This is a genomic window from Corynebacterium minutissimum, from assembly GCF_016889765.1.
In the GTDB taxonomy this organism is placed as follows: domain Bacteria; phylum Actinomycetota; class Actinomycetes; order Mycobacteriales; family Mycobacteriaceae; genus Corynebacterium; species Corynebacterium minutissimum_B.
The window spans coordinates 2,062,366-2,119,870 of record NZ_CP069533.1; the positions used below are offsets into that span (position 1 = coordinate 2,062,366).

Annotated in this window: 50 protein-coding genes, 3 rRNA genes, 1 other RNA gene and 3 pseudogenes (2 of these 57 running past the window's edge); 35 read left to right on the plus strand and 22 right to left on the minus strand. The window is 58.3% G+C overall.

Annotation, left to right across the window (positions count from 1 at the left end; all coding sequences use genetic code 11):
- The 3 genes in view from ftsX to I6J26_RS09645 are tightly spaced (at most 54 nt apart) and all read left to right on the plus strand, a layout consistent with a single transcriptional unit that may run on beyond the window.
- On the plus strand, window positions 1-568 hold the 3' portion of the coding sequence (gene ftsX / locus I6J26_RS09635) for a permease-like cell division protein FtsX (RefSeq protein WP_115021412.1). Its footprint begins 335 nt before the window's first position; only the last 568 of its 903 coding nucleotides appear in the window; its start codon lies off the left edge, out of view; the stop codon is at window positions 566-568.
- Between the two features lie 54 nt (window positions 569-622).
- The gene (gene smpB, locus I6J26_RS09640; RefSeq protein WP_070672593.1) at window positions 623-1,129 is read left to right on the plus strand and encodes an SsrA-binding protein SmpB; all 507 of its coding nucleotides are present in this window, start codon (window positions 623-625) and stop codon (window positions 1,127-1,129) included.
- A gap of 25 nt (window positions 1,130-1,154) precedes the next feature.
- On the plus strand, window positions 1,155-1,511 hold the full coding sequence (locus I6J26_RS09645) for a DUF488 domain-containing protein (RefSeq protein WP_115021413.1): 357 nt from the start codon (window positions 1,155-1,157) through the stop codon (window positions 1,509-1,511).
- On the opposite strand, the gene I6J26_RS09650 is transcribed toward I6J26_RS09645, so the two are convergent.
- Window positions 1,508-2,779, minus strand: coding sequence for a septum formation initiator (locus I6J26_RS09650; protein ID WP_115021414.1), 1,272 nt, complete (start codon window positions 2,777-2,779; stop codon window positions 1,508-1,510). The two genes, I6J26_RS09645 and I6J26_RS09650, sit on opposite strands and share 4 nt — an antisense overlap.
- Before the next feature lie 212 nt (window positions 2,780-2,991).
- Between I6J26_RS09650 and ssrA the strand changes: the two genes are divergently transcribed.
- Window positions 2,992-3,371, plus strand: a transfer-messenger RNA (tmRNA) gene (gene ssrA, locus I6J26_RS09655).
- Window positions 3,372-3,443: 72 nt separating this feature from the next.
- Here ssrA and I6J26_RS09660 read toward each other — a convergent pair.
- Window positions 3,444-3,977, minus strand: coding sequence for a hypothetical protein (locus tag I6J26_RS09660; protein ID WP_115021415.1), 534 nt, complete (start codon window positions 3,975-3,977; stop codon window positions 3,444-3,446).
- A gap of 156 nt (window positions 3,978-4,133) precedes the next feature.
- Here I6J26_RS09660 and I6J26_RS09665 point away from each other — a divergent pair, with 156 nt between their 5' ends.
- Entirely contained in the window at window positions 4,134-4,775 is a 642-nt protein-coding gene (locus tag I6J26_RS09665) for a DJ-1/PfpI family protein (RefSeq protein WP_115021416.1), read from the plus strand.
- A gap of 143 nt (window positions 4,776-4,918) precedes the next feature.
- On the opposite strand, the pseudogene I6J26_RS09670 reads toward I6J26_RS09665, so the two are convergent.
- From I6J26_RS09670 to I6J26_RS09680, 3 genes and pseudogenes are all read right to left on the minus strand, one after another.
- A pseudogene (locus I6J26_RS09670) lies at window positions 4,919-5,317 on the minus strand (transposase); the annotation flags it as partial.
- Window positions 5,318-5,361: 44 nt separating this feature from the next.
- Window positions 5,362-6,578 (minus strand): IS3 family transposase gene (locus I6J26_RS09675; protein WP_115021451.1). Its coding sequence is split into 2 segments (ribosomal slippage): window positions 5,362-6,317 and window positions 6,317-6,578, totalling 1,218 coding nucleotides; the frame shifts between segments, so codons are not numbered across the junction.
- Window positions 6,579-6,641: 63 nt separating this feature from the next.
- Window positions 6,642-7,454: pseudogene (locus I6J26_RS09680) on the minus strand (IS110 family transposase); the annotation flags it as partial.
- Window positions 7,455-7,891: 437 nt separating this feature from the next.
- Between I6J26_RS09680 and I6J26_RS09685 the strand changes: the two are divergent.
- From I6J26_RS09685 to rrf, 10 genes are all read left to right on the plus strand, one after another.
- Complete coding sequence (locus I6J26_RS09685; RefSeq protein ID WP_115021417.1) at window positions 7,892-9,376, plus strand: IS30 family transposase; 1,485 nt, start codon at window positions 7,892-7,894, stop codon at window positions 9,374-9,376.
- A 233-nt stretch (window positions 9,377-9,609) separates the two neighbouring features.
- The gene (locus I6J26_RS09690; protein ID WP_115021418.1) at window positions 9,610-11,280 is read left to right on the plus strand and encodes an AbgT family transporter; all 1,671 of its coding nucleotides are present in this window, start codon (window positions 9,610-9,612) and stop codon (window positions 11,278-11,280) included.
- 4 nt (window positions 11,281-11,284) lie between these two features.
- The gene (locus I6J26_RS09695; protein ID WP_115021419.1) at window positions 11,285-12,649 is read left to right on the plus strand and encodes a M20 family metallopeptidase; all 1,365 of its coding nucleotides are present in this window, start codon (window positions 11,285-11,287) and stop codon (window positions 12,647-12,649) included.
- A 101-nt stretch (window positions 12,650-12,750) separates the two neighbouring features.
- Window positions 12,751-13,782: a siderophore ABC transporter substrate-binding protein gene (locus I6J26_RS09700; protein ID WP_115021420.1), complete on the plus strand. Its 1,032-nt coding sequence runs from the start codon at window positions 12,751-12,753 to the stop codon at window positions 13,780-13,782.
- 25 nt (window positions 13,783-13,807) lie between these two features.
- Complete coding sequence (locus I6J26_RS09705; RefSeq protein ID WP_115024241.1) at window positions 13,808-14,809, plus strand: ABC transporter permease; 1,002 nt, start codon at window positions 13,808-13,810, stop codon at window positions 14,807-14,809.
- A gap of 2 nt (window positions 14,810-14,811) precedes the next feature.
- Entirely contained in the window at window positions 14,812-15,864 is a 1,053-nt protein-coding gene (locus I6J26_RS09710; RefSeq protein ID WP_239121761.1) for an iron chelate uptake ABC transporter family permease subunit, read from the plus strand.
- Window positions 15,861-16,616 (plus strand): ABC transporter ATP-binding protein, encoded by a 756-nt coding sequence (locus tag I6J26_RS09715; RefSeq protein ID WP_115021421.1) that lies wholly within the window; start codon window positions 15,861-15,863, stop codon window positions 16,614-16,616. Before I6J26_RS09710 ends, I6J26_RS09715 begins: the two co-directional genes overlap by 4 nt.
- A gap of 579 nt (window positions 16,617-17,195) precedes the next feature.
- A 16S ribosomal RNA gene (locus I6J26_RS09720) occupies window positions 17,196-18,713 on the plus strand.
- A 476-nt stretch (window positions 18,714-19,189) separates the two neighbouring features.
- Window positions 19,190-22,260: ribosomal RNA gene (locus I6J26_RS09725) — 23S ribosomal RNA — on the plus strand.
- Between the two features lie 117 nt (window positions 22,261-22,377).
- A 5S ribosomal RNA gene (rrf, locus tag I6J26_RS09730) occupies window positions 22,378-22,495 on the plus strand.
- The 16S, 23S and 5S rRNA genes sit together here, the layout of an rRNA operon.
- Before the next feature lie 138 nt (window positions 22,496-22,633).
- On the opposite strand, the pseudogene I6J26_RS09735 reads toward rrf, so the two are convergent.
- The 7 genes and pseudogenes from I6J26_RS09735 to I6J26_RS09765 all read right to left on the minus strand — a co-directional run.
- A pseudogene (locus I6J26_RS09735) lies at window positions 22,634-23,060 on the minus strand (IS1249 family transposase); the annotation flags it as partial.
- An 85-nt stretch (window positions 23,061-23,145) separates the two neighbouring features.
- Complete coding sequence (locus I6J26_RS09740; protein ID WP_115021422.1) at window positions 23,146-23,328, minus strand: antitoxin; 183 nt, start codon at window positions 23,326-23,328, stop codon at window positions 23,146-23,148.
- A 646-nt stretch (window positions 23,329-23,974) separates the two neighbouring features.
- A complete protein-coding gene (locus I6J26_RS12935; protein WP_239121762.1) occupies window positions 23,975-24,619 on the minus strand; it encodes a DUF6973 domain-containing protein in 645 nt (214 codons plus the stop codon).
- A gap of 326 nt (window positions 24,620-24,945) precedes the next feature.
- Entirely contained in the window at window positions 24,946-26,085 is a 1,140-nt protein-coding gene (locus I6J26_RS09750) for an aminotransferase class I/II-fold pyridoxal phosphate-dependent enzyme (protein ID WP_115021423.1), read from the minus strand.
- Window positions 26,086-26,724: a DUF3239 domain-containing protein gene (locus tag I6J26_RS09755; protein ID WP_115021424.1), complete on the minus strand. Its 639-nt coding sequence runs from the start codon at window positions 26,722-26,724 to the stop codon at window positions 26,086-26,088. It abuts the gene before it with no gap.
- Between the two features lie 4 nt (window positions 26,725-26,728).
- On the minus strand, window positions 26,729-28,366 hold the full coding sequence (locus I6J26_RS09760; protein ID WP_115021425.1) for a DNA repair helicase XPB: 1,638 nt from the start codon (window positions 28,364-28,366) through the stop codon (window positions 26,729-26,731).
- Window positions 28,367-28,397: 31 nt separating this feature from the next.
- Window positions 28,398-30,500 carry a helicase-associated domain-containing protein gene (locus I6J26_RS09765; protein WP_115021426.1) on the minus strand — a complete coding sequence of 701 codons (2,103 nt, stop codon included), beginning with the start codon at window positions 30,498-30,500 and terminating at the stop codon, window positions 28,398-28,400.
- A gap of 173 nt (window positions 30,501-30,673) precedes the next feature.
- Here I6J26_RS09765 and I6J26_RS09770 point away from each other — a divergent pair, with 173 nt between their 5' ends.
- From I6J26_RS09770 to I6J26_RS09780, 3 genes are all read left to right on the plus strand, one after another.
- On the plus strand, window positions 30,674-31,000 hold the full coding sequence (locus I6J26_RS09770) for an ArsR/SmtB family transcription factor (protein ID WP_115021427.1): 327 nt from the start codon (window positions 30,674-30,676) through the stop codon (window positions 30,998-31,000).
- 20 nt (window positions 31,001-31,020) lie between these two features.
- A complete protein-coding gene (locus tag I6J26_RS09775; protein ID WP_239121763.1) occupies window positions 31,021-32,133 on the plus strand; it encodes an MFS transporter in 1,113 nt (370 codons plus the stop codon).
- Between the two features lie 200 nt (window positions 32,134-32,333).
- Entirely contained in the window at window positions 32,334-32,519 is a 186-nt protein-coding gene (locus I6J26_RS09780) for a hypothetical protein (RefSeq protein WP_042529958.1), read from the plus strand.
- A gap of 142 nt (window positions 32,520-32,661) precedes the next feature.
- Here I6J26_RS09780 and I6J26_RS09785 read toward each other — a convergent pair whose 3' ends face one another.
- On the minus strand, window positions 32,662-33,267 hold the full coding sequence (locus I6J26_RS09785) for a TetR/AcrR family transcriptional regulator (RefSeq protein ID WP_115021429.1): 606 nt from the start codon (window positions 33,265-33,267) through the stop codon (window positions 32,662-32,664).
- A gap of 65 nt (window positions 33,268-33,332) precedes the next feature.
- Here I6J26_RS09785 and I6J26_RS09790 point away from each other — a divergent pair, with 65 nt between their 5' ends.
- The gene (locus I6J26_RS09790; RefSeq protein WP_115021430.1) at window positions 33,333-34,331 is read left to right on the plus strand and encodes an ABC transporter permease; all 999 of its coding nucleotides are present in this window, start codon (window positions 33,333-33,335) and stop codon (window positions 34,329-34,331) included.
- Window positions 34,332-34,415: 84 nt separating this feature from the next.
- Here I6J26_RS09790 and I6J26_RS09795 read toward each other — a convergent pair whose 3' ends face one another.
- Window positions 34,416-35,105 carry a resuscitation-promoting factor Rpf1 domain-containing protein gene (locus I6J26_RS09795; protein ID WP_115021431.1) on the minus strand — a complete coding sequence of 230 codons (690 nt, stop codon included), beginning with the start codon at window positions 35,103-35,105 and terminating at the stop codon, window positions 34,416-34,418.
- A gap of 531 nt (window positions 35,106-35,636) precedes the next feature.
- Between I6J26_RS09795 and I6J26_RS09800 the strand changes: the two genes are divergently transcribed.
- The gene (locus I6J26_RS09800; protein ID WP_039674441.1) at window positions 35,637-36,017 is read left to right on the plus strand and encodes a cold-shock protein; all 381 of its coding nucleotides are present in this window, start codon (window positions 35,637-35,639) and stop codon (window positions 36,015-36,017) included.
- Window positions 36,018-36,137: 120 nt separating this feature from the next.
- Here I6J26_RS09800 and I6J26_RS09805 read toward each other — a convergent pair whose 3' ends face one another.
- Together I6J26_RS09805 and I6J26_RS09810 are read right to left on the minus strand one after the other, a co-directional pair.
- Complete coding sequence (locus I6J26_RS09805) at window positions 36,138-36,737, minus strand: DUF2771 domain-containing protein (protein WP_115021432.1); 600 nt, start codon at window positions 36,735-36,737, stop codon at window positions 36,138-36,140.
- 11 nt (window positions 36,738-36,748) lie between these two features.
- A complete protein-coding gene (locus I6J26_RS09810) occupies window positions 36,749-37,615 on the minus strand; it encodes a glutaminyl-peptide cyclotransferase (RefSeq protein WP_395858294.1) in 867 nt (288 codons plus the stop codon).
- Between the two features lie 56 nt (window positions 37,616-37,671).
- Here I6J26_RS09810 and I6J26_RS09815 point away from each other — a divergent pair, with 56 nt between their 5' ends.
- The 3 genes from I6J26_RS09815 (at window position 37,672) to I6J26_RS09825 (ending at window position 40,689) form a co-directional block, all read left to right on the plus strand.
- A complete protein-coding gene (locus tag I6J26_RS09815; RefSeq protein ID WP_239121872.1) occupies window positions 37,672-38,301 on the plus strand; it encodes a DUF3027 domain-containing protein in 630 nt (209 codons plus the stop codon).
- A 124-nt stretch (window positions 38,302-38,425) separates the two neighbouring features.
- Window positions 38,426-39,829: an NCS2 family permease gene (locus I6J26_RS09820; protein WP_115021435.1), complete on the plus strand. Its 1,404-nt coding sequence runs from the start codon at window positions 38,426-38,428 to the stop codon at window positions 39,827-39,829.
- Window positions 39,830-39,867: 38 nt separating this feature from the next.
- Entirely contained in the window at window positions 39,868-40,689 is an 822-nt protein-coding gene (locus tag I6J26_RS09825; RefSeq protein WP_115021436.1) for a TrmH family RNA methyltransferase, read from the plus strand.
- Here I6J26_RS09825 and I6J26_RS09830 read toward each other — a convergent pair.
- From I6J26_RS09830 to serC, 3 genes are all read right to left on the minus strand, one after another.
- Window positions 40,641-41,471, minus strand: a complete 831-nt coding sequence (locus I6J26_RS09830) for a DUF6928 family protein (RefSeq protein ID WP_115021437.1) — start codon at window positions 41,469-41,471, stop codon at window positions 40,641-40,643. The genes I6J26_RS09825 and I6J26_RS09830 overlap by 49 nt on opposite strands.
- A 16-nt stretch (window positions 41,472-41,487) precedes the next feature.
- On the minus strand, window positions 41,488-42,702 hold the full coding sequence (gene sepH, locus I6J26_RS09835) for a septation protein SepH (protein WP_115021438.1): 1,215 nt from the start codon (window positions 42,700-42,702) through the stop codon (window positions 41,488-41,490).
- A gap of 154 nt (window positions 42,703-42,856) precedes the next feature.
- Window positions 42,857-43,987 carry a phosphoserine transaminase gene (gene serC / locus I6J26_RS09840; protein WP_115021439.1) on the minus strand — a complete coding sequence of 377 codons (1,131 nt, stop codon included), beginning with the start codon at window positions 43,985-43,987 and terminating at the stop codon, window positions 42,857-42,859.
- Window positions 43,988-44,137: 150 nt separating this feature from the next.
- Here serC and I6J26_RS09845 point away from each other — a divergent pair, with 150 nt between their 5' ends.
- The 6 genes from I6J26_RS09845 to I6J26_RS09870 all read left to right on the plus strand — a co-directional run bounded on the left by I6J26_RS09845 (window position 44,138) and on the right by I6J26_RS09870 (window position 50,512).
- Complete coding sequence (locus I6J26_RS09845; RefSeq protein WP_115021440.1) at window positions 44,138-45,430, plus strand: citrate synthase; 1,293 nt, start codon at window positions 44,138-44,140, stop codon at window positions 45,428-45,430.
- A 163-nt stretch (window positions 45,431-45,593) separates the two neighbouring features.
- Window positions 45,594-45,950 (plus strand): FKBP-type peptidyl-prolyl cis-trans isomerase, encoded by a 357-nt coding sequence (locus I6J26_RS09850; RefSeq protein ID WP_039674461.1) that lies wholly within the window; start codon window positions 45,594-45,596, stop codon window positions 45,948-45,950.
- A 191-nt stretch (window positions 45,951-46,141) separates the two neighbouring features.
- Window positions 46,142-47,002, plus strand: coding sequence for an aldo/keto reductase (locus tag I6J26_RS09855; RefSeq protein WP_115021441.1), 861 nt, complete (start codon window positions 46,142-46,144; stop codon window positions 47,000-47,002).
- A 477-nt stretch (window positions 47,003-47,479) separates the two neighbouring features.
- Window positions 47,480-47,824: a DUF485 domain-containing protein gene (locus tag I6J26_RS09860; RefSeq protein ID WP_070673170.1), complete on the plus strand. Its 345-nt coding sequence runs from the start codon at window positions 47,480-47,482 to the stop codon at window positions 47,822-47,824.
- Between the two features lie 3 nt (window positions 47,825-47,827).
- Window positions 47,828-49,474, plus strand: a complete 1,647-nt coding sequence (locus I6J26_RS09865) for a solute symporter family protein (RefSeq protein ID WP_115021442.1) — start codon at window positions 47,828-47,830, stop codon at window positions 49,472-49,474.
- Window positions 49,475-49,738: 264 nt separating this feature from the next.
- On the plus strand, window positions 49,739-50,512 hold the full coding sequence (locus tag I6J26_RS09870; RefSeq protein ID WP_239121765.1) for a hypothetical protein: 774 nt from the start codon (window positions 49,739-49,741) through the stop codon (window positions 50,510-50,512).
- 7 nt (window positions 50,513-50,519) lie between these two features.
- Here the strand turns inward: I6J26_RS09870 and I6J26_RS09875 are convergent, their stop codons facing one another.
- Both I6J26_RS09875 and I6J26_RS09880 read right to left on the minus strand, forming a co-directional pair.
- On the minus strand, window positions 50,520-51,446 hold the full coding sequence (locus I6J26_RS09875) for a DUF1906 domain-containing protein (RefSeq protein ID WP_115021444.1): 927 nt from the start codon (window positions 51,444-51,446) through the stop codon (window positions 50,520-50,522).
- Between the two features lie 219 nt (window positions 51,447-51,665).
- The gene (locus I6J26_RS09880; protein WP_115021445.1) at window positions 51,666-52,094 is read right to left on the minus strand and encodes an OsmC family protein; all 429 of its coding nucleotides are present in this window, start codon (window positions 52,092-52,094) and stop codon (window positions 51,666-51,668) included.
- A gap of 138 nt (window positions 52,095-52,232) precedes the next feature.
- Here I6J26_RS09880 and I6J26_RS09885 point away from each other — a divergent pair, with 138 nt between their 5' ends.
- The 6 genes from I6J26_RS09885 to I6J26_RS12945 all read left to right on the plus strand — a co-directional run bounded on the left by I6J26_RS09885 (window position 52,233) and on the right by I6J26_RS12945 (window position 57,176).
- Window positions 52,233-54,473 (plus strand): LamG-like jellyroll fold domain-containing protein, encoded by a 2,241-nt coding sequence (locus I6J26_RS09885; protein ID WP_115021446.1) that lies wholly within the window; start codon window positions 52,233-52,235, stop codon window positions 54,471-54,473.
- Window positions 54,474-54,651: 178 nt separating this feature from the next.
- A complete protein-coding gene (locus tag I6J26_RS09890; protein ID WP_239121766.1) occupies window positions 54,652-55,026 on the plus strand; it encodes a TetR/AcrR family transcriptional regulator in 375 nt (124 codons plus the stop codon).
- Window positions 55,027-55,037: 11 nt separating this feature from the next.
- Window positions 55,038-55,394, plus strand: coding sequence for a hypothetical protein (locus I6J26_RS09895; protein WP_115021448.1), 357 nt, complete (start codon window positions 55,038-55,040; stop codon window positions 55,392-55,394).
- Between the two features lie 377 nt (window positions 55,395-55,771).
- Complete coding sequence (locus I6J26_RS09900) at window positions 55,772-55,993, plus strand: DUF2871 domain-containing protein (protein ID WP_258553367.1); 222 nt, start codon at window positions 55,772-55,774, stop codon at window positions 55,991-55,993.
- Window positions 55,994-56,122: 129 nt separating this feature from the next.
- Window positions 56,123-56,722, plus strand: coding sequence for an MFS transporter (locus I6J26_RS12940; RefSeq protein WP_239121768.1), 600 nt, complete (start codon window positions 56,123-56,125; stop codon window positions 56,720-56,722).
- Window positions 56,712-57,176, plus strand: coding sequence for an MFS transporter (locus I6J26_RS12945; protein ID WP_239121769.1), 465 nt, complete (start codon window positions 56,712-56,714; stop codon window positions 57,174-57,176). Before I6J26_RS12940 ends, I6J26_RS12945 begins: the two co-directional genes overlap by 11 nt.
- 144 nt (window positions 57,177-57,320) lie before the next feature.
- Here the strand turns inward: I6J26_RS12945 and I6J26_RS09910 are convergent, their stop codons facing one another.
- Window positions 57,321-57,505 carry the final stretch of an ABC transporter ATP-binding protein gene (locus I6J26_RS09910; protein WP_115021449.1) on the minus strand. 1,588 nt of this gene lie beyond the right edge of the window, so 185 of the gene's 1,773 nt are visible here — the last part of the coding sequence; its start codon lies beyond the right edge, outside the window; its stop codon occupies window positions 57,321-57,323.

Sequence of the window (57,505 nt, forward strand, 5' to 3'; positions counted from 1 at the left end):
AACGGACCCGGTCATGGTGGAGGAAACATCACCGGACGCGCTGCCCGCAGCCTTCCATGTGCGGCTGAAGGACCCGACGGACACCGCGCCTATCGACGCCATCGCGGATGACCCCGCCGTTACCGACGTCATTGACCAACAGGAAGATGTGCGCAGCGCCGCCGGCAACCTGGACGCGATCCGCAATGCCACCTTCATCGTGGCCGGAGTGGTAGCGCTGGCCGCTATCATGCTCATCGCCAACATGGTGCAGATTGCCGCCTTCCAGCGCCAGCGCGAAACCGCCATCATGCGCATGGTGGGCGCCTCGCGCTGGATTACTCACGCGCCGTTCATCGTTGAGGCCATCTTGGGTGCGATTGGCGGCGTTATCCTCGCCGGGGCAGGCATCGTCTTGGGTAAGAACCTGGTCATTGACCCGGCACTCAAGGACCTGTACCAGAAGCAACTCTTGGCCCCCGTGACCTCATCTGATGTGTGGACGGTGCTGCCTATCGTCGGCATTGTGGCGCTGGTTCTGGCTGCGCTCACAGCACAGGTCACCATGCGCGCCTACGTTCGGACCTAAGCCCTCATACGCGATGTGGTTTTTGCCTGGCTGTGGCGTAATATAGTCCGAACTATGGCGAAGAAGGCAAAGAAGAAAAAAGGGGCAGTGGCCGATAACAACTCGACACTGGCCACTAACCGACGTGCCCGCCACGACTACACCATCCTTGACACCCTGGAATGCGGCATGGTGCTCGTGGGCACCGAAATCAAGTCGATGCGCGAAGGCAAGATTTCCCTGGCGGATGCCTTCGCCACTATCGACGACGGCGAGGTCTACATCCGCAACCTCCACATCCCGGAGTATTCCCAAGGTTCGTGGACGAATCACTCGCCTAAGCGCACCCGCAAGCTGCTGCTGCACCGCCGTGAGATTGACAAGCTCATGGGCCAGGTGCGCGACGGCAACAAGACGCTCATCCCCCTCAAGGTCTATCTCAAGAACGGCCGCGCCAAGTGCGAGCTGGGACTGGCCAAGGGTAAGCAGGATTACGACAAGCGTGAAGCCATCAAGCGCCGCGACCAAGACCGCGATATCACCCGTGAGCTGGGCCGCCGCGTGAAGGGTATTAACGCCTAACCGATGAACGTCTAGCCTGGGTGCCATGATTTATACGGCCAAGGTTCATGACGTTATTCACGGTGACGAGGAGCTGCGTGGGGAAGCGGTGCTCGTCGATAAGCTCTGGCCCCGCGGCGTGGCCAAAGAGCGCCTCGATTACGACCACTGGTTCAAGCACGTGGCTCCCAGCGTGGAACTACGTAAGTGGTGGGGACACGATGCTGACAGCTTTGAGGAGTTCGCGCAGCGCTACCGTGCGGAGCTCGATGACAACGACAATGAGGAGCTGAAGCAGTTGCGCCAGTTTGCCGCGGCTGGCGACGTCACCCTCCTCTTCGCCGCAAAAGACCGCGAGGTGAACCACGCCGTCGTGCTGAAGGCGTGGCTCGACGAGCACTAGACGAAAAGTCCCCAGATGGCGGCGCCCACGGCGATGAGGCCCGTGACGACAACGAACACGTTGCTCGGGCGGCCGCGGAACTGCTTGAGAGCATCAATTCGGTGGATGGCGTACATCGGCAGCAGGTAGAGAATCGAGGCGATGAAGGGGCCGCCGATGGCCTCGATGAGGCTGAGAATCGACGGATCAATGATGGCAACGACCCAGGCGGAGATAAAGATGATGCCATGCATGATGGAGGTCAACTGCTTTTCTGACAGCTTCTTCGTAGCTCGAGGAGCTGCGGTGCGCAGGAGGTAGTTACCGCCCTCAGTCGCGCCCAGTACGTGGCCGAAGTAGGAGGAGATGATGGCCACCATCGCGACGATGGGGGAGATGAAAGCCAAGACCGGCACACCGGTGACGTTGGCCAGGTAAGAAAGCACCGGTAGGTTCTGCTCGCGTGCCTCAGCCAGACCATCAGCGCCGAGGGTGAGCGTGCAGGACCACACAAAGAACATGGTGAACACGGTGAGCAGAATGGCCGTGAGCGCTAGTGCGCGCGAGGCATTCTCAGAGCTCTTCTCTCGGCCGTGTGCAGCGACCATAGCGAGGGAGAACTGCGAAATCGCCGGCGAATGGTTAAAGGAAAACACCAGCACCGGAATGATAAGAGCCACCGCGCCGACGACGCGCCAATCATTGTTGCCCACCTCCATGAAGGAGGCAATATCCCACCGCGGGATGAGGTAAATAGACAGCGCGCCGAGGCAGAAAATCAGTGGGTAAACCAAGAACTGCGTAACGGTGAGCACGATGCGCTGGCCAAAAGCGAAGACGATGGTCATCACGCCCACCAGCAGGAAGGACAGCAGCGGGCGTGAAATGGTGGGACCATCCAGCTGGTTAACGATGAAGCTGTTGACCGTATTTGTAATGGACACGCCATAAATCAGCACGATGGGGAAAATCGCGCAAAAGTACACCACCGAAATGATAAGACCCGCGGTCTTGCCAAAGTAGTCCGTAACCACGGCGGTGATGTCCTCACCCTGGCGGGGCGACACACAAATCATGCGTGCGAGTCCGCGGTGGGAGAAGTACGTCATCGGGCCGATGAGAATGGTGGCCACCAGCAGCGGCCAAAAGCCGAAGCTGCCGGCATTGATGGGGAGGAACAAGATGCCGGCACCCACGGCGGTGCCGAAGAGCGAAATCGCCCATTCAGTGTTGCTGGCTTGTTTCTGGTCGGTGTGTACGGAGGCAGAGTTCTCGGTCGTTGAGCTCACTTCGCTACCTTCAACTGTTTTGACGGATGTGACTAGCACACCTTAGCAACGATGAATTTATTTCAGATCACAAGGCTGGATTTTAAGAGACTGTGGAACGCGCTTCTTGCGGGAATAGGTCTGAATGCACTAGCGTTGTACGAACCGTAGAGGAAGCGCGAGCTTTCTTTACAGCGCTTTTCACAGCAATGTTTCCGCACCACCGCGGACAAGGGGTCGACTTGGTTTCGACTTCGTACATTGAGCCAGGGGAAGCGTGCCGGTGCAGGCTAGAGACCACCGTTAAGCGTCGTAGCAACCAATAAACGCAGAGAAGAACTCTCAGCGTGACTACGCCCTCGCTGCCTAATTCCAGCGACGCGTGTCTGTCAGCCTAGGTTTGGTTCCTGACCTAGATCCTGGCATCGACTAGGGAACTTGCCTGACCGGTTTGTTGTTCGGCCGGTTGGGGACTTTTAGAGCAACTGGGCCCATCATCCGGAGCGTGTTTGCCCGAGCCGGAGGGCCGAGTAGAGATCCTGTGCAGACTGCGCACGGAGAAGCCCTGGCAAGATGACGAAGGACCCGGGTTCAATTCCCGGCGGCTCCACCGAAAAACCCCAGCTAGATAGCATTCTAGCTGGGGTTTCTTCTCGTTTATGTCACGTGGTGAAGTAGGCCCGCTTTAGTTCAGCTCTTCTCGGCACTGTTCCTTGGTCTTGCCGGAGTCGAGGCAGTTTGCCCAGTCAATTTGCCCCTGTACCCATGGGCTAGGCTTGCGCGGCTGTTGCTGTTCTGGCGTGGGCGGAACGCCTGCGTTTGCTTCGTCTTCGAGGGACTGCTCACCACCCATGGTGTCGAAACACCATTGGGAATAGGAGACGGTGCCGTCAGACCAGCGTGCTGACCCTGGGGTGCCCTCGAGGCATTCCACAACGACGGGTTCTGCGGGGGCCTGCTCGACCGCGGGAGCCTCAGCTACTGGATTATCAGCTTGTGGGGAAGCCATGGTGGGATCGGGTTCTTTGGCTTCTGGCTTCGTGGTCTCTGCTTCTGTGGCCTCTGTCGTGCTTGTGCGCTCCGCGCTCGAGGGCGCATCGGACGTCTCAGGTGAAGATGAAGCCGCGCTGCTCGGTGGAGCCGGAGCAGGCTCAGTGTTGGAGCTACACCCAGCCACGGCGATGGCAAGTGCGGTAAGCGCGATGGTGAGCTTCTTCATGCTGATGTCCTTTCGGGAGGAAAGTGCTAAATGTCAAGGTCTGGTGAGTGTCGTCGGAATTGTGTGCGGCAGTGGTTATGCCAGTCAGGTTAGCCATTATCGCCGCAGCAGATAGTCCTCACGGGGAATGGTCATCGTCGGACATAGTATTGCTGTATGACTTTTGAGCCACAACGCGTCACTGTTGTCTTGTTCGAGGGCTTTGAGCTTCTCGACGTCTTCGGGCCCGTCCAACTGCTTCAAGCCGTCCCTGACGTCATCGTGGATTTCGCCGGGCCCACGGGCGAGCCAGTTGCTAGCTCTCAAGGCGTGGAAGTGGTGCCGACAATTTCTTATGAGCAGATTGAGCAGACTGACATCATTCTTGTCCCAGGCGGCAAAGGAACCCGGCAGCTCGTAACGGACGAATCTTTTCTGTCGTGGCTTCGTGGCGTGGGTTCACGAGCTCCTGTGGTTGCCTCCGTGTGCACGGGTTCTGCGGCCCTAGCGGCGGCGGGGCTCTTGGAGGGCTATGCCGCAACGAGCAACAAACGCGCGTTTGCGTGGGCGAGCTCCTTTGGGGAGGCTGTGGCTTGGCAGCCGGAAGCACGGTGGGTACACGATCGAAATCGATGGACCTCCTCAGGTGTTGCAGCTGGGATGGATATGGCGATTGCACTCATTGCGCATCTCAGATCTGAAGAAGTGGCGCTGGCTGCTGCCCACCTTGCAGAGTATGAGCCGCACCGCGACAGCGAGTGGGATCCTTACGCTAGGCTTTATGGGCTGGCGTCGTCGATCGGCGACGATGCTGAGTGAGGGGGTGTTCCTATATAGTTTGTCAACCTCGCGGGTGGATTAGCCGGGGTTGATTTTTCAGCCGGGGTTGTTTGGCCGTGTTGTTTTCTGGCATGGCTGTTAGCCGACTGGGGTTTCCCAGTCGGCTGTTTGGTTCTTGGGGTTTAGGCTGCTTTGACTTCCTGTGATTGGTCGGGATCGCGGTAGTACTCGTGGTTGCTCATCATGGCGTATAGGACGTTGAGCCGTCTGCGGGCTAGTGCTACGACTGCAGCGTTGTGTCTCTTGCCTTCACGGCGCTTTCGTTCATAGAATTGCCGTGAACGCTCGTGGAATCTGATGGATGCAAAAGATGATTGCCATAGGGCGTTCTTTAATTTTTTATTGCCAGCTCTGTTCAGTGAGTTCGACATGATTGAGGTTCCGGACTGATTCGTTCGGGGTGATAAGCCAGCGTAAGAGGCTAGGTGCGCAGCTGTCGGGAAGTCGGACATGTCGCCCGCGGTCATGAGAATTTGGGCAGCCGTCTTCGGCCCGATTCCTGGCATGGATAGCAGGATTTGGGGTTGCCCGCAAATCGTGGACACGTAGTGGAGCTACCTAGTGGCTAGGCAGCTATTTCTTTTCTACTGGTGGTTAGACCAATGTGGTTTTCGAAGTCGACGGGGCTGACCATCCCGAGTGCAGAGTGCCGGCGCCGGCGGTTGTAGACGACTTCAATCCAGTAGGCAACGGCCTTGCGTGCAGCATCACGGGTCGCCCAGCGCTGCCGGTCATAGAATTCAGTCTTTAGCGTCGACCAGAACGACTCAGCCATCGCGTTATCGAAGCACACACCAGTACGCCCCACAGACTGGGCAATGCCCAGGTTGCGGCAGACCTCCCAGAGCTTCTCACTGGTAAATTGCGTTCCGCGGTCAGCGTGAAACACCAGCCCATCAGGAACATCACCGCGTAGCGTATGCGCCATCCGCAGGGCCCGTTCAACCAGGTGTGTGTCTTGAACGCTATCCATAGCCCAGCCCAGTACCCTGCGGGAATGACCATCGCGGACCGCGCACAAGTACAACCAGCCCTCACCGGTGCGCAGGTAGGTAATATCTGACATCCACACTCGGTTGAGCTGACCAGTATCAAACATGCGCTTGACCAGGTCAGGAAGAGTTGACTTACGCTTGGCTTGAATCGTTGTCACCGGGACAAAGGCACGCGGTGAAATCCCTTCAATGCCCATCATGCGCATCCGTTTAGCCACAGTCTTGCGATTCAAGGTGATCTGGTAGCGCTCGGCAAGCTCTGCGGTGATCCGCGGAGCACCATAAACCTCATCGGAGTCTTTCCAAATCTGATGAATCTTTCGGTCAACATCATCGTAAAATGCTGCCCGATCATCTTCGCCGGATAGTCGTTTCTGCTGCGCATGGGCCCATTTGTAGTATCCAGACCGAGATACTTTTAATAGTCGTGCCATGCGCTTGATGCTGTAGTTCGCCTTCTCCTGCTGCATTAGTTCGAACTTTTCTGCTCGCGTTGCTTCGCGGCGAAGAAGGCTGTCGCTTTTGACAAAAACTCGTTATCCATCTTGGCTTCTGCCAGCTCCCGGCGCAGACGAGCATTCTCAGCTCGGAGGTCAGCCTCGCTCATCCCATCGGAGGATCCTCGGCGTTCACGTTCGAGTTTGACCCACCGGCCCAAAAGCCCGGCGGAAACACCGATTTCCTTAGCCACATGAGCGATCGGTCGCTCTGACTCGATTACCAGGTTCGCGGCTTCACGCCGGTACTCCGGCGTGTACTTCTTGCGCTGTTGACTCACAATGAACATCCTCTCTTACGGACACAAGATCCGTACAAATAGGGTGTCCACTAAACGAGGGTAACCTCAGATTTGAGTGTGGGGGATGTCGTTGATGAGCTCGATGACTTCCTGCTCGATTTGTTTGCGGTGCTCGAGCTTTAAAAGCGCGTCCTTCGCCGACATTGCTACGCCCATTTCGGCATATTGTGCACCAGCAATGGCGACTGTTTGCTCAGAGATGGCAGCGAATATGGCATCGATGACGGGCTCGGGATTGCGTGCCTTATAGCGTCGAGCGAAGGCAGCTGCTTTGGCTTTTCCGAGGCGCTTTATCTTGGTCGGCCCGCCGTAGCGTGCAAGTAGGTGCAGAACCCATTTGCGGTGGATCACCTGGCCGCGAAGGGCTTGCTCGAATTGCGGGTAGCAGCCAACTAGTGCACTTCGAATCTGATTGATGAGCCTGGTGTAGGAGCGCGCTAAGTCTTCGTCGATGCCGTTGAGGACTTTCAACTGGAGAAAGGCTTCTTCGACGCGGTCGACACTGCGGAGGGATTCCGGAAGGTTCTTTGCAGCGTGGGCGATGATATATGCATCCCGGATATCAGTTTTGGCATTACCAGCGTGGATACGTGAGAGTTGACGCATAGCCAAACCTGGAAGGTAGCGCACATCGATTCCGATATCTTGGGCAACCGCGACAGTTAGTCGCCCAATGTTATTGGGCTGGTCCACGACGACAAGGACCTTGTGGTCGTTTGCGCTAAACGTTGAAAAGAGTGTGCGCAGGGATTTTTCGTTTTGGTTGATACGCTTTGATAGCACTTGGGCGCCGTCGATATCTAAGACGCAAGCGTGGTGAAAGTATTTGCCAACGTCCATGCCGATGACATAGTCGTAGGTCATGCCAGACCTCCTAGCGAATTGAACGAGTATGAGACTTATTTCATCGCTGGTGGTCGGACATACTTCACGCTGGCATCCACATTACTTGAGACCTCACACATCCTGTGTGGGTCAGGTTCCTATTAGCAGTCTGGAGTATGTCACTGCCTTCGGCGGCATCACCCCCCGGATCATTTTCAGACAGGGACGAAAACAAGCCATACCGAAGCCAGCGACTAGTTCCGCTGCCACAAGGCAGAAGGAACGCAGATAAACATAGCCTGCCCCAGCATGGGGCTAGGAGTACGAATCCTGGGCTCCTTCAAGCGGAACTGCTAACAACGTAATGGGCGTCGTGGCTTTCGGGCAGATTCTGTGACGCTCACGGTAGATAAGGGGCTAAAACCGGCGGCGGGCTCAGGTGGTGAATGCATCTATACAGCTAGGAGGTTGTGTAGATGTCAGGTGATGAGAAGCTACGTGAGCGGTTTGTGGAGGCGTATCTGCATGATGCGCGTCCGGTGCCAGTGCTCCTGAAGGAGTTGGGCGTCTCGAAGGTTCAGGCGAGGGCATGGCGCCAAAGCGAGGGGCTTAACCGTGCTCGGCGTCAGCGGAGTTTGGTTGACAAGCAGTATCAACAAGTTGTCGCTCTGGTTGAGAGTGGCCGATCTGTGCTCAGCGCAATTGAAGAGGTCGGGTTTCCTCAAAGTCTGGCTTATCGCTACCTTGCTCAGGACGGGTTGGAGCTCGTCCGAGGCAATCGCGGTGGAACGGCACAACATGACCGGGATCGCATTGCCCAAGCTCTAAAGCTGGTTGATGCTGGCAAAAGCTATAAGCAGGCAGGCCAGGTGGTTGATCGCAGCGCTGACACGGTCAAAGCGTGGCACCATGATCACATGTCTGGGCGTTTGATACTCAATGATCATCCCACTGAATCTGAATCGAAGGTAGGACGCGGAAAGCGTCTTATCCGACATGACCGAATAGAGATAGCCTACCTGCTGAAACAGGGCCATACTCACCGTGAGATTGCAGCCCAGCTGGGACGTAATCAGTCGACGATTAGCAGGGAAATCGCCCGTGGGATGACTGAGCATGGCTACGATGCCCTCGTGGCACAAAAGCGGGCTGTAGACCGTTTAGCCAGGCCTAAACCCCGCAAACTCGATACCAACCCGCAGTTGCGTGCCTTGGTCATCGAGGGGTTGAACACGAAGTGGTCGCCTGAGCAGATTTCGAACTATCTTGCCCGCTGCTTCGGTAAAGGTGGGGATATGTCAATTAGCCATGAAACCATCTACCAAGCTCTCTACATCCAAGCCAAAGGCGCTTTGCGCCAGGAATTGAAGGTAGAAAAAGCCCTGCGTTCTGGGCGTACAGGCCGAAAACCACAATCACGCCTGCCAGCCCGCGGTAATCGAAGCTGGATTGGTGAAGACTATCGCATCAGCAAGCGCCCTGCCAGCGTTGAAGACCGCGCTGTTCCAGGACACTGGGAAGGCGATCTCATCATCGGCCAAGGAGGAACCACTGCACTCGTAACCTGTGTAGAACGCAGTACTCGCTACACCATGATCCGCAAACTTGATGTGCATGATTCCGCCACGACTGTCGATAAGTTAATCGAGATGTTTACCGGCAAAATACGCAACATCACCAAAACGCTGACCTGGGACCAAGGCGTTGAATTAGCCCAAGTCGACAAGCTGAGCATCGCACGTGGACTAGCAGTTTACTTCTGCGATCCGCACTCGCCTTGGCAGCGCCCTACCAACGAAAACACCAACGGGCTAGTCAGAGACTTCCTACCTAAAGGAAGCGACTCTAGTACTCTGACCGACAAGGATGTCCAACACATTCAAGACCTTCTCAACGGGCGCCCTAGAAAAGTCCTCGACTGGTATAAACCCGAAGAGAAGATACAAGAACTATTCAAGTGATGCATCCACCACTTGAAACCGCCGGCGATTTTCTTGCCGCTATCTACCGTGACCGTAGCGGGGGGAGAGAAGGCTTGTAATGGGGTAGGGGCCGGAAAAGCGGACTAAGGCAAGTCGGAGAAAAATGTGACGTGGGCCCGAAATATTTGTTACTTGAGTTACATTTCCGTGGTAGCCTTTTCCCAACAGTGTGACGTGGAGCACTGGGACTGACCCCTACGACAGGAGTACCCATGAACAGCCCGACCAACGCAGCGCCACAAGGCGGCGCTGGTACCGCGGAGAAGCCCAAGGCGAATTCCGTCAAGGCAGAGCAGAACAAGAGCCCACAGCCTAGCGGGGGAATGCTGGACAAGTTCCTCAACGGTGTGGAATACATCGGCAACAAACTGCCGGAGCCCTTCACCATCTTCTTAATCCTCTTCCTGATTACGGGCGTGCTGTCTACCATCATGGCGAAAATGGGCGTGGAGATTAAGATTCCAGGCTCAGATGAAATCAAACCGGTCAAGGGCCTTTTCACCGGTGAGGGGCTGACGTGGTTCACCACGACGATGGGGGAGAACTACATCAACTTCCCGCCGCTGGTCACGGTGCTGCCCATCATGCTCGCAGTGGGCGTGGCGGAGCGCTCCGGCATGCTCTCTGCGTTGATTCGCAAGCTCTTCGGTTCCGCGAAGCCGTGGCTGCTTCCGTACGCCGTCGGCGTTATCGGCGTGACCGCCTCCGTCATGGCGGATGCAGCCTTCGTTATCGTCCCACCGCTGGCTGCCATGGTCTTTAAGGCTGCTGGCCGCCACCCCGTTGCCGGCCTTATTGGTGGTTTCGCCGCTGTGGGCGCAGGTTATTCGACGGCACTGGTGCCCACCTCGCTGGATGCCCTGTTCGCTGGAATTACGACAGCGGTCATGGACACGTTGCCGAACACGGAGTTCGCTCCCGTCAACGCGATGTCGAACTACTACTTCAACGTGGCCTCTTCCATCGTGCTCGGTGTGCTTGCCGGATTCATCATCGACAAGGTGATCGAGCCGCGTATGTGGCAGCAGGAGGTTCCTACCGAGGAGGACATCGACCCAGAGGACGCCGCTGAGCGTGGTGATCGTGACGAGAACGGTGAAGAGCTGACCGCCGAGCTGCGCCCAGAGGAGAACAAGGGTCTTATCTGGTCCGGTGTAGCCACAGTTATTCTCACCGCCGTCATCCTCTTCGCGGTCCTTCTGCCAGAATCCCCCTGGCGTAACGAGGAGGGCAGCTTCTTGCCCAAATCGCCGCTGCTGAACTCCATCGTTTTCATTGTCTTTGCCTACTTCTTGGTGCTCGGTGTGGTCTACGGCCGGGTTGTCGGCACAGTCAAGGGGATCAATGACGTCGTCAATATGATGATCGGCGCACTCAAGGACATGATGAGCTTCCTTATTCTGGCGTTCATCTTGGGCCAGTTTGTGGCGCTGTTTGCTTGGACCGGCATCGGTACCTTCACCGCGGTCAAAGGTGCGGCCTTCCTTGAATCCATCGGCCTTACCGGCTTCCCGGCCATCTTCGCCTTCATCGCGCTGGCCTCCTGCCTTAACCTGCTGATCATTTCCGGTTCCTCCATGTGGACGCTCATGGCGGCAGTCTTCGTGCCGATGTTCGCGCTGCTCGGTTACGAGCCGGCTTTCATCCAAGGCGCGTTCCGTGTTGGTGACTCCGCGACCCAGATCATCACCCCGCTCAATCCGTACATGATTGTCATGCTGGGATTCCTCCAGCGCTATGAACGCGAGGCAGGCCTAGGAACGCTGATGTCGCGCCTCGTGCCGTTCGTTGTTCCATTCTTCACCGCGTGGGCTATCTTGCTGGCTATCTGGTTCTATGTCGATCTTCCACTGGGCCCAGGCAACGCGGTCATGATTGGGTAGACGTATGACTCAACCCAACACTCCCTCGACGGCATATTTGGAGGCGATGGAGGGGGACGTCGCCAAGCGCGTGGCGGCCGCCACCCCGCCCAGACATACAGAGGAGGATTACCCCGGCCAGGAGAAGGCGTGGGACGCCTCTGCGGCACTGGCGGAGGGGCTGCGGGAAACCGCCGCGCACATCGTGGCGGACCTGCATGCCCACCCGGAGACCGCCTTCGAAGAGCATCGTTCCATGGCGGTGCTGGCGGACATCGTCGAAGAACATGGTTTCTCTACGCGCCGCGGGGTCTATGGAGTAGATACCGCCTTTGAGGCCACGTGGCAAAGCGAGGACTTCGACCCGAAGCGTCACCCCACCGTGGCCATCTTGGCGGAGTATGACGCACTGCCGCAGATTGGTCACGCTTGCGGTCACAACATCATCGCCGCGGCGGGTGTGACGGGATTCCTCGCGGCGACCGCTGCGCTTGTCGACGTCCCCCTGCCAGGCCGCATCCTCCTGCAGGGAACACCAGCGGAGGAGGGGCATTCCGGCAAGGAATACATGATTCGCGGCGGCAGCTTGGACGGCGTGGATGCTGCAGTCATGATTCACGGATTTGGCTATGACATCGGGGCGCATGCGTGGGTTGGCCGGCGTATCCTGCGCGTGACCTACCGCGGTGTGGCAGCCCATGCAAGCTCGCAGCCCTTTATGGGGCGCAATGCCCTCGACGCGGCGAGCTTGGCCTATCAAGGCATTGGGCTTATGCGCCAACAGATGCCGCCGTCAGACCGCGTTCACGCCACCATGGCTGGTGGTGACAGGCCGTCCATCATTCCGAAGAGCGCGAATATGCACATTTACGTGCGCTCTTTAGGTACGCGCACGCTGATGGACCTCTCCGGACGCGTCGAAGAGATTGTGCGGGGTGCGGCGCTGATGGCTGGCGTTGAGGTAGACCTCGAGTGGGACGAACACCCGATGACACTGCCGGTGCGCAATAATGCTGCGCTCGTCGAGCGGTGGGCGGCTACGCAAGCGCGCCGGGGACGCACGGCGTTGCCAGCGGGCACTGTGCCGGACACGGTGGCGGCGTCGACAGATTTTGGCAATGTATCGAATCTGGTGCCGGGCCTGCACCCTATGGTGAAAGTCTCACCGTCGGATGTAGCGCTGCATACCGAAGACTTCGCGCGGTGGGCCGCCACGCCCCAGGCGGTCGACGCCGCAGTGGATTCTGCGGCTGGTTTGGCGCAGGTAGCGATGGATTTCTTAGCGGACCCGGAGTTTCGGCGTGCAGCCCGCGAGGACTTCGATAAGCAGGGCCCAGTCGCGGTGGATACCCTTCTGGCGGGAGGTGCAGGTACCCCCGCGGGGAATTAGGAAACAATAGTGTGCTTGAAAGGTAATCCTTACATAGGTTAGGTTAGGCGGCGACGTTATCTACCGACTGTGGTTAGCCACACCTAATACGCAAGGGCACTATGTTCACGATTTCCCGCCGCGCCTTCGGCACGACTACCACCAAGATTGCTGCGACTGTTTCTATTGCAGCACTGGCGTTGACCGGATGCTCCTCCAATTCTGCCGAGGAGACCACTGAGGCAGCGGGTTCCGCGGCAGCAGACGCCTCCACCATCACTCTGGAGGATAACTTCGGGGAAAAGACCGTAACCACCCCGGTGGAGAACCCAGCGGTGACGGATAACCGTGCCTTTGCAGTGTTGGCCCAGTGGGATATTGACCTCGCTGCAGCACCGCTTCCGCTGGTGCCGAAGTCCCTGCGTGATACCTACAACAAGGACACCGTCGAGGTGGATCTCGGCTCGCACAAAGAGCCGGACCTCGAGGGCTTGGTGGCAGCTGAGCCGGACGTGGTGTGGAACGGACAGCGCTTCGAGCAGCACCAGGAAGACATGGAGAAGCTGCTCGAGGACGTTTCTGTTCTCGACTTCGAGCCGCGCGACGGCGAGGACTTCTTCGAGGAACTCAAGCGCCACACCGAAGCACTGGGCCAGGTCTTCGGGCATGAAGAGGATGCCGAGAAGCTCATCGCAGACTTCGATGATGCTGCTCAGCGCGCCAAGGAGGCCTATGACCCGGAGCAGAAGGTCATGGCCGTCAACACTTCTGGTGGCGAGATTGGCTACATCGCGCCGCAGGTTGGCCGCACCTTTGGGCCGGTTTTCGACCTGCTTGGTCTGACCCCGGCACTGGAGGTGGACAACGCTTCTGATGATCACGAGGGCGACGACATCTCCGTCGAGGCTATCGCGCAGTCGAATCCGGATTGGCTGTTGGTTATGGACCGCGACTCCGCTATTTCCAAGGAGGGCCAGGACGTCACTCCGGGCGAGAAGCTAGTCAAGGACAACGCTGCGCTCAAGAACGTCACCGCGGTCAAGGACGGAAATGTCTACGTTGCACCGCGGGACACCTACATTGATGAATCCATCATTACCTACACCGAGATTCTTAACGCGCTTGCCGACGCCTTCGAAAAAGCCAACGCCTAAAACCTAAAGGAATTGTGTGAAGACCATGACGGTGAGGATGGGCACGAGTGATGATCGCGGGCGCACGCCCACGCGCAGCTCTCGTGGACCCGTTGTGACGTGGACGTTGGGCCTCGGTGTGCTCGGCGTGTTCGCCCTGCTCATCCTGTCCCTCATGGTGGGGGAGTACAGCATCGTCGACAATGAGGATGGCTGGACCATGTTCTTCACCACGCGCGTGCCGCGCACGATTGCCCTTGTCCTGGCCGGTGCGGCCATGGCGATGAGCGGTTTGGTGATGCAGCTGCTCACGCAGAACCGCTTCGTGGAACCCACAACCACGGGTACTACCGAGTGGGCCGGCTTGGGCCTGCTCTTTTCCCTCATTCTTTTCCCGCATGCATCGGTACTGGTGAAGATGATCATCTCCGTGGCCTTCGCGTTTGCGGGGACCATGGTTTTCTTCGCTTTCCTTCGCCGAGTAGCACTGCGCTCCTCGCTCATCGTGCCCATCATCGGAATCATGCTCGGTGCCGTTGTGTCCGCAGTGTCCTCCTACGTGGCGTTGCGCACGGACACGTTGCAGCAGCTCGGCATCTGGTTCATGGGTTCCTTTACCTCCGTCTATGAGGGACAGTACGAGGTCTTGTGGGTCGTGCTACTCGTCCTCGTCGCGGTATACAGCTACGCAGACAAGCTCACCGTCGCTGGTCTTGGCGAGGATATCGCCACCAACATTGGCTTGAACTACCAGCGAATGATTCTGCTGGGAACTGGCCTTATTGCAGTGGCGACTGGCGTGGTCACCGTCGTGGTGGGCGCGCTGCCCTTCCTGGGACTGATCGTTCCGAACATGGTGAGCATGCTGCGCGGCGATGACCTGCGCTCTAACCTGCCGTGGGTATGCCTGTTGGGAATTGCCACCGTGACGGTTTGTGACATCCTCGGCCGCGTTATCATTGCTCCGTTTGAGATGCCCGTCTCCGTCATTCTTGGCGTCGTCGGCGCAATCGTCTTCGTCGTTCTGATCGTGAGGTCAACCAAGTGAGTGTGCGCATCTCTGTTCCAGCAACGACTGCCCAGCCGCAGGTTGATCACTCCCGCCGCAGCGTGGGCAGCTTCCAGTCCGCTGCCGCTGCGCGCAAGTACTGGATCATCCTCGGCGCGCTCATCGCCGCCGGCCTCATCTTTGCTTTCGGTCTTTTGGCCTACGACAACCCCATGGACTTCGGTACTCGGAAGTGGTGGCTCATTGCGCGCCGCCGCGCTGATGCAGTGACCGCCATGGCGATTGTTGCGGTGTGCCAGGCAGTAGCCACCGTGGCCTTCCATACGGTGACCAATAACCGCATCTTGACGCCCTCCATCATGGGCTTTGAGTCCCTTTATGTGGCGATTAATACTGCCACCATCTTCTTCCTGGGCGCTGCTGGGTTGACGCAATCCCGCAACGTGGGCATGTTCCTTGTTCAACTCGTGCTCATGGTAGGGCTGTCGCTGATTCTGTACTCGTGGCTGCTCACCAGCCGCCGCAACAATATGCATGCGATGTTGCTGGTGGGCATCATCATAGGCGGTGGTTTGGGCTCGTTGTCTACCTTTATGCAGCGCATGCTCACGCCGAGTGAGTTCGACGTGCTCACCGCGCGTCTCTTTGGCTCAGTCAATAACGCCGAAACTGAGTACTATCCCATTGCTATTCCGCTCGTTATTGCGGTCACGGCGTTGATGTTCTTTAACTCGCGCCGCCTCAACGTGCTGGCCCTAGGCCGTGATGCCGCTACCAACCTTGGTGTTAATCACAAGGTTAATGCTATCTACACGTTGATTTTGGTCTCCATTCTTATGGCGACGAGCACCGCGCTCGTTGGGCCCATGACCTTCCTCGGCTTCCTCGTGGCCACCTTGGCCTACCAGGCAGCGGAGACCTACGACCACCGCTATCTCTTCCCGATGTCCATGGCCACCGCCTTTGCTGTGCTCACCTGTGCCTACTTCCTCATGCAGCACGTCTTCTATGCCCAGGGCGTGGTGTCCATCATCATTGAGCTGGTGGGTGGCAGCGTCTTCCTCTTTGTCGTTCTGCGAAAGGGCAAGCTGTGATCAAGCTTTCCAAGGTCTCGAAAGCCTATTCCGGCGAGACCACCATCGGCCCCGTCGATCTGGAGATCCCCACCGGAGGTATCACCGCTCTTATCGGGCCGAACGGTGCGGGCAAGTCCACGATGCTCACCATGATTGGCAGGCTTCTCGACGCCGATGAGGGCACCATTGAGGTCGCCGGTTACGACGTCTCCTCCACAAAGTCTGAGGATTTGGCCAAGATCTTGTCCATCCTGCGCCAAGAGAATCACTTCATTACCAAGCTCACCGTGCGCCAGCTCGTCAGCTTCGGACGCTTTCCCTATTCAAAAGGCCGCCTGACCGCCGAGGACGAAGACATAGTCTCGCGCTACATTGACTTCTTCCATTTGCGCGAACTGGAAAACCGCTACCTCGATGAGCTGTCCGGTGGGCAGCGTCAGCGCGCATACGTGGCAATGGTGCTGTGTCAGGAGACGGACTACGTGCTTCTCGACGAGCCACTCAACAACCTCGACATCTCCCATTCCGTCGAGATGATGAAACATCTACGCAGGGCCGCCAAGGAATTTGGCCGCACCATCATCATTGTTTTGCACGACATCAACTTCGCTGCACGCTACGCCGACTACATTTGCGCCGCTAGGGACGGCAACATCGTGGCCTTCGGCGGGCCAGATGAGATTATGCGGGATGACATCCTCACCCCGATCTTCGAAACGCCTATCACAGTGATCGATGGTCCGGATGGGCTTTTAGCCTGTTACCACTAGAAAGTCCGAAAACTCATCGCCTGGAGTGCTGTGAAAGATATGCACTAGCCAGGCGATTTGTTGTTTGTTGGGGGTGTGCGTATATTAATTCGAGTCGCCGCGAGGTAGCCGTTTGGTTAACTGGTGGTAGATGTTGGAACAATGTTTGTTCGGCGGGTTTGACTTTGGTTGGGCTTGTTGGGTAATGTTGTTCGGGCCGCTTGCGAGAGGTTAACGTTTGGTTAATTTTCTTGTGGTGTGCGGATGATGTGTGAGAACTCAATAGTGTGCCAATGTACTTTTTTGTGTTGGTTGATTTTATTCATTTTGGCTGCGATACGCCGTATGCGTATCGCGGTTGGTGTATGCCGGATGGCGCTTTTTCAAGCGGCGTCATTGTAAATAACAGTAAGTTGTTTGGGCGTATTGATTGAAATCTTCTAACGGCCAGCTCCCTTTTTTGTGCCCCGTCGGGTTGGGGGGTTGGTTTGATTTTTTCTTTATGTAATTTTTGGATGTGCCAGTTCAGGCGATGCTGCTTTGGTGGTGTTGTTTGTGTTGGTTTGTCTGTTTGTTAGGTTTGGGCTTTTCACGGCCTTTTTTGTGGAGAGTTTGATCCTGGCTCAGGACGAACGCTGGCGGCGTGCTTAACACATGCAAGTCGAACGGAAAGGCCAGTGCTTGCACTGGTACTCGAGTGGCGAACGGGTGAGTAACACGTGGGTGATCTGCCTTGCACTCTGGGATAAGCTTGGGAAACTGGGTCTAATACCGGATAGGAACCGTCTTTAGTGTGGTGGTTGGAAAGTTTTTTCGGTGCAAGATGAGCTCGCGGCCTATCAGCTTGTTGGTGGGGTAATGGCCTACCAAGGCGTCGACGGGTAGCCGGCCTGAGAGGGTGTACGGCCACATTGGGACTGAGATACGGCCCAGACTCCTACGGGAGGCAGCAGTGGGGAATATTGCACAATGGGCGGAAGCCTGATGCAGCGACGCCGCGTGGGGGATGACGGCCTTCGGGTTGTAAACTCCTTTCGACAGGGACGAAGCTTTTTGTGACGGTACCTGTATAAGAAGCACCGGCTAACTACGTGCCAGCAGCCGCGGTAATACGTAGGGTGCGAGCGTTGTCCGGAATTACTGGGCGTAAAGAGCTCGTAGGTGGTTTGTCGCGTCGTCTGTGAAATTCCGGGGCTTAACTCCGGGCGTGCAGGCGATACGGGCATAACTTGAGTGCTGTAGGGGAGACTGGAATTCCTGGTGTAGCGGTGAAATGCGCAGATATCAGGAGGAACACCGATGGCGAAGGCAGGTCTCTGGGCAGTTACTGACGCTGAGGAGCGAAAGCATGGGTAGCGAACAGGATTAGATACCCTGGTAGTCCATGCCGTAAACGGTGGGCGCTAGGTGTAGGGGGCTTCCACGTCTTCTGTGCCGTAGCTAACGCATTAAGCGCCCCGCCTGGGGAGTACGGCCGCAAGGCTAAAACTCAAAGGAATTGACGGGGGCCCGCACAAGCGGCGGAGCATGTGGATTAATTCGATGCAACGCGAAGAACCTTACCTGGGCTTGACATACACCAGATCGCTGCAGAGATGTAGTTTCCCTTGTGGTTGGTGTACAGGTGGTGCATGGTTGTCGTCAGCTCGTGTCGTGAGATGTTGGGTTAAGTCCCGCAACGAGCGCAACCCTTGTCTTATGTTGCCAGCATTTGGTTGGGGACTCATGAGAGACTGCCGGGGTTAACTCGGAGGAAGGTGGGGATGACGTCAAATCATCATGCCCCTTATGTCCAGGGCTTCACACATGCTACAATGGTCGGTACAACGCGCAGCGACACTGTGAGGTGGAGCGAATCGCTGAAAGCCGGTCTTAGTTCGGATTGGGGTCTGCAACTCGACCCCATGAAGTCGGAGTCGCTAGTAATCGTAGATCAGCAATGCTGCGGTGAATACGTTCCCGGGCCTTGTACACACCGCCCGTCACGTCATGAAAGTTGGTAACACCCGAAGCCAGTGGCTCAAACTTGTTAGGGAGCTGTCTAAGGTGGGATCGGCGATTGGGACGAAGTCGTAACAAGGTACCCGTACCGGAAGGTGCGGGTGGATCACCTCCTTTCTAAGGAGCATTAATTAAGACACCAGTTGGTGTTGTAAGCACGTGAGTATTTCTCATGTGTGTGGTGGTTGAGTAAACAAAAGTTTTGCTGCCACCATGAATGAATCGGGTGGAGATACACCTTAACCAGAATGATTGTTAACCAGATGGTTGATGGGTTAACCAACACGGAAATCTTATTGAGGTACTTGGTGCATTGTTGGGTGTCTGGGGCATTATCCCCTGGTTATCAACCCACACGTGGCTTGGCAGTTGTGATGCGATATGCATGGTTGTTGGCTTGGTGTGGGGTGTTGTGTGAGAACTGTATAGTGGACGCGAGCATTAAACCGCATGCTGTGATCACCATCTTGTCGACTGGCCTTTTGGTTGGTTGATGGTGGTGGGTGTGTGGTTTGTGTGATTTCTGTTCTTTTGTGTTTTGTGTAGTTCACGCCGGCATGCAGGCAGCGTTTGTTGTGTTGTGTGTTGGTTGTGTGTTCGTTATTTAGGGCGCATGGTGGATGCCTTGGCATGCTGAGCCGATGAAGGACGTGTAAGGCTGCGTTAAGCCTCGGGGAGTTGTCAATAAAGCGTTGATCCGAGGATGTCCGAATGGGGAAACCTGGCACCTGTTATGGGGTGTTACCCTTCAGTGAATTCATAGCTGTTGTGGGGGTTTACGCGGGGAAGTGAAACATCTCAGTACCCGTAGGAGGAGAAAATAAAATATGATTCTGCTAGTAGTGGCGAACGAACGTGGATGAGGCTAAACCGTGTGCATGTGATACTTGGTAGGGGTTGTGTGTGCGGTGTTGTGGGCCCCAATGTGAATCAGCTACCACTGGTTTGCTTGTGTGTTGTTGTTAGGTGAAGTGGTGTGGAAACGCCGACCGTAGAGGGTGATAGTCCCGTAGTTGAAGGCTTCAATGCACAGGTTGTTGGGTTGCCCGAGTAGCAGCGGGCTCGTGGAATCTGCTGTGAATCTGCCGGGACCACCCGGTAAGCCTAAATACTTAGTGTGACCGATAGTGTATTTAGTACCGTGAGGGAATGGTGAAAAGTACCCCGGGAGGGGAGTGAAATAGTTCCTGAAACCATGTGCTTACAATCCGTCAGAGCACTTTTTATAGTGTGATGGCGTGCCTTTTGAAGAATGAGCCTGCGAGTCAGCGGCATGTCGCGAGGTTAACCCGTGTGGGGTAGCCGTAGGGAAACCGAATCCTAATGGGGTGTTTAGTGGCATGTCCTGGACCCGAAGCGGGGTGATCTACCCATGGCCAGTGTGAAGCAATTGTAAGAGGTTGTGGAGGCGCGAACCCACGTAGGTTGAAAACTGCGGGGATGAGCTGTGGGTAGGGGTGAAAGGCCAATCAAACTCCGTGATAGCTGGTTCTCCCCGAAATGCATTTAGGTGCAGCGTCGCATGAGCTTGGTGGAGGTAGAGCTACTGGTTGGTTGAGCGGGACTACAATCTTAGCAATGTCAGCCAAACTCCGAATGCCATCAATTGTGTTGTGCGGCAGTGAGACTGTGGGGGATAAGCTTCATAGTCGAGAGGGAAACAGCCCAGATCGCCGGTTAAGGCCCCTAAGGGTGTGCTAAGTGGAAAAGGATGTGGGATCGCGAAGACAGCCAGGAGGTTGGCTTAGAAGCAGCCATCCTTGAAAGAGTGCGTAATAGCTCACTGGTCGAGTGGTCCTGCGCCGACAATGTAGTGGGGCTCAAGCACACCGCCGAAGCCGCGGCAATACTTTGTATTGGGTAGGGGAGCGTCGTGCATGTGTGGAAGCGTTACCGTAAGGAGGCGTGGAGTGTGTGCGAGTGAGAATGCAGGCATGAGTAACGAATTGGAAGGTGAGAATCCTTCCCGCCGGATGACTAAGGGTTCCTGGGTCAAGTTCGTCTTCCCAGGGTGAGTCGGGACCTAAGGCGAGGCCGACAGGCGTAGTCGATGGACAACCAGTTGATATTCTGGTACCCGTATGTCCGCGCCCATGATAAAGCACTGATACTAACCACCGCGGATACGATTAGCCCACTCTTTGAGTGGGGTGGTTGTTGATGTCGTGGGGCCTGAAGTGTGGTTCAAGCAATGGGGTGACACAGTGTAGTAGCCATGCCGCTTAGTGGATTGTTGGTGTAAGCGTGTGAGGTGGTGTGTAGGCAAATCCGCACACCGTTTAACCTGAGGCGTGATGCGTAGCCCGATTGGGTGAAGTTGGTGATCTAGTACTGTCGAGAAAAGCCTCTAGCGATGTGGATGTATGGCCCGTACCCTAAACCGACACAGGTGGTCAGGTTGAAAATACTAAGGCGTTCGGGTGAACTGTGGTTAAGGAACTCGGCAAAATGCCCCCGTAACTTCGGAAGAAGGGGGACCACACGACTTAAACCAACCTTTGCGTTGGTGGTGGGTTGTGGGGTCGCAGAGAATAGAGGGAAGCGACTGTTTATCAAAAACACAGGTCCATGCGAAGACGTGAAGTTGATGTATATGGACTGACGCCTGCCCGGTGCTGGAAGGTTAAGAGGACCGGTTAGTCAACGTTTGTTGGCGAAGCTGAGAATTTAAGCCCCAGTAAACGGCGGTGGTAACTATAACCATCCTAAGGTAGCGAAATTCCTTGTCGGGTAAGTTCCGACCTGCACGAATGGCGTAACGACTTCTCTGCTGTCTCAACCACAGGCCCGGTGAAATTGCACTACGAGTAAAGATGCTCGTTACGCGCGGCAGGACGAAAAGACCCCGGGACCTTCACTATAGCTTGGTATTGGTGTTCGGTTCGGTTTGTGTAGGATAGGTGGGAGACTATGAAGTGCGTGCGCCAGCACGCGTGGAGTCGTTGTTGAAATACCACTCTGATCGGATTGGATATCTAACCTTGGCCCATGATCTGGGTTGGGGACAGTGCCTGGTGGGTAGTTTAACTGGGGCGGTTGCCTCCCAAAATGTAACGGAGGCGCCCAAAGGTTCCCTCAGCCTGGTTGGCAATCAGGTATCGAGTGTAAGTGCACAAGGGAGCTTGACTGTGAGACAGACATGTCGAACAGGGACGAAAGTCGGGACTAGTGATCCGGCACCTACTTGTGGATGTGGTGTCGCTCAACGGATAAAAGGTACCCCGGGGATAACAGGCTGATCTTCCCCAAGAGTCCATATCGACGGGATGGTTTGGCACCTCGATGTCGGCTCGTCGCATCCTGGGGCTGGAGTAGGTCCCAAGGGTTGGGCTGTTCGCCCATTAAAGCGGCACGCGAGCTGGGTTCAGAACGTCGTGAGACAGTTCGGTCTCTATCCGCCGCGCGCGTTGAAACTTGAAGAAGGCTGTCCCTAGTACGAGAGGACCGGGACGGACGTACCTCTAGTGTGCCAGTTGTTCCGCCAGGAGCATCGCTGGTTGGCTACGTACGGAAGGGATAACCGCTGAAAGCATCTAAGCGGGAAGCCTGTTTTAAGATGAGGTTTCATTTGAGGTCCCCTACAGACGATGGGGTTGATAGGCCAGACCTGGACGCACCGCAAGGTGTGAAGGCTACTGGTACTAATAGACCAAAACAAACACACCAAACCCAACCAGGGTATTGGAGAACAAACAAACACCAAAACAAAAATCACTGTCGCTCGCGTCCACTACACAGTATCTGACACAACACCAGCAACCAGAGTATGCTCTAAGTGTTTGTCGGTGGCCTATAGCAGCAGGGAAACGCCCGGACCCATTCCGAACCCGGAAGCTAAGCCTGCTAACGCTGATGGTACTGCAACCGGGAGGTTGTGGGAGAGTAAGAAACCGCCGACACCAAACAACAACAAACAACTCAATACACAACAAGGGGTCCTAGACAACACCATGTCTAGGACCCCTTTCTTTTTTGTTTTCACCAGCATCATCGGGTTAAGGGTCAAAATGTGTGTTTGGTTCGGCGTGTCGCTGGGGCTAGATTTGGCCTTTTCGGACGCCGATTGAATGGGTGTAGTTGGTGTCGATAGCGTTGTCGTAGAGGGCTGGTCGTCCTGTTTCGTGGTCGGCTTGGTTCTCGTTGTGGGTCAGGGTTTGTACTTTGGCGAGTTGGTCCTGGCCCCATTTGGACTGTCTGGCGATTTCTACGGGGTCGTCGGGCAGTTCTGTTTTTTAGATACAGCCACCACTCCAGCATTCGTCGTTGGTGTTCTCCGCGTCTTGCGCGGTGTGTGCGTGCTAGTAGTTTCAGCTGGGAGTTGATTCCGCCTTCAAGGCTGTTGGTGGTGGCCTTGATCCGGTGTGCGTCAAGGACTCCATCGGGTGGGTTGAGGTAGACAAACAGCAGGTTGCTGCGCCAAAGGTGGTTGAGACTGTTGTAGGCCTTGCGCACGCTGGCATGAGTTCAGGTGTGAGTCCAGCGACCGGTGACTTCGAAGCACTCCAATCAGCTACAATGACCCGAGCAGCATAGCTAACCCCCGACGTGTCTACTTTCCGGGGGCCAGGCCCTTCACGATGCTCCGTTGCTGGCCACCGTCAAGACGATCCCACTGCTCGTTCAAAGCCGCGACGATGATCGCCTGGGCGTGCTCGCCACTACTTAAGGTTGCATCGTCAGGATCATAAACAGGCACACCGTGAGTAGCGAGTAGATCATTGATTGGTTTCATGGGTACCAGTCTTTCCTTAGTGGTGGACGCGCATGCGCAATCACTAGAAAATATTTTCTATAAGTGCTTTATTAAACAGGATGCTGCATCGGTCGTCGCATGCACGCTGACCCCAATCTGAGTGTTCCCGATACTGCCCAGGAGCAGCGAGCCCATATAACTACTTGTTCAAGCCGGTTAGAATCCAAGCACTACCCGGATTATCCAGAGAAAAACTGAGAGCAACTGTCGTTGACTCCATGATTAAAGAAGACGGACTTGATGGAGAACACAGATCGAGAGCCTGTCGAGAGAACCTCACCCATTGTTCGCTGTCGCCCTTTCCTCTAAGAAAGAGGAAGTTTTCGTGATCGGAGAAGCCGTGTTCTGGAACAGGGGGATCATCAGCCATAAGTGTTTCTTTGACTGTTTGATACGGAGTGTATGGGCACACGAGCGAAAACTCAGTCCACTCTGGTCCGTAGAGTTCCTCCAGTGTGATGGACTCAGTAACGGGGAATGCATGTCCCGATCGTCCTAGGGACGCGAGATGAGAAGCCAATGGGTCATCAAAACTACAAGAGGAGAGTGATAGGGAGACAATACTAGTGAACCCTATCCGTGCCATCATGCGTCTCATTAACATAACCGCCTTCTCGTGCCTACCCTAGGAAAGTGTAGATAGCAGTCCAATGTTAGCCCAGAGGGCGCACTGGTTCAGAGCAGAAGCTTCGTCGCCACTACTTGCGAAAGCAAATCCAAGAAATCGACCTTGGGCATTGTTATACAGGTCCATGCTGGTCTCATCCGCTGGCCCCTGAGCGACAGTTTCGTGGTTAGTAGCAATGCGTTCAGCTGCATCTGCACCGATTCTCATCGTCATCAGGGCATTCCACGAGCAGTGCCGAAAAGCATCGCCCTTTCCATTGCAGAGTGATGTGGCGCCAGGAAACCGGTTCTGCGCTTCCATACTCGCGGTTGTGGCTGCCTGATTGGCGATGCCGCATGATACTACATTGACCAGCGCGATGCAGGACAGCATTTCAAGGCCCTGGATATATATCCGGTAGGGGTCCGACTGGGCGGTCGCAAAAGGCGCTACCTGAGGATTGATGTCAGTGACCCTGGCACGTTCAACTGCAGCAATGATTGCGCGTTGTTCATTAGCTGACAGGGATGCGAAGTAACCGTACGGGTCGGCGGACTCGTTCATCACCTTGATCTCGTCTTGAACATTCATGATGTCCTCATCTGTGACATCACTGGTGTCTACGCGAATTTCAGCGTCTAAGTCAATTGTTGATGCGGGCAAGGGGGTAAGATTCCCCAGGTTTTGGGCAGCAGCACTTGGTGAAATGATTGAACCAAATGCGAGCTAGCGCAACACCCACCCAAAAGCCCCGGCACACCACCACCAGCAGGTCTGCACTTCCACGTCTGGCCAGATAGAAGCACAGCGAAAGCCCGCAAAGGGGACCAGGCTGGATACCAAGTGCCCACTAAACAAAGGCCAGGCCCGTTCCGTTGACGGGAGTTATCGCTGCCGGACTGAATCGGTCCTACGCGGGCAGAGTCCTGGGATACTTCGTCACAGTCATTGGACGCTTCTCTGAAGGAATGACAAAACAGCCGCAGTGCTTAGGCACTGGGCGTATCGTTCGTGAGACGCCGGACTGCTTCGCGGATGACCTCGGGGCGCTTGCAAAAGGCGAAGCGCACTTTGTTCTTCCACGGCTCAGGATTGTCGGTGAAGGCGGCGAGCGGGATGGCGGCGACGCCCTTGGTTTCTGGTAGCTGCATGCAAAAGTCCACGCCGGTCATGCCGGTGGAGGAAATATCGGCAACCACGTAGTAGGTGCCGCCGGTGTCATGTACGTGGAAACCAAGCTGCTTGAGGCCTTCCACGAGGATGCTGTGGCACTCTGCAAGCTCATCCACCATGCCGTCCAGCCACTCTTGTTCATAACGTAGAGCATGGGCCACAGCCGGCTGAAAGGGCGTGGTGGAGACGAAGGTGGTGAACTGCTTGGCTTTGATGACGCCGTCGAGAAGCGCGGGCTCCGCAATGGCCCAGCCGGTCTTCCATCCAGTGCAGTTGAAGGATTTGGCCGCAGAAGACACCGTAACGGTGCGAGAGGCCATCCCCGGCAGGGAGGCAATGCTAACGTGCTCGGCGTTGCCGAAGGTGAGGTTTTCGTAGACTTCATCGGCCAAGACGATGAGGTCCTTCTCCACGCAGAGCTCGGCGAGCTCGGTGAGTGCTTCGCGGGAAAAGACCGATCCGGTCGGGTTGTGCGGGGTATTGATGATGACCATGGCAGTTTTATCAGTCACCGCGGCGCGTACCGCAGCAACGTCGATGTCCCAGCTGTTGCCGGATTCTTTCAAGGGGACGGGGATGCGGGTGGCGTCGGCAAGCGCAACGGCGGCGATGTAGGCATCGTAGTAAGGCTCGAGGACGATGACCTCTTGGCCCGGTTCCACCAAGCCGAGCACCGTGGCGGTGATGGCTTCGGTAGCTCCTGCGGTGATCACGACGTGGTCCTGAGGTACGGAGTAGGTCTCCGCGATGGCAGAGACAAGCTCCGGTACTCCGCGCAGGGGAGCGTACTGATTATTGCCGCGGGCGATGTTCTCCTGGGCAATCTCCAGCATGCGCTGCGGGCCATCACTATCGGGGAAACCCTGGCCCAAATTCACCGCGTCATTCTCCACGGCAAGTGCGGTCATGGTGGCGAAGATAGTCTCGCCGAATTCTTGCAGCCTGTGAACTGTCATTTAGAGCACCAGAAGATCGTACTTTGTAGCTTTCACATCGGTTAGACGCTTACGGGCGCGCTCGAGGCGCTGCCACTGATCCTCCGGAATGGATTTGCGGGCAATCGTCACGGTCTCCGCGTCCGGGGTGCCCCACGCAATGGGCATCGGAGTAATCTGCTGCCAGTGTTCCTTGTCGCTGGAGCTACGCTGACCAGAGACGGCCGCAACCGGCACCTTCGTGCCAACCGTGCGCTTGATGCCGGGAATGTTGCTGACGGTGCGCAGACAGGCGCCCCAGCGCGGTGGGAGCTTGGGGTCCACGTTGGTGTTTACCAAGGCGAGAAGCACCATATCGCGCTCATTGACCTCCGCTACCACCGCGGGGGCGAGAGGGTAGGAGTCGTAGAGCTTTTGCGCCGAGCCCACCTGGTGGGAGGCCAGCACACCAATAACGGCGCAGAAAATACCAAAGAGCACCATGCCCAGGCCCACAGTGATGCGCCAGGTGGCGTCGATACCGAAGTAGAGCGCAATGCCGCCGACGATGAGCAGCAGCCCCATGATGAGACCGGAATTGCGCAGGCGTGAGGAATCACGCAGGAGCTCGTTGTTTTGCTTGGCAAAGTCCTCGTGGACATCAAACTTGAAGATCTTCATTAGGTCACAAGTCTACTGCGTCCACCAGCCGATAGGCATAGCCTTGCTCCGCCAAAAAGCGCTGGCGGTGCATGGCGTACTCCGCATCGAGTGATTCACGGGCCACGAGTGTGTAAAACGTCGCTTCCTGGCCGTCTTTTTTAGGGCGCAACAGGCGGCCGAGGCGTTGGGCCTCCTCCTGGCGGGAGCCAAAGGTACCGGAGACCTGGATGGCGAGGGCGGCTTCGGGCAGATCGATGGAAAAGTTCGCCACTTTGGAGACGACGAGCGTGGTGAGTTCGCCTTCGCGGAACTGTTGGAAGAGTTTTTCACGTTTGGCGGTCGAGGTCTTGCCATCGATGACGGGTGCGTCCAGGTGCTGGCCTAGTTCCTCGAGCTGGTCCACGTAGGCGCCGATGATGAGTGCCTGTTGGCCTTCATGTTTCTTGAGCAGTGTGTCCACGGTGTGGAGCTTCGCGCTTGCCGACGCCGCAATTCTGTACCTATCCCGCGACTCTGCTGTGGCATAGAGCATGCGCTCTTCCTGCGTCATGTCCACGCGCACCTCAACGCAGTCTGCGGTGGCGATAAAGCCGGCGGATTCCAATTCCTTCCACGGCGCGTCATAGCGTTTGGGTCCGATGAGGGAAAAGACATCACCTTCGCGGCCGTCCTCGCGCACGAGGGTAGCGGTCAAACCTAGGCGGCGGCGTGACTGGAGGTCGGACGTCATGCGGAAGACCGGGGCCGGGAGCAGGTGGACTTCGTCGTAGATAATGAGGCCCCAGTCATGGGAATCGAAGAGCTCGAGTGCTCGGTATTCGCCTTTGGTCTTGCGGGTAACCACCTGGTAGGTGGCGATGGTAATAGGTTTGATTTCTTTCTTCTCGCCGGAATACTCACCGATCTCATTCGGGGTGAGACTGGTACGGCTCAGTAGCTCATCGCGCCACTGGCGCCCAGCCACGGTGTTGGTGACGAGGATGAGGGTGGTGGCTTGGGCCTTGGCCATGGCGGCTGCGCCCACGATGGTTTTGCCCGCACCGCACGGCAGAACCACGATGCCGGAGCCGCCGGCCCAGAAGGACTCGGCCGCGTACTGCTGATAATCGCGGAGTTGCCACTGAACCTTGTCGGTGCTGAGGCTCATGGGATGGGATTCGCCATCGACGTAGCCTGCGCGGTCATCCGCCGGCCACTTGGCTTTGAGAAGCTCTTGTTTTAACCGCCCGCGCGCAGAGGGCGGCACGGCGATGGAGTTGTCATCGATGCGTTGGCCCAGAAGTTCGCCCACCTTCTTGTGGCGCGTGAGCTCTTCCAGAATGGCGGGCTCGTCTGATTCGAGGATGAGGCCGTGGGCCGGGTGGGCAAGCAGCCGGACGCGGCCGTAGCGCGACATGGTCTCGGCGACGTCGATAAGCAGCGCCTGCGGTACGGGGAATCGCGAGTAACTCTCCAGGACATCGACTACCTGCTCCGCATCGTGGCCGGCCGCGCGCGCATTCCACAAGGCCAGCGGGGTAATCCGGTAGGTATGGATGTGCTCTGGTGCGCGCTCGAGTTCGGCAAACGGGGCGAGCGCCGCGCGGGCCTGGTTGGCCTGTGGGTGATCGACTTCCAGCAGGACTGTCTTATCCGACTGAACAATGAGCGGTCCGGACATGGTGTGGGAACGAGTCCTTTCTGGTCTGTTGCTATTCGTCGCTGGCGAAGCGGACGGTGGAAATGCGGTGCACTGGGAATCGCACGGGCTTGCCCTCGGCCCCGAGGGCATCGATGTAACCGCCTTCGACGGACAGAGGCTTCACCGTGACGGTACGGATGCTGCCGCTCTTATCGGCATAGGAAATCACGATATCAGCGTGGAAGCGCGCGGCCGCACGGGCCAGTGTGAGGGGATCCGGTTCTTCCTTGTTCTTTGAGGCAGGGCTCTGCGCGGACTTTTTCAACGCCTGCACGGCCTGGTCCACCGAGAACGGTTCATGTGCGCGTGCCTTCTTGCGCGGCGTGGGCAGAAGGTAGGGCTCCGGGGCAGCAGTAAGCGAGGCGCCGGATTCATCCTCTGGGGAGGGAGAAAGGCCCTTGTTGCGGAGCTTCTCCAGCAGCTCACCGACGCGCAGCTGCGAGACCGCCACGGTGGGCGCGAGCAGGCGCAGCCCCGGAACTGAGGCAACGGCGAGCTCGAGCAGCGCAGGGTCCTCACTGCGCAAGTAGGACAGTGCAGGTCCGCTGCGGAGTGTGCCGTGGCGCTTGGCGACGTCCCCGATGGCGAACTGAAGCGCCTGTGGCACGCCCGTAGGCGAATGTTTCTTAAGGAAGTCCGTTATTTCTTCTGCGGTAAGTCCATGGTCCATGCCGCGGCGAATGGTGGATTCGCTGATGCGGTACACGCTGGCCAGACCTGGTGATTCGAGGTCCGCCAACGAGGCCAACGTGCGGTGCGTGGCGGGTTCTAGCGGCCCCGGCACGAGGACGGTGAGGTCTTGCTGGATGATGAACTCGGAGACGGTATCGGGGACGAGGTGGGTGGCGGTGGAGGCGTCGAGAAGCACCTGCGTAGCCTTGCCCAGAGCGACCGCACCAATCCATTCGGCCTCGGCGCGCAGCTTCTCAATGGTGCGGTTGCGGGTATGGCTGGCAAAAAGCGGGGAGCGGAAACGCAGGTCTTCCCAGAATTCCTCCTCGGTGAGTGCGACGGCAGAGTGCGCATAGACGTCGAGGATGAACTTTCGGAAATGGCGGAGGCGGCGCACCTGGGTATCCTCCTCCAGCGCGCGGGTGCCTTCCCAGCTCGCCCAAGGTGAATCGCGCCAGGCCTCCAGCAGAATGCGCCACTTCTCCCCAAGGTCAGCCTCGAGCCACTCCTGGGAGCCGGTGGTGGGGGCCAGAAAATGACCCTCGAGGCCGTCTGGCTCGCCGCGGTAGAGCAGCCGCGTGTGATAGCCCAAGCCGATAAGCTGCGCGACGTCCTCTTTATCTAGGTCCAGCTCCTTCGCCAGCTGGGTAAGCGAGCGCACGCCTACGGAGGAGTCCTTGAGGAGGGACACCGGATGTGCTCCGAGAATCTCGATGAGCTGCTCCATACTGCGCACGACCTCCAGGCCCGCGGCTGCCCCGGCCTCATCTGCCTTGGGATTCGACTCCGGAGTGCCCGCGCGGCCGGAGGGCGTGGTGGGAATGGGCGGGGTGGCGTCTCCTGCCAGTGCACGGGCAAGCGCGCGCGGAAGGCGCATTGAGTGCGCATTGATGCGCTCAAGAAAGCCCTTGGCTAAAAGCCGCTTGGCGGGGTCATCAGAGTTGATATCCGGCTCAGTGTCAGTGGTGTATCCCACGCCATCGCCTGAGGCTAAGGCATCGAGGACGCGGCGCTCGTCCTTGCTGAGTGCTTCAATGTCCTCTGCCTCGAAGCTTTCTTGGTTGAGCAGCGACCAGCCGGTGGGAAGTGAGCCCATCACTGCGGTGACGATGCGTACCTGCGGGGCATTGCCGAAGACCAGCCCGAGCTCTTTGAGCTGCTGCGTGACAATCGGATTGGTGTCCTCCACCATGCCCACCTCGCCGCCGCGTTGTGCAATGTCCTCCAAGGCCGCGAGCTGTTCTGCGTTGCTCGCGGACAGCGCATCCACCACGTACATGGGCAGCGTTAGACGGGTGGCCAATGTATCGAAATTCTCCGGCGTCGGTGCCACCACATCGCTGCGGCGCGCCAACAGCGCCCGCAGGTCCTCCTCGGGCAGCTGGCTGAGCCATTCACGGTAGCTCTCGGTGATGCGGGCACGGTTCTTAGGCGAGGTCATGATGGACCCCAAGCTTAGTGCTTCGATGAACGGCAAGACGGGACCGGTCTGAGGCTCCGGAGAGCACTGCACCGATGTGGACGTTGATTGAGGCGCTAGCAGGCCATTGTGATTGTGCAGTAATTCTTGTACGGTTATTGTGCAAGAATTGCTGCACAATCTCTGGAGGCTTGATGTCACCTCGCGTTTACCGCCATCCGAGTACCGACGAAATCACTTTGGTTGGGGTGTTTGCCGCCTTGAGTGACCCGACGCGGCTGGAAATGATCCGACGGCTGGCAGACGGAGAGGAACATGACAGTCTGGAGCTGGCGGACGATCTGCCCCGGTCGACGCTGACGTATCACACACGCATGTTGCGGGAGGCAGGGGTGACGTGGACTCGGAGTGCGGGTCGCGCGTGTTTGATCCGGTTGCGGCGAGAAGACCTGGACCAGCTATTTCCGGGAGTGCTTGCAACGGCGATCGCCAACGCAGATTGCGGGGTGGATAATCCATGATGCATCGGCTATGGCCATTTGTGCTAGGTAGCGTAGCGCTCGGCCTGGATGCATACGTTGTAGCGGGTCTCCTGCCTTTCATTGCAGAATCTCTTGATGCTAAGGAAGCCACGGTCGGACTGGGTGTTGCGGCTTTCACGGGCTCCTACGCGATCGTGGGGCCCTTACTGGCAGGACGAGCTGGGCAGAAGTCACGGAGCAGCCTTCTCGCTTCCTTGCTGGTATTTACTGTGGCGAACTTGGCTACGGCGCTTTCGCCGACAGTGGGGTTCTTTCTGGTCGCTCGTGTGGTGGCTGGCGCAGCAGCAGGTGTTTACTCGCCGCTGTCGTCTGCAGTCGCCGCCGAACTAGTGGGGCAGAAACGTCGAGGGCGCGCTGTGGCGCTGGTGCTTGCCGGATTGGCGGTCGGTACCGTGTTCGGAGTCCCTGTCGGTTTGGCGCTGGCGCAGCGATGCGGCTGGCGCGCCGCGATGTTGTTGATCGTGGTCATCGGTGGTGCAGCGCTGGCAGGCATCGCGCTGCGTGGCGGGGAATTGCCAGCAATTCCAGCCTCAGCCCCCGCTGAACGGCTGCGGTCCATAACGCGTCCAAAAAAACTACTTACAGTCACCGTGACTCTACTGACAGGCGTCGCTTCTCTGGGTCTCTACACCTACCTGGCTGTCGTACTTTCCGCGGGAAGTCTCGCATCGCACCAGAACATGGCGATTTGGGTGTGGGGGCTCGGCGGGGCGGTTGGGGCATTAGGAATCGGGAGACTCGTGGACAGGTATGACCCCCTTCGCTTGAGTGCTGTCATCCTCGCTGCCCTTGCATGTGCGCTGGCCGGTATGACCCAAAGTGAGATTCCAGGAATACTGGTGGTTAGTTTGTTCACTTGGGGGTTGTGTGGTTGGGCGTCTCTCGCGCCTCAGCAGCATGTGCTGCTTCAGGCGAATCCTACCGATGGTGCTACGGCTGTGGCTGCGAATGCTTCGGCCAACTACCTGGGCTCGGCGCTGGGGGCGACCATCGGTTCACTGTTAGTCGCTGCGCATGCGGCGCCGACTGTTCTGTGTGGTTCCGCCTCGGCCGTAGCTGTACTTGCATTGCTCTGCCAGCTTGTTCGACAGCGCATGGGTTTCAAGGCGTAGATATATGCATCTCAACGCCGTGGGGCGGAGGCTGATTCGAGCGATCAAGCAGTTCAACGCTTACGGTGTCACGGTCGGGGCTTGGTTTCGGGGGCCGATGAAGGCGTTGCAACGAGAGTCATTTCTTTATGGGGGAGGGGTGGGGCACTCGTTGTCCCGTTGAGTTACATTTTGCCGCGGGGTTTGGAATAATGAGAGGCATGTCGAACGAGAACAAGGGCCACATTTCCCCGGCTTGGCCTAAGAACAGCCCCCGCGAGCACGCCATTACTGAGATCTCCGCACCGTTTGCTGGCGCATCCAGCCCGTTTGGTGACGATCTGATTCTGCCGATGCCGGCAGAGAAGCTGAACTACGTTCATCCGTACACCCGCATTAACCGCTAAGCGGGCGCGCGGGTGCTACGCACCCCGGCATATGATGTGGCCGCGCTTTACGCGGCCTAGTAAGCCCCTCCGAGAATGTTCTCCTCGGTGGGGCTATACGTGTTTGTACTGAAAGTGTGCGGCGAAAGCGATTGTGCCGCACCTAAACAGCACGGGCTTGGGCCTTAAAACCGTCGAGCAACGTATCGATAAGGCTGACCTGGAGCTTCGAAAAGTACCCTGCGTCTATCGGCGCGCCGGGCAGTGGGCGGGTGATGAGGCCGATGCCGATGTGGAGTTCGAGTGGGGTGAGCGACTCGGGGCAGAGTTGTGCGCGTTGAGCGGGCTCGAGAATGGACTGGTAAATCGACTCAAGTTCTGTGGTGCGATGGGTGACGATCTTCTGCACGTCTTCGTCTGAGAACGTGGCCGCATTCACCTCGGCTGCCGCTGCCTGAACAACCGCGGCGAAGTTAAGGTTGGCGATGCGATGAATGGTGTCGCGCCACGTGCCCTCTGGGTTTTCGTCAAAGCTCTGTAGGTGGCTGTCAATTTCTTCCTTGATTCGTGCTACTTCGGCGCTACTGACAGCGTCAATGAGGGAAATCCGTTCGGGGAAGTGGCGTGAGACTGTGGCGACGCCCACGCCGGCCTTCTTGGCGATTGCGTGCATGGACATGCCTGGTCCTTCGCTAATGAGCAGTTGCCGCATTGCGGCAACAATGGCTTGCTTGTTTTCTGTTGCATCTTGTCTCACAAATTGCATCATAGCAAATGGAACACTATGCTCCACTTTGTAAGTGAAACACTGTGATCCATTTTGGAGGGTGGAGAATGCCAAACGCGATACCTCAGGAAAAGAAAAAGCCGTCTGCTGTTGCGAAGTCGATTGCAGCGATCGTTGGAATTCCCATTGTCATTGGTCTTATGCTGTGGGCATTCCTAGCGCCAACCTTCGCTTCGGGGCCCGCAGGCGTTCCAATTGCGCTGTCTGCGCCGGAACCCATGCAGGACAGCATTGTGCAGAAAATTGAAGAAGGGGCAGGTGAGGACGCCCCGGAAATCGTCGTCAAGCACGGCGAAGAAGAAGTACGTGATGCGGTTCTCAATCGTGAGGCTGTGGGAGGATTGGTCCTTGCGCCAGAGGGGGCGAAGGCGTTTACGGCCTCCGGAAATGGTGCCCCCTATGTAGCGCTTATCGACGGCATTGCGAGCCAGCTTGAGGTCCAAGGTATGTCCGTGGAAAAGGAAGATATCGCGCCCACGACTACTGATGACCCGCAAACCAGCGGAATTGCGCTGCTTGGACTGCCGTTGGCATTTGGTGGTGTCATTTCCGCTGTGATTGCGACCTTTGGGTTCCGTGGCAAGAAGTGGACAAAGCTGGGAGTCCTGTGTGGCATTGCAGTGCTGGGTGCGCTCGTCGCCACGTGGATGCTGCACTCGGTTTATGGAACTCTGGGCGGCAGCTTTGTTGCTGAGTGGGCGGCCATTGCATCGGGTATTCTTGCAACGTCCCTGTTTACCGCAGGGCTTGCAGGCCTCATCGGTGCCGCGGGTATTGGTATCGGAGCGATCCTGACCATCTTCCTGTCTAACCCTCTCTCCGGTCTGGCCACAGGACCGTGGCTCTTGCCGGCAGGGTGGTCGACGCTGGGGCAGTGGATGCCGATTGGCGCAACCGGCTTCCTCGTTCGATCACTGTCCTTCTTTGATGGCCAGGGAAGCGGCAGCGCATGGTGGGTACTCGCACTGTGGATTGTGGTCGGACTGGTGCTGTTGGTCTTTGACCGTTCCAAGTCGAAGCCTGTGGTTGCAGAGGTGGCTGAATAGACAAAGGAACACGAAAGGGGGCCGACCGGATAGTGTCCGGTCGGCCCCCTTCAGTGTCTGCGCTGTTGTGAGCGCTAAGTCTTTTTAGGACTCCTGGGCGGCGGCGATGATGCTCAGGAACTGTGCCAGCGGGTCGATGACGTGGCGATTTGCGGAGTAGAACGCATCGTAGTCGTGGCGGTTAGCCTTGTACTGCTCGGTGAAGGATGCCGGGATGGTCAGGCCGTACTGGGTAGCGGTGTCCTCAACCAGGGTGTAGAGGGCGTCAACGGCCAGCTCGTCGGTCGGCTGCTCCTCGGCAGCTTCCTTCACGACCTCCGGTGCGTCAGCCGGAGCCTTCGGTGCGGTCTCTTCCTTAGCCGGAGCCGGGGTTGCGGCCGGTGCCGGAGCAGCGCTGACGTTGCGCGGGGTCGGAGCGGAGTTCAGGCCCAGGCTTGCGGAGCACGCCGGCCATGCGCCCCAGCCCTGCTGTGCCAGGGTGCGCTCAGCAACAGCGATCTGCTGCTCGCGGGTGGCCAGGTTAGCGGTCGGAGCGAACTCGCCGCCGCCGTATGCCTGCCAGGTCTGAGCGTTGAACTGCAGGCCGCCGTGGTAGCCGTTGCCGGTGTTGATGGCCCAGTTGCCGCCGGACTCGCACTGTGCGAGGCGGTCCCAGTCAGAATCCGGGGCAGCGGCAGCGTTCGGAGCCATGATGGCTGCGGCGGCGCCCACTGCAACGGTGGAAGCGGCGAACTTGGTAGCGATGGACTTGTTCTTAGCGGAGTGGCGTCCCATTAAAGTATTCCTTCTCTAGGTTGTCTCTTGCTTTCTCGCGCCCAGATGATGCCCAGTCCGGCAAATGTTTATGTGAAAGATGTTCATTTTCATGCACATCATCGTTGGCCGCTGTGTGGAAGCCCGGACTGTGTCTGGGGCGAGACTTCCACGGCCGGCGGCCGAAGTGCCTGAGGGAAACAGTAGCGGTTTATAACGAATCAGTCACGTTAAATGACTCAAAACGGTAACAAGAGCCGTGATATAAGCCTGTTTCCCCAGCTCGCGCACTTAATGTTAGGTATGTCACACATGTAACGGGTGTGGTGGTTGGGTCGATACCTAACGTGGGTTTCTTCGGTGGGGGCGCTAAGGGTTAGAATGAGTCTCTTTATTAGTTCCACCGGACAGTTCCTGTGCGCGGCCTGACAAACCTCAACCGAGCTTCGCCGCGCCTCCTCACCCCGGAAGTTGAACGCTCATGGGCTACGTGCCCCCGGCAGCGCTTAAACTTCTATAGAGGAGAGACGGAAAGAAAGTGAGTGAAGAACCATGCCTATCGGCAAAGTGAAGTGGTATGACGCCGACAAGGGGTTCGGCTTTGTGAGCAACCCCGGCGATGAAGACGTCTACGTGGGCCGCAACGTGCTGCCAAAGGGCGTTGATGAGCTATTCCAAGGCCAGCGCATCGAGTTCGACTTCGCCGCTGGTCGCCGCGGCCCGCAGGCCCTGCGCGTCAAGGTGCTCGACGCACCGCGCCGCCGCACTCCGGCCCGCAAGCCGGAGGAGCTGTCGAGCATGCTTTCCGACGTCATGACGTTGCTCGAGACCCAGGTCCAGCCGGTCTTAAGCCAGGGCCGCTACCCAGAGCGTAAGACGGGCCGCCAAGTGGCAGAGATTCTGCGTGCTATCGCGAAGGACTTGGATAGCTAAGGGCTTAAAGTCTTGAAAAGTGCCCTAACTGACGAAAGTCTGGCTGATTTTTGAATGATCAGTACTACTTTTGGCAGTTAGGGCACTTTTGTTTGTTCGGAAGGGAATGCTGCAGCGCGGCTACTTGTCTGTAGGAGCTTCTGCGGGTGTCTCTGCATCACCGGTGGCCTTGGATTCCTTGAGCTCCTCCTCGGTCATCGTGGAGAGGGACCACACGGTGTGCATCGGGGTTTCCTCGCCGTTGGCATCGTGGCCAATCATGAGGGTGGAAATCTCCACCACCATCAGCTGTGGGCGCTCGCCCGTGGAGGCCTCGATGGGGTCGACGGAGCCAGGGATCTCCAATGAGGTGGTGTCGTTGGCGCCGTGAGAGGTGCTGTCATTGGCGGCTGGGTCATCGTAAATCGAGAGTACGGACCACTCGTGGTTGTAAATGGCCTCGGGGATTTCCAGCTTGAGAGTGTCATCTGGCCCCACCGTGAGGTTAGGAACTTCGCCTTCCTGGCATTCGGTTCCGGGCTCGCAGATGCTGTACGGCGAGACCTCCACGGTCTCATCACTCACCGAGGCCGTGATGGTGACGTCCTGCGGCTCGGGGCCGGGGCGGTCATTCCACCATTTCTGGAATAGCACTACCGCCACGACGATCACCGCCACGGCGATAATGAGCGCCAGAAACTGCAGCAGTGACTTTTTCCTTGTTTGCTTCACGGTTGCCATGGCTGAGAATCCTACTCGAAGCGCACTCGGTACAAGTCATCCCAGAGCTTGCCGGTGATCCAAAACTCGTCGGTCCCCGGGATATGGGCAATGCCGTTGAGCACAGCATTGGGGTCGTCATAGGGACGGTGATTGAGATCTGAGGTGTCGATTACCGCGGTGACCTCGCCGGACTCAGGATCGATGCGCAGGATGTCCTCGCTCATCCACACATTGGCATAGACCTGCTCGTCAACGCATTCGAGCTCATTGAGATTGTCCACGGGAGAACCATCGAGGGTGACCGTAGTGCGGGGGCCGCGTTCCGCGAAGGTCTCAGGGTGGAGGTGGCGTAACTCGGCGGAACCATCGGACATGATGAGCTCGGAACCGGCGTTGCACAGGCCCCAGCCTTCGCCGTCATAGTCGGCACGGTTGAGCTCAGCAAACGTGGTGGAATCGCGCAGTATGGCCGTGCCGGTTTTCCATGTCAGCTGCCAAATACCGGCATCGGTTTGGGTAATGCCTTCGCCGAAGTGGGAGTTGTTAAGCGCAATCTCTTCCAACGGGTTGAGCGATCCCGGCCGCACGCGCAGAAGCCTGGATTTGCCGTAGAGACCCGTGCCGATGAGTAGGTTGCCGTCAGGGTCTACTTCCAAACCCTGGGTAAAGGTGTGGGGGAGAAGCGGGACGGTGTCGAGGACGGTTAGCCCTAGGCGTTCGGCCTTAGTCGCGCTCGCGGAAGCATCCTGGGAGATGGCATGCGTACTTGGCGCAGTGTCGTCGCCTTCGGGGCTTGAAGAGCAAGAGGAAAGTGGTGCGAGAAGGGCCGTGGAGGAGAGTACAGCGGCAGCAAGGCGGGGTACGCAGTTGCGGGAAAAGAGGGCCATGTCTGTCATTGTGCACTATGGTGACGGCCGTGATGAATAATGAGAGGGTGACTCGCAAGAAAAAGATGCATTCTCCGCTCCTCGATTCCGCCGCAGTTGACCTGGCGCGCCGGGCTGTGGAAGAGGTGGGTGAGGGGGACGTCGGCAAGCACCGCGGCGTCGCCGGAGTCGGCCGCAACGTGGCTACTCACCGCTTTGAGGCGCACGTTCCTGGCTACCCCGGCTGGGAGTGGCATGCTGTTGTCGCCTGCGCTGAAGGGTCGCACACGCCGACGGTCAACGAGGTAGCACTGGTCCCTGGCGGCCAGGCCCTCCAGGCCCCGGAGTGGGTTCCCTATTCCGAGCGGCTGCGCCCAGGTGACCTTGGCCCCGGTGATCTGATGCCGCCCGCGCTTGACGACGACCGCCTCGATGACGGTGAGCTTTCTGAGACCGGTCTCAAGGAGGCTAAGGAACGCTGGCGCAAGAAGTACGGGCCAAACTCGGAGATGGCCGCACAGGCACAGCTGCAGTGCAAAACCTGCGCTTTCTTTTTGAAGCTTCTGCCCAATTTTGGCGTGTGTGCCAATGAATACTCTGCGGACGGCAAAGTGGTACACGCCACCTATGGATGTGGCGCGCATTCGGGTACGACCATCCGTGAAGAGGGATCTGAGCAGGAAAGGCCCTTCGACGACGAGAAACCAATCTTTTAAAGCGCTCGTCACCTCCCGCACGCAGCGATGATGTAGCGGGCGGGTTTTGCGTTTTAGTGCCTGGGTGGAGCACCCTTAGCAGGTAAAACTTCATTTCTCTAGATAGAAGGGGCGCTCTCTCACGATGAACGCAGCTATCGATCGCTATTTCAAGGTCACGGAACGTGGCTCCACTATCGGCACCGAGGTGCGTGCCGGTGTGGTCTCGTTCTTTGCGATGGCCTACATCATTCTCCTCAACCCTCTCATCCTGGGCACCTCGGAAGACTCCGCCGGAACTACCCTTGGCATCCCCCGGGTGGCTGCCGCTACCGCTCTTGTGGCCGGTGTGATGACCATTGCCTTCGGTGTCATTGCGCGCTACCCGTTCGCCATGGCGGCGGGCCTGGGCATGAATACCTTCGTGGCCGTGACCATGGTGTCCCTCAATGGGCTGGAATGGCGTGAGGCCATGGGCCTTGTCGTTATTGAAGGCATCATCATTGTCCTGCTGGCTATCTCCGGTTTCCGCCAGGCCGTCTTTGACGCCATCCCTGCCTCCATGAAGGCGGCGATGGGTGTCGGTATCGGCATGTTCATCGCGCTCATCGGATTCGTGGACGGCCACTTTGTCACCCGTGTTCCGGATGCGGCGATGACGACCGTTCCGGTGGGCCTCGGCGTTAACGGCTCCATTTCCACCTGGCCGGCCTTCGTCTTCATCGTGGGCCTGATTCTCTCCGGTTTCTTCGTCATCCGCCAGGTGCGCGGTGGCCTTTTCATTGGCATCGTTATCACCACCATCATCGCCATGATCATCCAGGCTCTCACGGGTAGTGAGGGCTGGGGCATGGCTACGCCGGAAATCCCGAGCTCCCTCGGCGGCATTCCGGATCTGTCGATCGTGGGCCAGGTCGATCCCATTGGTGCGTTCACCAAGCTCGGCGTGGTCTCTACCGTGCTGCTGATCTTCACCCTGCTGCTCACCAACTTCTTCGATGCCATGGGCACCATGAACGGTCTGGGTAAGCAGGCCAACCTCGTCGATGAGAACGGTAACCTGCCGGACATGAGGACCGCGCTGGTCGTCGAAGGCGTGGGTGCCGTAGCCGGTGGTGCCGGTTCGGTGTCCTCCAACACGGTCTTTGCGGATTCCGCTGCTGGTATCGGCGATGGTGCCCGTACTGGCCTGGCCAACGTCGTCACCGGTGTGATCTTCCTGCTGGCCATGTTCCTCACCCCGCTCTATGAAATTGTGCCGATTGAGGCTGCCGCACCGGTGCTCGTGATCGTGGGTGTCATGATGGCCGCGCAGCTGAAGGACATCGCCTGGACCCGTATGGAGGAGGCCATCCCGGCCTTCCTCACCATCGTGGTCATGCCCTTTACCTATTCCATTGCCAACGGTATCGGCGTGGGCTTCATTGCTTATGCGCTCATGGCTACCTTTGCCGGCAAGGCCAAGAAGGTCCACTGGATCATGTGGTTGGTGGCTGCGCTCTTCGTGGTCTACTTCGCCATGGGGCCGATTACCGCAGCGCTGGCCTAAGGGCCGATTCACGCGAACCCACCGCTAAACTGGGGCCTATGCGTTTTATCATCGATGACCCTGCAGACCCTCGCCTCGACGATATCCGCGACTTGAAACATGCGGATAAGTCCGGCGAGGGTTTCGTCTTTGGTGAAGGCCCCTTGTGCGTGGAGCGCCTGCTGGCCTCGCGCTTTCCGGTGCGCTGCATCATTGGTTTTGAGGCCAAGCTCGATACTTTCCTGGAATCACATGATGTAGGTGACATCCCTGTCTACCAGGTCACCCGCCACACCTTGGGGCAGGTCACCGGCTTCGATATGCACCGCGGCCTAGTGGCTGCCGCTGACCGCGCTGAAGCGTGGAGCGTAGATGAGGTCATCGACGGCGCCCGCACGCTCGCCATCATGGAGGGCGTGGGTGACCACGAAAATATCGGATCCCTGTTCCGCAATGCAGCCGGAATGGAGGTCGACGGTATTCTGCTCGGCTCCGGCGCTGCTGACCCGTTGTACCGCCGCTCGGTGCGCGTGTCCATGGGGCACGTGCTGCGCCTTCCTTGGGCACGCTTCGAGGGCGGCTTTACCACTTGGCAGCGCGGGTTGGACAAGCTGCGCGACAAGGGCTTTAGGCTCGTCTCCTTGACGCCGCACCCGGACGCCGTCCACATTGCGGAGGCCCTGGACGGCGCTGAGAAGGTAGCACTCCTTGTCGGCGCGGAGGGCCCAGGCTTGACCGAACATGCGATGAAGGCCACCGACGTGCGCGCCCGGATCCCCATGGCGGAGGGGACGGATTCACTCAACGTGGCAACGTCCGCGGCGATTGCTTTCTACGAGCGCCAGCGTTCCCAGAGGGCCCGGGACGTCGAGACTGCGTAGCGGCGCACAAGCCCACCTAAATGCTTGGCGGTGCGCACGATTTCCTCACCGGTGGATTCCGGCTCGAGGTCGTGCTCCTCGTAGTCGTCATAGTCATGGAGCCCGAGCTTAGCCACGGAGGTCGTCGCCACCTCGGCCACGCTACGCCGTGGGGGAGGGGTATCGACTTTTGGCTCGGGGCGGCCGTCGGTGGCATAGCCCACCACGTCCACGTCGGGGCCATCCGCGCCGACCTCGATGCCGAGCCAGTAGGCTTGGGCGGCTTCGGTAATGCTCTGCGGCTCGAAGGGCAGCGCGATGCCGCCGACCGGCTCATCCTTTTCACCCGCCCAGTAGGGCGCCTCGAAGGTTTCCGGCAAGCCGTGATCCTCATACAAGTTAAGGCGCGTTCCACATAGGGAGCGGCGCAGGCGCGCGCCCGTCCAGTGCGCAAATCCTGCGTAGCCGGTGTCCTTGTTTGAGGAAAAGGCATAGATTTCGTGGGCCGGTACGGTCTCGCGCAGTGACCGGGAGAGCTGCGAGAGGGTGAGCTGGTCATCACGGATGATGGTCTGCACCACGGTCACGCCGGGGTAGCCGCCGATGTAGAACTCGCTCGTGCCGGGCTCGGCGGAGCGGTTCAGTGGGAATTGTCCAATAGGAGTGACGGGCAGTGCCGGGTTGAGCTGTGCTAGAAATTTTCGGCCGAAGCCGCGGTCGGCCTTAGGCTCACTGCGCAGGACCTCAGCGGGGTCGGACGCAGTGACGTACCAGAGAGTGAGAACGGCGCTTTGGGTGTCCACGGTGTGTTACCTGAATTTACTCGCGGGGGCGCTTCGTGTTGGCACGAACGCCGAGCAGAACATCCTCCCAGTGCGGGGTGACAGCCTTGCGGCGGCGCTTCGTCGGTTTTGGCTCCGGGTCAGGATTCTGCAGAAAGTCCTCGTCCACGGCGGAGTCCTTGTCCTGCGCGGCGTCAGGTTCTGCTGCCGCTGCTGGAGCATCCTTCTCGCTCGTGCCGCGTGAAGCATCATCCTCGGCATCCGCAGCTGGTTCCTCGCCACCACGCGGCGACGGGAGCACCGAGGGCTCCGCATAGTGATCCTCGGACTCGGCATCGGAAGCGCTGCCGGAGTACACAGACAAATCCGTCACGCTCGGGTCACCGGCGCGAGCAGACTCAATATCCTCACGCTCTCCGAACTGCTCACGGCCGTCGATGGCTTCGTCGTAGCGCTCGCCGCGTCCTACTGAGGTCAGCGAGCGAACCGGCTGCACAAAATCAGGGTCGGTCAGGTCCGCAGCCACGGAGTTGCGCGCCTCCACGGTAGCCGGGGAGGTCATGGTCTGCTTAAAGGTCCACTCCGCCTCATTAGAGGACAGCCCGGCCTTCCACGTGATGCGCAGAATCCAGGGTTCGCCCTGGTGGCGGTACGCATCCCACGTGGACTCAGAGAGGGAATGCCCGCGTGCGGCGAAGGCCGTGGCGAGGATTTCCCACAAGGTAAGCTTGGCCGGTCCATCCTCGCGGATGGGGTGGGCTTGCTTGGCGACGTCCGCAATCCGCGCCCTTTCCAGCAACACCGGATGGGCAAAAGGCTCGATACGTGATTCGGGGACGCCGAGCTCTTCTGCAATCTCGGCAGCGGAGGCACCCGCGCGAATGCGTGCCTGAATCTCGTTTGGGCGCAGACTGATGGGCTGCGACGAGGCGGACGAGGCCTCTGCCTCCTGAGACTTATACGAAGAGGGCATGACCGTGTGAAGGCCAGTGGAGTGCACCTGTGCGGGTTCCTGCGTCTCAGCAGCGTCTACCTCAGTCCCGGCGTCAGTCTGTTGTGTGTCCTGGACTGCTGCACCATCCGCTGGGGCATCTGCGGGGTCTGGGGAGTCTACAGCGCTGGTGGAACTGGCAGGCGCGAGCAGCTCACGAAGCTCGTCGGTGACTTCGAGGAAGAACTCCTCGCCATCCTCTGCTCGGAGGACGAGCGAGGTGTCAGTTGAGTCGCTGGGTGCGAGGAAAATCTCGCGCATGGTGGCGCTCCTTAGCCTGGTAGCGGACATGTGATGAAGTCCACTTTACCCAGAACATGCCCCAAACTCCGGCAAGAGCGCGGGGCATGTTGAGTGTCTCAACAATTCGTTGCAGCAGAAGTTGCTGTGCGGAGCAACAGGTAGTGAGCGAAGGCTAGTGGTTATCTAGCACGTAGTCGATGGACTTGGTGAGCTTCGTGATGTCCTCGGCATCGATGGCCGGGAACATGCCCACCCGGAGCTGGTTGCGGCCGAGCTTGCGGTAGGGCTCGACGTCGAGAATGCCATTGGCGCGCAGGGTCTTGGCTACGGCAGCGGCATCGACAGATTCATCGAAGTCAATGGTGCCGACCACGAGCGAACGAGCGGACGGCTCCGTCACGAACGGTGTGGTCTCCGCGCGGGACTCGGCCCAAGTGTAGAGGATGGTGGAGTTGTCCGTGGTGCGCTTCACCATACCGTCGAGGCCGCCGTTGGCGTTCATCCACTGGACCTGGTTGTCCAGCATGAGCAGCGTCGCCACCGCCGGGGTGTTGTAGGTCTGGTTCTTGCGGGAGTTATCCACCGCAGTTTGTAGGTTGAGGAAAGCCGGGATGAAACGATCTGAAGAGTTGATCTTCTCAATGCGTTCGATGGCCGCCGGGGACATTGCCGCGAGCCATAGGCCTCCGTCGGAAGCGAAGCACTTCTGCGGGGAGAAGTAGTACACGTCTGCTTCAGCCATATCAACCGGCAGGCCGCCAGCGCCTGAGGTGGCGTCGACAACGACGAGTTGGTCAGTATTGTCCGGGTGGGGACGGGTCACCGGCACCATGGCGCCGGTCGACGTCTCGTTGTGTGCCCACGCAATGACATCCGCGCCGTCGGCATCGGCAGTCGCGGGGTCAGGGGCAGTGCCGACCTCAGCCTCCGTAACGAGAGGAGTGTCGAGCCAGGGCGCTTTGTCGGCGGCTTTGGCAAACTTTGAGGAGAATTCGCCGAAGCTCAAATGTGCGGACTTGTTCTCAATCAGTCCGAAGGTAGCTGCATCCCAGAATGCCGTAGCACCGCCGAGGGAAAGGACGATCTCGTAGCCTTCCGGCAGGGAGAAAAGATCGCAAAGGCCTTCACGAATGGAGCCGACCAGATCCTTGACTGCCGGCTGGCGGTGGGACGTGCCGATAATGGAGTCGGCGCCGGCGGTAATTGCCTCAATTTGGGCGGGGCGGACCTTGGAGGGGCCGCAGCCAAAACGTCCGTCGTGGGGAAGGAGATCTGCTGGCAGGACGAGTTCTGTGTTGCTCATGTGGGCAGTCTAGCCCAATTTCATTCGCCCACTAGATATTTTGCCAGGATTGCCAATGTTGGCAGAGTCACAAATTTTGCTAAAGTGTGAAGAGGTTTAATTAGGTCGCGTCGGCGTGAGCCGGCGTTACATATTGAGAAAGGAAAGCTCGTGGCTTCTGACGCGAACAAGGTCGTACTGCACTACCCCGGCGGCGAATACGAGATGGACATCAAGCAGTCCACCGAAGGTGACTCTGGCTTCGATATTGGCAAGCTCCGCAACGAGACTGGACTGGTGACCTTCGACCCGGGTTATGCAGCTACCGGTTCGACCGAGTCCAAGATTACGTTCATTAACGGTGAGGAAGGCATCCTTCGCCACCGCGGTTATGACATCGCTGACTTGGCGGAGAACGCTTCCTTCAACGAGGTGTCTTACCTGCTTATTAAGGGCCACCTTCCGACCGAGGATGAGCTGTCCAAGTTCAACCTGGAAATTCGTCACCACACCCTGCTGGATGAGGACTTCAAGGCTGCGTTCAACATCTTCCCGCGTAACGCGCACCCGATGGCGGTTCTGGCCTCCTCCCTTAACATTCTCTCTGCTTACTACCAGGATCAGCTCAACCCGCTGGATCCGGAGCAGTTGGATAAGGCCACCGTTCGCCTGCTGGCTAAGGTACCGATGCTGGCTGCTTATGCTTACCGTGCATCCCAGGGTAAGCCTTACATGTACCCGGATAATAAGCTCAACGCGCGCGAGAACTTCCTGCGCATGATGTTTGGTTACCCGACCGAGGAGTACGAGGTTGACCCGGTCGTGGCCAAGGCTCTGGACAAGCTCCTTATCCTCCACGCCGACCATGAGCAGAACTGCTCCACCTCCACCGTCCGCATGATCGGTTCCGCACAGGCCAACCTGTTCGTGGCCATCGCCGGTGGTATCAACGCCCTGTCCGGTCCGCTGCATGGCGGCGCTAACCAGGCGGTTCTGGAGATGCTTGAGGATATCCAGAACAACCACGATGGTGACGCTACCGACTTCATGAACCGCGTGAAGAACAAGGAAAAGGGCGTCCGCCTCATGGGCTTCGGCCACCGCGTGTACAAGAACTACGACCCGCGCGCGGCCATCGTCAAGGAGACCGCACACGAGATTCTTGAGCACCTCGGCGGCGATCCGATGCTGGATCTGGCTATGAAGCTCGAGGAGATTGCGCTGAATGACGACTACTTCGTCTCCCGCAAGCTGTACCCGAACGTCGACTTCTACACCGGTTTGATTTACCGCGCTATGGGCTTCCCGACGGACTTCTTCACCGTCCTCTTCGCCATCGGCCGTCTGCCGGGCTGGATTGCTCAGTACCGCGAGCAGCTTGAGCTCAACACCAAGATCAACCGCCCGCGCCAGATCTACACCGGCGAAACCCTGCGCAAGGTCACCCCACGTAGCGAGCGCTAAACGGCGGTCTTCTACAGGCCACGCGTGCGCGGTGTAGGACCCCATACGCTGCACTTCTAGGGCCGAGCCACCTGTCACCCCTTATACTAGGAGCGATGTGGCTCGGCCTGACGTGCATGTGGCCACCAAAGAATAAAGATTTATCCAAGGAGGAGAACCCCCAATGGACAAGCCCGTAATCGAGCCGGCCACCGAGCCCGCTCCCCAAGACCTTGTCATTGAAGACATTGTGGTGGGTGATGGTGCCGAGGCCCAGCCGGGCGGCTTCGTTGAGGTCCACTACGTAGGCGTTGACTACGAGACGAACCAGGAGTTCGATTCTTCCTGGGGACGTGGTCAGTCGATTGAGTTCCCGCTGACCGGCCTTATCGCAGGCTGGCAGGAAGGCATTCCGGGCATGAAGGTAGGTGGCCGCCGCAAGCTGGTCATCCCGCCGGAGAAGGCCTATGGCCCGGCAGGTGGCGCGCACCCGCTGTCTGGCCGCACGCTGACCTTCGTTATTGATCTCATTCGCGCCTAACGGCCGTTGGCGCAGCGCTTGCCCCACTTCGCTGTCCTCCGCACTCTTGGATTAAGGAATCTAGGATTGGAGGATAACGAGGTGGGGTCTTTGATTTGCTTCTGCCACTGGATTCCAGCTGAGCGCGCGCACGCGGCATATGGTGTCCCGATTTCTCATCGCGGCCCCACGACAGCGCAGAGTGGGGCACAATGGATGCTATGAGTGTCCCACAAACCACGTTCAATGATGACCGCGAGATGCCGCTGCTGGGTCTCGGAACCTACAAGTTGCGCGGTGAGGATCTCACCCGCTCCGTGCGCGAGGCGATCGACCTAGGCTACCGCCACTTCGATACCGCAACCCTTTACGAGAACGAAGAGGAGTTGGGGCAGGCGCTTGCCAGCGCCATGAAGGCCGGCGATGTCACTCGTGACGAGCTGTTCATCACCAGCAAGGTGTGGCACGACCACCACGGTAAAGGCAAGGTCGACCAAGCTTTCCGCGAGTCCTTGGACAAGCTGCAGCTGGACTACCTTGACTTATACCTCATTCACTGGCCGTGGCCGCAAGGCGGGCTCTATGTCGAGACTTTCGAAGAGATTGCGCGCCTCCAAGGCATGGGGCAGATTGCTTCTATTGGCGTGGCGAATTTTTATGAGGAAACTCTCCAAGAGCTCATTGCCAAGACAGGAATTGTTCCCGTTCTGAACCAGGTGGAACTACACCCAGGGTTCACTCAGCCGGAGCTGCGTGCGTTCCATGACAGCCAGGGCATCGTTACCGAGGCGTGGTCGCCGCTGGCCCGCGGCGTCATCCTCAACAACCCTGAGGTCGTATCCGTGGCCGAGAAGCATGAGATTACACCCGGCCAAGTTGTGTTGGCATACCTGATGGAGAAGGGGATCTCTGTCATTCCGAAGTCCAGCCGCCGCGAGCGCCTCGAAGAGAACTTCGCTGCCGCCGCGGTTGAACTGGATCAGGAGGACATCGCGGTGATCGACTCCCTCGATGGCAAGGAAGGCTTTGGCCGCATGTTCAAGGACCCGCGCGAATTCCCGGGCACCGAGTAGGTCAGCAGTAGGGGGCTGACGTAGCCCGTCTTTCTTCACCACTTCCACTTTTCCTAGTCCACCTCGCAGTTGTTGCGAGGGGGAGGGGGAGAAGTTTAGTGGAATGAAGGGAGACGGGCTTTTCCTATGTCTTGAAGGCGGGGGTAGTGGGACGTTGGTGGGGGAAGGGGGAGGAGATGGGAAGATCCTTCGCAGAGTGCGAAGAAAACGCCCGATTTTCTGCTAACTTTCGGTTAGCTAAATTAGATTTCTTGGCGCGAAGGCTTCGCGGGGGTGTTATGAAGTTTGCTAAAACCGCACGTTAGAAACGCTATTGGGGGTAGGGAAACTAAACTCGGACAACTTTTCTTGGCAGGATTTACAACCTTGCATGACGTGTTCGGTAACTTACTAGGCAGGACAAAACGTGACTGAGGACACTATCTCTCGTCTCTCACATCGGTTTGTGCAGAAATGACCCCTACTAAGGAGAGCGACATGACTGACGCACCTGCTTCGCTTGACTCACGCCGCGAACCCACGCCGCAGGAGTTCATCGAGATGCGCGAAAGCCCGCAGTTTGCCAAGCTGCGCGGCACCTACCGCAAATTCACCTTCCCTATGACCGTGGCCTTCTTCCTCTGGTACGTGCTCTACGTGCTGGCGGCCGTGTTTGCCCCGGAGTTCATGGGAACCGAAATTGGTGGCGGCTGGAACGTAGGGCTTGTCTTCGGCTTGGCCCAGTTTGTGACCACCTTCGTCATCACGTACATCTACGTTAATTACGCCAACAAGAACATCGAGCCGCAGGCAGCGGCCATTCGCCAGGAATTGGAGGGCTAAACAATGCAGACCTTTACTTTGGCCGCAGCGGAATCCTCCGCCGGCAATCCGATTCTGAACATCGCCGTCTTCGCCGCATTCTTGGTTGTCACCATGTACGTGGTGCTTCGTGCCGGAAAGTCCACCAAGGAAGCTTCTGACTTCTACACCGGCGGCGGTAGCTTCTCCGGCCGCCAGAATGGCTTGGCTATCTCCGGTGACTACCTGTCCGCAGCATCCTTCCTCGGCATCGTCGGTGCTGTGGCACTCAACGGTTACGACGGCTTCCTTTACTCGGTGGGCTTCTTCGTGGCCTGGCTGGTTGCTCTCATGCTTGTCGCAGAGCCGATGCGTAACGTCGGCCGCTTCACCATGGCAGACGTGCTGTCCTTCCGCCTGAAGCAGCGTCCGGTCCGCGTGGCCGCAGCTATTTCGACGCTGTTCGTCTCGCTGTTTTACCTCATTGCACAGATGGCCGGTGCAGGTTCCCTCGTGGCTGTGCTGCTCAATATTCACGAGTTCAAGTGGCAGGCCGTCGTCGTGGGCATCGTAGGCATCCTCATGATCGTCTACGTCCTTGTCGGTGGCATGAAGGGCACGACTTACGTGCAGATGATTAAGGCCGTGCTCCTAGTTACCGGCGTCGTCATCATGTGCATCCTTACTTTCGTCATGATCAAGGGTGGCTTCAACACGCTGTTTAGCTCGGCCGTTGACATGCACGCGAGCTCCGCTGTCATCCAGGAAAAGGGCTACGAGGCCTCCCAGATTATGGAGCCGGGCCTGAAGTACGGCAAGAACCTCACCACCAAGCTTGACTTCATCTCCCTGGGTATTGCTCTCGTGCTGGGTGTTGGTGGTCTGCCGCACGTCCTGATGCGCTTCTACACTGTGCCGACCGCAACTGAGGCCCGCCGTTCCGTTACCTGGGCCATCGTCATTATCGGTGCTTTCTACCTCATGACCCTGGTTCTGGGCTACGGCGCTGCGGCCTTGGTTGGCCCAGACCGCATTCTCGCTGCACCGGGTGGTGCTAACTCTGCAGCTCCGCTGCTGGCGCTGGAAATTGGTGGCTCCGTCTTCATGGCGGTTATCTCCGCGGTCGCCTTCGCTACCGTTCTGGCGGTTGTTGCTGGCCTCGCCATTACCGCCTCGGCCTCCATCGCGCACGATATCTACCACTCGGTCATTCGCAACGGTGAGTCCACCGAGGCAGAGCAGGTCCGCGTCTCCCAGATCACCGTGGTTATCCTGGGCATCGCATCCATCATCCTGGGCATCCTCGCCATGACCCAGAACGTGGCCTTCCTGGTGTCCCTGGCCTTCGCCGTTGCGGCCTCCGCCAACCTGCCGACCATCCTCTACTCCCTGTACTGGCGCCGTTTCAACACTGCAGGTGCTGTTGCGTCGATGTACACCGGCGTTATCTCCTGCCTGGTGCTCATCTTCCTGTCCCCGGCAGTGTCTGGCACCCCCACCTCGATGTTCCCCAACGCTGACTGGTCTATCTTCCCGCTGTCCTCCCCGGGTCTTGTGACCATTCCGCTGGCCTTCTTCGCCGGTTGGATCGTCTCCATCATGACTCCGCCGGATAACCTTGAAGAGCTCTCCGCTGAGATGGAGGTTCGCTCCCTCACTGGTGTGGGCGTTGAGGCTCCGGTTGACCACTAAAGGTCACCTGGATCAGTACTTTTAAGGGCTCAGCAGGTAAACTCACACGTCGTGTTTTACCCGCAGCCTTTACACAGGGCGGTATCAGCACGAGCTGGTGCCGCCCTTCTGGCGTGCGCACTTGGCGCATCGGCTCTCAGCGCCTGTACTCCGCAGAATGAACAGGATTCAGACTCCTCGCGTGCAACGAGCTCCGCTCCCGCTACACCGGCGCCCATCTCTCACAGGAGGGGAGCTTCACAGCTGGCGGCAGTCGACGATGAAGTGGGGCAGATCCTCAAGGGCGATGATAAGAAGGCGATAACGTACTACCGCATCGAAACCGGTATGCATATGGGCTCGCCCACTGAGCACACGCCGCGCTATGCATTGAGTTTGATCAAGCTTTACATCGCCTCCTACGTCATCGAGCACGGCTCCTTCGAGGACAAGTACGTAGCACTGGAGATGATCGCTGACTCCTCTGATAAGAGCGCAGGAGATCTTTTCCAGAAGTACCCTCGGTCCATAGACTCCATTGCCAAGGAGTACGGGCTGACTTCTACCAGCGCTGGGAAGGACTGGGGACACTCCAAGACGTCGACTTATGACGTCGTGCGCTTCATTGTCCAGCTCATGGAGGATGACCCGACCCACCCAGTGCTCGTGGCCATGGCCCACGCCGATGAGGTGTCTGCCGATGGGTACCAGCAGGATTATGGCACTGCTGTGCTTAGCGACGTCGTCGGCACGAAGTGGGGATGGTCTGACAGCAAGGACCGGCACTCCTCAGTCTCCTTTAGCGAGAACTTCGTTGTCGCGGCCTCTATCGAGGGTTCTGCCGACGAGCTGACCTCCTACGTCCGCAAAGAAATCACCGGTAAGAACCTAGTGAAGGGAAATAACCTCAACAAGGAAGCCTTGGCCCATCCGGAGGCCTTCTCCTCGACGCCCGCACCGTCAAGCACCACGACGTCGGAGCTGAAGTCAACGGAAAAGACAACGACAAAGGCGACGCCGACAGTCACGTCAACGTCGCCTTCAGCAGACAAGAAGTAGGGAAGCGCTAGCCCATTGCCTTGCGCACGGTGTTGAGAAGATCTACGGCGCCGCGTACCTGGTCGTTGCTCACCGAGGAACCAGCGATAGTGATGCCATCGCCTCCCACGCTGGAGCCGCGGCCGGTGGGGTCAGGAAGGGAAATGTTGGGCAGTGGGGCGTCGTTAGGCACCGCGGGAATGTCCTTGAGCTTCGGGCGTGAGGCAGCCCCCTCGCCCGGTGTCCACTGACCCCAGTCGTGGGCATACACGGTGTTGATATCGCAGGTGATGCCGTCGATAGTGGCCTGGGTCTTGGCTTTCTGGTGGATTGTGGTGCGCGGGTGAATCTTGCCGCCGGAGCCCCAATCGTGCATCCAGAAGAACTCACCAATGCCATCGGCAACGCACCAGTCGATGACGTTGTAGTTGCCATATACGCCGGTCTGGTAACCCGCGGCAGTCAGCGCCGCAGAGAAAGCCTTGAGGTAGGGGCGAATCTGCTTCTCATACTGTGCGCGGGTGGGGTTGTCATCGATGGCGATGTAAATCGGGCGGCCGGTCGGTCCGCCCGCGGCCTTATGGATAGCGATGGCCTGCGGCGCGTGGACACCGGCGCCGGCTGCACCATTGAGCCAGTCAGCGGTCTCGGCGCGACCAAACTGGTAGATGGAGGCGGTCTTAAGGCCCGCTGCGGCATTGGCCTTGGTCTCTGCCAAGGTTACGGGTTTGCCCTTCATCCATTGTGCGTCCGGGCGGCGTTGGGACACGTAGCGAATGGCGCCGAGGTGTCCGGCTGCTTTGATGGCGTTGGCGGAAGGGACACCAGCGGAGAAATCAATGATGGTGCCCAGTGCGGGGCCCACGGCGAGGGCAGCGGGGGCCTGGCTGCCAACGGCACCAGCGGCTAGCGCAATGGCGCTGGCCTTGAATAGGGAACGACGGGACAGGGACACGGTTTTCTCCTCAAGGGGGATTGCGGATGACGGCGGCGACTGGTGTAGAAGGTTGTCGCGCGTCACTACAGTTGATGGTGAAAGTAGTATCTGCAATCACTGTAGTCACATTGGTTTAAAAATGCACCACGCGTAAGGGGGAATATGGCCTTTGTGATGCGCCACGCTTGGAGTGATGCTGACATTGCGCGGCTGCTTGATGACTACGAGGAGCTGGGCTTAAGCTTCCCTCGTACGGAAGGTGACGGTGGTGGGGTTCTCCACCGTGCGGGAGACGGTGCAGTCCTTCTCGTGAGAAATGCGGACTAGGCGCTCAATCATGGACTGTGCTTGGCGGCCGGCATCGGTGTCAGGGAAGCGGAGGGAGAACTCCACGTTGATGTCGCTCAGCCGTGAGGCACCGTCTTCGTTGATGCGGGTGCCGTCCACGTGGACGTTGAAAAGCTCTGGTTCTGCGCGCCGGGAGGTGACCACGTCGACGTCGACCGCCGAGCAGCCCGCTACTGCGGCCAGGAGTAACTCCACCGGACTCAAAAGGCCCTCGCCGGTTCCAAACTCGAGGCTCGCCCCGTCAGCATTGGTTGCGCGGTAATGGCCCGTATCTACGCGGGTGACATCGACTCCGTATTTTTTGGTGACTTCGCTCATGCCCGCCATCCTAGTGGCCGTTCACAATTTAAAAAGAAATTAATATTGCGGCCACATGGGTGCAAACTTCGCAACATATCCTGTTCTTCGTCTCTTTCAATTCAGTAAATCCACCCCCTCACTCGTATAGGAAGAACTATGACTACTCGCCGCTTTCTCGGCACTGTGCTCACCGTTTCGGTGGCCGGAACCTTCTTGGTTGCTCCTGCTTCTGCTGATGAACCAAAGGAGGGCATGGGCTCGCGCTTCACCATCGGCGTGCTGCCGGATACCCAGTTTTACTCCCGTTACTCCACCCCGGAGACCGGCAACCTGGCCCAGGCGCGCTACGGCAGCGAGCCCTACGCCGCGCAGACCGAATGGCTGGTGAAGAACCAGAAGGCCCTCAACATGGACTTCGCTACCCACCTTGGTGACGTAGTGGACCAGCCGGACGTCGACGGCGAGTGGAAGGTCGCTGACAAGGCCATGAAGGTCCTCGATGATTCCGACCTGAACTACTCCATCCTGCCGGGCAACCACGACATGATTGAGGATGCCTCGGCGCACCCCTACAACCACTACTTCAGCGCCGAGCGTGCCAAGGCCGCCAACCCGGATACCTTCCAGGAGCGCCACACCGCAGTTAACAACGACTCCGAGTACCACATTTTTGAGGCTGAAGGCCAGAAGTACCTGGTCTTGGCGCTGGCCTGGCGCGCGGATGACGAAGCGCTCGAGTGGGCCCAGGGCGTTCTCGATGCGCACCCAGACCTGCCGGTCATCCTCACCAGCCACGAGGTTCTCAACATCGATGGTGCTGGTGAAGTCTTCTATTCCGATGACTACGGCCAGGGTCTGTGGGACAAGTTCATCAAGAAGAATGACCAGATCTTCCTCACCATGGGCGGCCACCACCACGGCGCGGGCTACCGCGTGGACAAGAACGATGCTGGACACGATGTCGTAGGCATCCTGCAGGACTACCAGATGGCTTACCAGGGCGGCAACGGCCTGCTCGGTGTGCTTGAGTTCGATCTTTCCGGCAACGAACTGGAGATGACCGCCCTGTCCCCGTGGGTAGCACAGAAGCCGGCTAAGGAGCTCACGCAGTTCGACAAGCTCATCCTCGACGGCAAGGGTGATAGCTACCACGTGCCGCTCAACTTCAAGGAGCGCTTCGCCGACTTCGCTCCGGAGTGGACCATCGGCGATGAGAACGACGCCGATTTGGGCAAGAAGGCCCGCGACATCGTTGAGGAAGGCTACACCCCGTACACCATTCCGGAAGACCAGCTTCCGGAGGGCCCGAACGACTTCGTAAAGTCCGACAACACCGTCTTCCACTGGCGTCCGGGCCAGACCAAGAACAAGGACGGCAAGCAGCTTAGCGACGGCGACGTGGCCACCGAAGGCGCCATCATTCCGGATGCCTTCGGAGCCGACGGTGCTGGTGACCTCGTTCGCGAGGGTGGTCCTTCCAACACGGGTGAGCGCATCACCTACACCAAGGACCACCACCCACTGTCCTCCGACTCTGGTTCCCTCTACTGGTCCGACCCAGCTGGCAAGGCCGCGATGGCGGAGTTCCGGTCCAAGGAAGGCGCTGAGATCAACAAGGTCGATACCTCCGCGGGCTACACCTTCGAGTCCTTCGTGAAGATCCCGAAGGATTTCAACGGCTCTGAGCACGGCTGGGGAAGCGCGCTTTCCCGTGACTCCAGCATCGCTGAGCTTGTCGACGGCTCCGACGACACCGATCCCACCGTCATGTTCGGCATCTCCAACCTGCGTGAGCTGCGCTGGTGGGCGGAGCCGAAGGAAGGCGAAGGCTCGACCGTGTGGTCCCACGAGGTGCCCACCGATGAGTGGATGCACATCGCCGTAGTCAACAAGCCGGATTCCGACACCGTGGAAATGTTCATCAACGGCGCACCCATCCTGCGCAACGCCAAGGGCGCTGAGGGCTTGCTCCCGCGCGACCTGCAGTGGGTCATGGGCGCTGGTTTTGATAACCGCAAGCCGCAGGACCCGTGGTATGGCTGGATTGGTGAGACCCGCCTGACCCAGGGTGTTCTGGACTCCGACGAGTGGCTCACCGCCCGCCCGGCTGTGAAGGATGAGGAACCGTCCTCCTCCGCGACCACCTCCCCGGCTGAGACGACCACCACCGAGCCGAGCACGCCCGCTAAGCCGACCAACACGAAGGAGCCATCCGCTGGTGACATTGGCCAGGCCTTCTTCGCCGGCTCCAGCCGTGGCGCGAAGATTATCCTCCCTATCGTCGCCGTCATCGCAGCCGTCGGCGGCGCTGCCTACGCCCTTATCCCGACCATCAACCGACTCTTCGGCCTCAACATCCCGCAGCCGAAGTTGCCGAAGATTCCGGGCCTGAACTAGTTTCGCCCACGAACGTCCGTCCCCCGTCTCATACTGAGGCGGGGGATTTTCTATTGCGTTGGCACGGAGCGGCGGCCTCTATTTGTTAGAAACATCGTTTTGTTCCAACGGCTTCGCTGTGTGGGCAACAGCGATCTAGTTATGGACAAACCATTCTGGAATGAGTAGTATGAAACTCATGGGACGGCCTCGTAAATTCAATGAAAGAGAAGTTCTTGCCGGCGCGATCACTCTATTTGGCACGAACGGATTCACTGCAGTCTCAGTGGATGATGTGGTGAATCAACTGGGACTTAACCGGTCCAGCTTCTACAACCTTTATGGCTCGAAGCATGGACTGTTTCGTGCAGCAGCTGAAACGGTGTGCGCTGAAGCTGAAGGCGGCCGAGTATCGGATGCGACAAAGGATTTCGTGGTGGTGGCACTGGTTGAGGTGGCGCCAGTCAGTAAGGATTTACGCGAGCTTACCCAGCGGGCTTATGAACTGTGCTTCACCGGCCCTGAATCGCTAGGGCAGCATGTGCTCGCCCGTGCGCAAAGAACTGAAGATTAAGGAGAACCATCATGAACAACAAACTCACTCTGACAGATGCTGAGCTCATCGTCGAACCTCTCGGGCTAGACAAGCTTTGGTCTCTGACCGGCAGCATCACGATTCCGTGGGAGCATGTGCGCGGCGCTACTCATGACCCCGGCATGAAGCACGAACCAAAAGGTTTCCGTGCGCCGGGGCTGCGAAGTGGACAGAAGCTAGCGGGCACCTTCCACGCGGATGGTGGCCGACAATTCTGGAACGTCAGCGGCTATGAGAATGCCGTTGTCATTGAGCTCAAGGAAGAGCACTTCGATCGGCTTATCGTGTCCTTGGATAACCCGGCTGAATGTGTAGCGCGCATCAACGAGAAAGCGCAAGCTGTCTGAGTCTGACGTGTCCCAGCGCCAGTACTCGATGTCATCTACTGTAAATAGTAGGTGAAAACTGCGGGCGAACTTTCGTCCACTAGTTACCGTGAATGACACGTTTATGCTGAACGGATCTCGGTTCTGGAGTTAAAGTGACCCAAGTCTTGTCCTATCTACTCGGACGGAACAAAACCTGGGACACCTCAGTCCTTGGATGTTGAGGGTGTGGCTGGTGCGTCGGCCGGCGGGGTCGGTGAGCCAGTCGGCGGGGGTTGGTGCAACTGTTGGAGGATGATAACCAACTCTATTTGTAGACCTCGGCTAAGTGTTAAGCGTTTTGCCGTTGTTGCCAGATACCAGAAAGTTGGGTTTCGGAGTAGGCGAATTCGGGGTCGATGCTGGTGACGGCGTGGGTGAGTCCCGTGGTGCTTACCGTTGGAATGCAAATTTCACATGGCATTTTGACGGTGCTGGGCAAGGAATCCAACGAGATTTCTGGCATTGCAGGTTTGAGCCACATCTTGATCACGGTGGGGCTGACGGTCTTTCTCGTGAATTTGGGCCGGGCCATCAAGGAACCAGATGCAGGCAGCGCCAATGCTTCGGTGAACGCCTAACTATGAGCGAGCGCAGCGCTCAAGAACGCTCAAGAAAACGTCACGGCGCCTACTCGCCGCGATTGGATAAGCCTGGCGGTTCTTTCCGTCGGACTGGGCGTCATTGTTCTAGATGGCACTATCGTCGGCGTGGCATTGCCTTCGAACATCACTGACCTGCAGCTCAACCTGACCGCAGGCGCAGTGGGTCAACAGCCTCTATGCGGTGCTACTGGCGGAGCTGCTCTGCGACGGGGCAAGATTGCGGATACCTGGGGACGCAAGCGAGCCTTCCTCACCGGCCTGACAATATTCGTGGCAGGCAGCGTATTGGCGGGATTTCCTACCTCGGCCGCCACGTGGATCTCCGCGCGCGCAGTACAGGCAATCGGTGCTGCGTTCATCATGCCTTCCACGCTTACCACGGGTAAACCGTATTCCGCGGCAAATACCGTGCAGCAGCCTTTGGTGTGTGGGGGCGCGGTGATTTCCGGTGCGGCAGCGGTCGGACCGCTTGCCGGTGGTGCACTGACGGAATGGGTGTCCTGGTATTCGCGATTATCGAGGGCCCGACCTAGGCTGGTGGGAGCCCCAATCCTCATTCAGCTTCTTTGGCTGGACCTGGTTCGAAAACGCGGCTATTTCACCGGTTCCGCTAGGGCGCACGATTTCGGCCGTGGGCTTCGCGCTGTTAATCAGGTCGGAAAAGCACCGCGAGCGGGGTCACCGCTCGGCGCTGTTGTATCTTGAATCGTTTTCTTATTCCACGTTCTCGTGGGGCAATATCACCGCTGGTGCGGTAGCAATCGGCGAGTTTGCCATCATCTTCGTGTTGCCGCTGTACCTGATTAATACGTTGGACCTCTGCACGATGTTGTCTGGCCTGGTGCTGGCAGCCATGGCAATCGGTGCATTCTTCTCCGTTGCAGCAGCCCCCCACGTCGCGGCACGGTACGGGGCGCCTGGTACCGTGCTCATTGGGCTCGGCTTGGAAGCCGTCGGCGTCCTTATCCTCGTCCTGCTTATGGGGCCGGATACGAATGGTTGGATCATCGCCGCGCCGCTGACCCTGTACGGCTTGGGCCTGGGGTTCGCCTCCGCGCAGCTGACTGGCACGATGCTGCGGGATACTCCCGTCGATGACTCCGGGCAAGCCTCCGCAACGCAAACCACCGTGCGCCTGGGGCAGTGGTGTAGGCCTTAAGCGAAGGCATGGCCAACGCCGCGCAGTGGTCGCTCGTAGCCGCTACCGCATTCTTCGCTCTGAGCTTTGTCGGTGCACTTAGGGTGCTCCGTGCTGCGGGGGAGAAGGGTGCCCCCGCAAACAGCGCCGATCTCGGTGCCCGCGTTAATCGCGTCCCGAACTGATTTTCCACCCGCGTGCTGCTTTGCGTTGCTGCCAGAAGTGACGGTAGATACCGGGGACATCGGAAAGCTCAGAATGCGTGCCCAGCTGGCTGACTTGCCCGTGTTCATCCAAGACTACGATTTGATCAGCAGATTTGATTGTATCCAGCTTATGGGCGATGACAA

Coding starts and splice junctions, on each gene's coding strand:
- I6J26_RS09900 (WP_258553367.1), top strand. CDS start 55,772: ATGCTGGTGACGGCGTGGGTGAGTCCCGTGGTGCTTACCGTTGGAATG.
- sepH (WP_115021438.1), bottom strand. CDS start 42,702: ATGCGCGAGATTTTCCTCGCACCCAGCGACTCAACTGACACCTCGCTC.
- I6J26_RS09660 (WP_115021415.1), bottom strand. CDS start 3,977: ATGAAGAAGCTCACCATCGCGCTTACCGCACTTGCCATCGCCGTGGCT.
- I6J26_RS09810 (WP_395858294.1), bottom strand. CDS start 37,615: ATGACAGACATGGCCCTCTTTTCCCGCAACTGCGTACCCCGCCTTGCT.
- I6J26_RS09770 (WP_115021427.1), top strand. CDS start 30,674: ATGTCACCTCGCGTTTACCGCCATCCGAGTACCGACGAAATCACTTTG.
- I6J26_RS09780 (WP_042529958.1), top strand. CDS start 32,334: ATGTCGAACGAGAACAAGGGCCACATTTCCCCGGCTTGGCCTAAGAAC.
- I6J26_RS09700 (WP_115021420.1), top strand. CDS start 12,751: ATGTTCACGATTTCCCGCCGCGCCTTCGGCACGACTACCACCAAGATT.
- I6J26_RS09755 (WP_115021424.1), bottom strand. CDS start 26,724: ATGAAGATCTTCAAGTTTGATGTCCACGAGGACTTTGCCAAGCAAAAC.
- I6J26_RS09855 (WP_115021441.1), top strand. CDS start 46,142: ATGGATGCTATGAGTGTCCCACAAACCACGTTCAATGATGACCGCGAG.
- I6J26_RS09760 (WP_115021425.1), bottom strand. CDS start 28,366: ATGTCCGGACCGCTCATTGTTCAGTCGGATAAGACAGTCCTGCTGGAA.
- I6J26_RS09785 (WP_115021429.1), bottom strand. CDS start 33,267: ATGATGCAATTTGTGAGACAAGATGCAACAGAAAACAAGCAAGCCATT.
- I6J26_RS09740 (WP_115021422.1), bottom strand. CDS start 23,328: ATGAAACCAATCAATGATCTACTCGCTACTCACGGTGTGCCTGTTTAT.
- I6J26_RS09860 (WP_070673170.1), top strand. CDS start 47,480: ATGACTGACGCACCTGCTTCGCTTGACTCACGCCGCGAACCCACGCCG.
- I6J26_RS09815 (WP_239121872.1), top strand. CDS start 37,672: ATGCATTCTCCGCTCCTCGATTCCGCCGCAGTTGACCTGGCGCGCCGG.
- serC (WP_115021439.1), bottom strand. CDS start 43,987: ATGAGCAACACAGAACTCGTCCTGCCAGCAGATCTCCTTCCCCACGAC.
- I6J26_RS09890 (WP_239121766.1), top strand. CDS start 54,652: ATGGGACGGCCTCGTAAATTCAATGAAAGAGAAGTTCTTGCCGGCGCG.
- I6J26_RS09850 (WP_039674461.1), top strand. CDS start 45,594: ATGGACAAGCCCGTAATCGAGCCGGCCACCGAGCCCGCTCCCCAAGAC.
- I6J26_RS09885 (WP_115021446.1), top strand. CDS start 52,233: ATGACTACTCGCCGCTTTCTCGGCACTGTGCTCACCGTTTCGGTGGCC.
- I6J26_RS09865 (WP_115021442.1), top strand. CDS start 47,828: ATGCAGACCTTTACTTTGGCCGCAGCGGAATCCTCCGCCGGCAATCCG.
- smpB (WP_070672593.1), top strand. CDS start 623: ATGGCGAAGAAGGCAAAGAAGAAAAAAGGGGCAGTGGCCGATAACAAC.
- I6J26_RS09645 (WP_115021413.1), top strand. CDS start 1,155: ATGATTTATACGGCCAAGGTTCATGACGTTATTCACGGTGACGAGGAG.
- I6J26_RS09790 (WP_115021430.1), top strand. CDS start 33,333: ATGCCAAACGCGATACCTCAGGAAAAGAAAAAGCCGTCTGCTGTTGCG.
- I6J26_RS09800 (WP_039674441.1), top strand. CDS start 35,637: ATGCCTATCGGCAAAGTGAAGTGGTATGACGCCGACAAGGGGTTCGGC.
- I6J26_RS09750 (WP_115021423.1), bottom strand. CDS start 26,085: ATGACAGTTCACAGGCTGCAAGAATTCGGCGAGACTATCTTCGCCACC.
- I6J26_RS09695 (WP_115021419.1), top strand. CDS start 11,285: ATGACTCAACCCAACACTCCCTCGACGGCATATTTGGAGGCGATGGAG.
- I6J26_RS09795 (WP_115021431.1), bottom strand. CDS start 35,105: ATGGGACGCCACTCCGCTAAGAACAAGTCCATCGCTACCAAGTTCGCC.
- I6J26_RS09665 (WP_115021416.1), top strand. CDS start 4,134: ATGACTTTTGAGCCACAACGCGTCACTGTTGTCTTGTTCGAGGGCTTT.
- I6J26_RS09895 (WP_115021448.1), top strand. CDS start 55,038: ATGAACAACAAACTCACTCTGACAGATGCTGAGCTCATCGTCGAACCT.
- I6J26_RS09705 (WP_115024241.1), top strand. CDS start 13,808: ATGACGGTGAGGATGGGCACGAGTGATGATCGCGGGCGCACGCCCACG.
- I6J26_RS09690 (WP_115021418.1), top strand. CDS start 9,610: ATGAACAGCCCGACCAACGCAGCGCCACAAGGCGGCGCTGGTACCGCG.
- I6J26_RS09805 (WP_115021432.1), bottom strand. CDS start 36,737: ATGGCAACCGTGAAGCAAACAAGGAAAAAGTCACTGCTGCAGTTTCTG.
- I6J26_RS09825 (WP_115021436.1), top strand. CDS start 39,868: ATGCGTTTTATCATCGATGACCCTGCAGACCCTCGCCTCGACGATATC.
- I6J26_RS09880 (WP_115021445.1), bottom strand. CDS start 52,094: ATGAGCGAAGTCACCAAAAAATACGGAGTCGATGTCACCCGCGTAGAT.
- I6J26_RS09765 (WP_115021426.1), bottom strand. CDS start 30,500: ATGACCTCGCCTAAGAACCGTGCCCGCATCACCGAGAGCTACCGTGAA.
- I6J26_RS09820 (WP_115021435.1), top strand. CDS start 38,426: ATGAACGCAGCTATCGATCGCTATTTCAAGGTCACGGAACGTGGCTCC.
- I6J26_RS09685 (WP_115021417.1), top strand. CDS start 7,892: ATGTCAGGTGATGAGAAGCTACGTGAGCGGTTTGTGGAGGCGTATCTG.